The organism is Streptomyces sp. NPDC047108 (genome assembly GCF_040643575.1).
Lineage (GTDB): Bacteria > Actinomycetota > Actinomycetes > Streptomycetales > Streptomycetaceae > Streptomyces.
In genome coordinates this window covers 114,998-172,033 of sequence record NZ_JBEYUP010000010.1, presented here as the reverse complement: position 1 = coordinate 172,033, position 57,036 = coordinate 114,998, and the positions used below count along the sequence as shown (strand labels likewise).

Here is a 57,036-nt window from a genome sequence, read left to right as displayed (position 1 = left end):
GTCCCCAACTGGTCGCACGTCGCCCGCCCGTCCCGCCCGCGCGCCGAGATGCGGGCGCGCCTCGGCTGGCGGGAGGGGCGCACGGTCGTCCTGCACTCCGGCAACATGGGGCTGAAGCAGGGCCTGGAGGTCCTCGTCGACGCCGCGCGGCAGGACCCTGCCGTGCACGTCGTCCTCATGGGCGACGGCAATCAGCGCGAGCATCTGCGCTCCCTCGGCGCCGGACTGCCCAATCTCCACTTCCTCCCGCCCGCCGACGAGGCCGAGTTCCCCGATGTGCTCGCCGCCGCCGACGTCCTCGCCGTCACGCAGCGGGCCTCCGTGCTCGACATGAGCATCCCGTCCAAGCTGACCTCGTACTTCGCCGCCGGGCGACCCGTCGTCGCCTCCGTCGCCGAACAGGGCGGCACGGCCGCGGAGGTCCTCCGCTCGGAAGCGGGAGTTCTGGTTCCGCCGGAGAATCCCTCCGCACTGCTGGCCGCTGTCCGTAAGCTGGCTGAAGACCCCGACGCCGCGGACGCGCTGGGGTCGCGCGGCCCGGAGTACGTCGATGCCCACCTCAGCCGCGAGGCGGGCCTGGCCCGGATCACCGGGCTGCTCGACGAGGCGCTCGAGGGCCCGCCCGCACGGCCGAGGGGGGCTCGGACATGACAGCGATGACGGATCGTGCCGGTGGGGCACAGACGCACGAGGAACCGGACCTGCTGCGCGACCAGTTCAGACAACTGCTGCGCTACCGGTCTCTGCTGGTGGTCGGAGTCGTCCTCGGACTGCTCGGCGGCGCGTGGATCGGACTGGCGGGCGGCAAGTCGTACGTGGCCACGAGCGAGGTCACCGTACGGCCCGCCACCATCGACCCGTTCGCGCCCGGCAGTTCCACACCCGACAAACAGGTCAGCATCGGCTCCGAGCGGCAGACCGCGGTCAGCAACGCGGTCGCCTCGCGCGCCGCGAAGGACCTCGGGACGCCGGACGACACCGAACGGCTTCAGGCAGGCCTCCAGGTCACCAACCCGCCCAACACCCTGGTGCTGCGCTTCGCCTACACCGACACCGCGCCCAGAACGGCCGCGGAGCGGGCCAACGCCTTCACCCAGGCCTACCTGGACAACCGCAGGCAGCAGACCCAGTCCCAGATCGACAACATGGTCAAGGGCTACCAGAAGCAGCTGAAGCCCCTGGAGAAGCAGCGCGACGAACTCGCCGACCAGATCGCCGGCCTGGGCGAGGGCCGGACCCTGGACACCACGCTGTCCGTCCAGTCCGGAGTCGTCGGCAAGATCTCCGAACTGAACTCCAACATCACCAAGTTGAAGGCCCTCGACACCACACCGGGCTTCGTGGTGCGCACGGCCACCCCGCCGAACGACCCGTCCGGGCCCGGCCTCCCCATGCTGCTCGGCCTCGGCGCGGCCGTCGGCATCGGCCTCGGTCTGCTCGGCGCCTGGGTGCGGCTGGTCTTCGACCCCACCGCGCGCTCCGCGAGCGACGTCGTACGGGCCCTGCGCGCGCCCGTGCTCGGCACCCTGCCGCGTCCCGGGCGCGGCAAGGACGCCGAACCGCTCCTCGCCGAGGGCCGGCTCGCGGAGGAGTACCGCTCGGTTGCCTTCCGCCTCGCCTACGACCAGCGGTTCGCCGACCGGCGGCGGCTGATGGTCGTCGCGCCGCGCGGCAGCATCGACACGGCGGCCGCAGCATCGGTGAACCTCGCCGCCTCCTTCGTCGAGATGGGCCGCGACGTGCTGCTCGTCGAGGCCGATCTGCGCACGCCCTCGCTCGCGGCGCGGCTGCGCGCGGCCGACGGCATCCGGCCCGGCTGGGCCACCCGCACCTCCCCGCGCGGCGAGGGCGGATGGCCGACCGGTGAGGAACTGCCCATCGACGCGGGCGAGTCCGGCGCCTTCGACCTCATCCCCGGCAGCCGCGTCCGCAACGTCGCCCGCGCCCTGACCGCGGCCCCGGCCACCCGGCTGATCGCCACGGCCGACGCGCCGGAGGCGGTGGTGGTCGTCCTGGCCCCGGCCGTGCTGTCGTACGCCGACGCGATCGCGCTCGCCGACCGCGTCGACGGCGTGCTGGTCGTCTGCGACCCGCGTCAGGTGCGCCGCGACGACCTCGACCGCATCCGCGAACTGATCGACGGCGCGGGCGGCACGGTACTGGGAGCGGTCCTCCACACGGAGCGCGGCAAACAGCGCCGGGAGAACGCCCCGTCGAAGGCCGCACGTCGCCGGGCCGGGGTGGACGAGGACGTGCCGCCGTCGTCCGCCGCCGACGAGCTGCGAGCCTCGGACGCGGAGGGTCCGGGCACCCTGGCGCTCCGTGCGGTGGACCCGGCGGACCTCCCGGTCCGCACCCCGCGCCGGTGACGGACGGGCGCCACGGAGACGACGCGGAGGGCCGGGACGAGGACGGTCCCTCCGCGGGGGGCCGTCCTGCGGACGGTTCCGGGGGAGGGGCCGGAGCGCGTTCCGGCGGTGCCGGGGAGGAGCCGGTCTCCGGAAGCGGCAACGGCGGCATCGGCGGTTCCGTGGATTCCGGCCGGCCGGACGGCGACGGAACTGCCGTACGCCCCGGGGGTGTTGAGGCCGCCGGAGGCGCGGTGAGCCACGGCCGCGCGCCAGCGGAGCCAACGGGCTCAGCGGACCCAGCTGACTCAACGGATTCCGCGGAGCCCGTGGCTTCCGCGGGACCGCGCGACGGGGGGATCGGGACGCGGCTCGCCGTCGTGGCGTCCGTCGCCGATCAGGGCGTCGCCGCGCTGACCAACATCGTCGTCCTCATCGTCGCCGCCCGGCTCTCCACCGCCGCCGGGTTCTCCGTCTTCTCGCTCGTCTACACCGTCTTCACCGTGCTGCTCGGCCTCTCCGTCTCCTACGTCGGGCAGGCGCTCGTCCTGGAGCGCGGATCGGCCGACGGGATACGGGCCGCATGCCGTTCCGCGGTCGGCTTCACCGCCGCGGCCTCCACCACGATCGGCCTCGTCTCCGCCGCCGCGCTGGCGTTCGTGCCCGGCGGGACCGCCGCCGGCCTGTGCGCGCTGGGGCTCGTCCTGCCGGTGGTGCTCACGCAGGACGGCATGCGGTACTGCTTCTCCACGCTCCGGATGCCGCACTTCGCCCTCGCCACCGACCTCGTACGGCTCGCCGCCGTCGTACCGGCCCTCGCCGTACAGCCCCAAGGCGCCGGCCCCGCACGTCTGGTGGCCGTGTGGGGGCTGTCCGCCGTGCCCGCGCTCCTCGTGGGCGCCGCCCTGCTGTTCCCGCGGCTGCGGGGGCTGCGCGGCGATCCGCGCGGCCTGCTGCGCCGCGGTCACCTGGGCAAGCGCTTCGTCGTGGAATTCGCGGTCGGCAACGCGTCCAGTCAGCTCGCGGTCGTCGGACTCGGCCTGTTCGCCAGCCCGTTGGCCGTCGGCGCGCTCCGGGGCGCGACGACCTTGTTCGGTCCGATGAACGTCCTCTTCAACGCTTCGACGGCCTTCGGGCCGCCGATCCTCGGACGCTTCCCGACCCCCTCCCGCAAGGTACGCGCCACCGTGCTGCTCGCGGCCGTCCTCTCCGGGGTCGCCGCCGTCTGGGGACTCGTCCTCATCGCCCTGCCGGACCGCTTCGGGCGCCAACTCCTCGGTGACACCTGGGCGTCGTCCTCCGCGCTGCTCCCGGCGACCGGCAGCCAGTACGCAGCGATCGCCCTCGGCACGTGCGCGCTCCTGACGCTCCGCGTCCTCCGCCCCCGGGCCACGCTCCCCATCCAGGTGGTCTTCTCCCTCCTGTCGGTGGGGTGCCTCCTCGTGGGCTACGCGCTGGGCGGTGTCCTCGGCGCGGCCTGGGGACTGTGCCTCGGCTCCGGCCTCAAGGCGTGCGCGGCGTGGCTGCGCATCGCGTCCGTACGGCGTGAACGGCCGACGGCGGACGATGCGTCGTCGCAGCCCGTGGAGATGTCCGGGGGCATCATCCCGGAGACGGCTGCGGACAGTCCCGCGGAGAGCCGACGGGAAGCGGCGGCGGATGACGGCGTCCCGAGGCCGTCCGCCTGAAGGCCCCGGATCACTGACCCGACACCCCAAAACAAGGAGCTGTTGGAACAGGCGGTGGCAGGGGCGGCAGGATTTGAACCTACGGCTCACGGGTTTGGAATCCGTTGCTCTGGCCTGGCTGAGCTACGCCCCCTCGATGTCCTCAGCCTGTCATCCGGGTGCGACCGGCCGCCATGGAATTATGCGGCCGCGCCTCGCACACCCTCTCAGGAACACCGCCGGCCACGCGGCGACTTCTCCAGGACGCGGGGCCGCACTCCGCAGGCGCCGCGGGCCCGGCTCCGGGGCCTTTCGCGGGCGCAGACGGGGGCTCAGCGCCGCAGCAGATCCTCCGGGCCCGCCGGGAAGCGGTGGAGACGTCGGCCCGCGTCCCTCATGGCCGTCAGCAGTCCGTAGCCCTCGGGGGCCGAGAGGATGCCTCGGGGGACGGCGATCCGTACGAGGTCCATCGTCTGGTACGCGGTGATGCCGCGCCGCAGGGCGTACCGGTACGCCTCACGGTCGTCGGTGATCCAGCGCGAGCCCTGGAACGCGTCCCACTGCTCGATGACATGGCAGGTCTGGGCCTCGCCGAGGTGCTGGAGCGGGCGGGAGCGGTGGCCGCCGAAGACCGCGCGCCGGATGACCTCCACCCGCCGTACGTCCCCGGCCCGCTCGATCTCCACGGGATCGCCGAGCCATCCGTCCCTGAACACCCCGTCCAGGTCGGGCAGATGGCGTACGGAACGCCGCGCCTCGAAGGCCACGGCCTCGGTCCACCGGCCGCGGCGGTCGAGGATCTTCTCGAGCACGTCGAGCCTGCTCACCGCCGCGAAGTTGCACAGGACCGTGTTGTCCGGGAACCACCATGCCCTCATGGAGTGAAGACCGGCTCCCCGTCCTCCGACGGCTCCGTCTCGGCCTCGGCCTCGGGGCCGTTCGCGGCGAGCAGGATGCGGACGTCGTCCACGTCGCTGTCGAGGAGGGCCGCGAGGGGGCGGAGGGTGCTCTCCCCGGCCTGGTAGGCGGTGAACAGCCCGTTCACCAACCGTACGGGTGGGAGCGGGGTGTTGGAGCCGGCCGCCTGGGTCATGCAGGCGCCGATCGTGCCCGCCCGTTCGTGGCAGTCCGCGGTCGTCAGCCGCCGCAGCCGCCCCCGGCACGCGTCGTCGACGAGGCCGAGAGCGCGCAGCCGTGCGGCCATCGCGCTGGGCGAGACGCGGTACCGGGTGACGAGCCCGGCGAACGCGTCCTCGCCGGGCGGCCCGGAGACCCGCGCCCGCACGTCCTCCTCCGGCATGAGCAGGGCGGCGGCGAAGGCATTCGCCCGGATCTCGTCCGGATCGTCGGCGCGGCCGGGGGCCATGCCGCTCTCGGCGCGCAAGTCCTGGGCGTCACCGGCCAGTACGTGCGCCAGCTCATGGGCGAGGGTGAACCGCTGCCGCGTCCACACCGGGTGCGTGGCGATGACGACCAGCCGGAAACCATCGGTGTGCCAGGACAGTCCGTCCATCCCGCCCGGGAGCCGGGTGACGGCCACGTCCACGCCGAAGACGCGCGCCCATGCGGCGATCAGTTCGCCGGTGTCCAGACCGGACAGGGGAGGGACGCCCGCCTCGCGCAGCGCGCGGAGCGCGCGCTCGGCGAGCGCGGCGCCCTGTTCGTGGGGGGTGCCGTCCCCCGGGGCGGCGGGCAGGGGCGGGAGGTCCGGCGCCCGGCCGAGGAGTGCGAGCACGTCGTACGCCGCGGTGTACCTGCCGGCGAGATCTTCCAGTTCGCGCCCGTCCGGTGTGGGGACCGCGCTCGTACGGGCGGCGGGCGCGGGACGGGCGGGCGTTCGTCCGGCGAGGAGCCAGTCGACGGTGACGCCGCCCGTGTCGGCGATGAGCGCCAGTTCGAGCGAGGTGAACCGCCGCGCCCCGCCGAGCGACTTCGACAGCTTGTCGCCGGTGATCCCGATGACCTCGGCGAAGGCCGCCTGGCTCGGAGCGACGCGACCGATGATCGCGCGGACCCGGTCCGCGATGGTCTCGTCCATGGTTTCAGGCTAGGTGGCGCTTGCGATTATCGCAACGGGGGCAGGGCGGGTGCTTGGCCCCGCCGTTCCGGGGGCCCCGCGCGGCCCATGGTGCTCACGGGTTCCGCGCCTCGTACGCCCCCAGCTCGGCGAGCAGGCGGCGAAGGAACGAGCGCGCCTCGGCGATCTCCTCGTCGGGCAGATCGGCGCCGAGTGCGCGGTGCATCGCGGACGCCCGGTCCGTGACCCGCTCCAGGGTGTCCCGCCCGGCCGGTGTCAGGGTCAGCAGCGGGGACCCGCGGTGGTCGGGGTTGGCCGTGTACTCGGCCCGCCCGAGCGCCACCAGGTCGTTGGCGACGCGCTGGACGTTCTGCCGGGAGACGCCGAGGCGGCGCGCGGCGCGGGCCACCGTGACCGGCTCTTCGGACGCCACGCTCAGCACCTGCCACCGGGCCTGGGTGAGCCCCTCGGCCTGGGCGAGCGACTCTCCGGACCTCCGCAGCGCGCCCGCCGCCTCGAAGATGTCGGCCACCAGGAGTGCCATCTCGTCAGCCATTCCGCCCTCGCCTTCCCGTGTCCTTCGATGCGTCCGGTCCACATTGACAACGTGTTGTCGATCTGTGAATCTGTTGTCAGTTTACGCATGATGCACCACGAAGGGAAGCGGAACCATGCCGAAGATCGATCTCTACCGGAACGTTCACATGGGCCAGCGGGCGCGCCTGTTCGCCCTCGCCGTCGACGTCGGGTCCGCCGACGTCGCCGACCCCAAGGCCGTGAGCGAGGTGATCGACCGCTGCCTGGCGATGACCGGGGAGCTGCGCGAGCACGCCGACCACGAGGACACCTTCATCCACCCGCTGCTGCGGGACCGGGCGCCTCAGGCCGCCGCTGCTCTGGACGCCGAACACCTGCGGCTCGACGCCGCGCTCGCCGAACTCGACGCCCACGCGGGCGCGCTGCCCCTCACCCCCGCCGCGGAGCGGCCCGACGCCCAGCACCGCCTCTATCTCGCCCTGAACGAACTGATCAGCGCCTATCTGGCTCATCTGCACGCCGAGGAGACCGTGGCGATGCCCGCCCTGCGGAACAGCTGCGGGGAGGACGAACTCCGCGCCGCCTTCCGGGGGTTCCTCGCCTCCCGTACGTCCGAGGAGCGTGCCCTCGACATGCAGCGGATGCTGTTCGCCCTGCCGCCCTCCGTCCGCGAGGAGATCGCGCCCGGCGCGTAGCCCGCGAAGTGCGTGTGGTCCATCTGGTGCGCGTGGTCCGTGTGGTGCGCGCGGTGCGCGGACCGGCGGACGTGGCGCCCGGCGCCTGAGCCGTACCGTTCGGCGTCGGGCTTTCGGCGCCGTCAGCGCAGCAGCTTCCGGCCCTCCGAACGGAAGGTCGTCACCAGCGCCAGGCACAGCAGGGCGATCCCCACCCGGCCCGACGCCTGGAGCAGCGGACCGCGCAGCAGGATGAAGGCGTAGCCCGCGATCAGAGGGGTGACGATCGCCAGCACGTTCCCCGGCCGTGGATCGTCCAGCGTCCGCTCGGTGTAGCGGCGGTCGCCGCGGGCGCACAGATAACCCAGGCCGAGGAAGCCTCCCGTCATGCCCACCGGGCCGAAGTCCAGCCAGAGTTCGGCCCACAGGGGTGAGGACAGATTGGTGTTGCTCATGCCCATCCACTGGCCGACCCGGACGCCCGAGTCCAGCGGCTTGCCGTGCCACACCGACCGCGGCACGAAGAAGAAGGCCGAGGCGGTGATCTGACGGCCGTAACTGTGCCCGGCGCCGGAGTCGACGAACGTGATGGTGTTGGCGAGCATGCCGACCTGGTCGTAGTCCTTGCGCACCAGCGGGTCAAGGACCGATGAGGACTCCATGGGCCGGTGGCCCTCGTCGTCGTACCGGAACCGGTCCATGAACGGGAACAGCAGCAGCGCGGCCACCACCCCCATGGCCAGCGCCGCCCGGTACATCACCGGACTGCGCGGGAAGGCGGTGAAGAGGATCGAGAACATCACGGTCAGGAACCAGTAACGCGGGTTGGACACCGGGTTGTTGACCAGGATGTTGATCCCCAGCAGGCCCGTCCACATCGCGATCACCAGCGGCCGCCGCCGGGCGTGGCGGGAGGTGACCAGCCAGCGGGTGAGGAAGAGGAAGGCCAGCAGCGCGGGCACCGTACCGAAGCCGCGCAGGAACGCCGAGCCGACCTGGGACTCGCCGCCCCCGGAGACCCCGCTGCTCTGGATGCCCTCGCTGATCTCCTGCCGGCTGCTGAAGAAGACGGCGGGGCCGCCCAGTTTGACCACGAACAGCGCGCTCGCCACGTACGCCACCGCCACGAGCAGATACAGCCGGCGCCGGCTGACCGAGGCCGTCCGCCGGTTCGTGCGCCGGCGCAGCACGGGCCGGTGGCGGGCCAGGAGCACGCCGACGTCGAACGCCACGCAGCCGCACAGCCCGAGCGACACCGCCAGCACCACGTCCCCGCGCGTCCCTACGACGGGGGTCGGCGTCTGGCCGAGCACCGCCTGGGCAAGCGGTGCCACGCCCAACGCCACGTACACGAACAGCCAGAACGAGCCCTGGATCAGGCGTCGGCGGGCGGTCAGCGTCATCGCCGCGAGGCGGGCGCCCGCGTAGCAGGTGAGCACGAGCTGCAGCCAGTACGCCTCGTCCCGCACGCCCGGTCCGGGCTGCACGGCCACCAGGACGGGGAGGAAGAAGACCAGACCGAGCACCAGGGGGACGGCCAGCGCGCGGGAGAGGACGGCGCGCGGCGAGACAGGCGGTACCTCCAGCCGCACGGCACCGGCGTCAGGCCCCCTGCCGCCCGGGCCCGTTCCGTCGGGACCCGTTCCGTCCGGATCCGTCCCGCCGGGACCCGTTCCGTCAGCGCCCCCGCCTCTGCCTCCGCCCGGATCCGTACTCCGTACGTCGACTGCCATGGCCCCCCACCTCGTTCACCCCGAAGCCCCCCGGCCCCGATGCAGTCTAAGGAGGGCGAACCGCTATCGAACGGCATATCGGAAGATCCGCCCTCGCCACCCCGCGTTTCGCCGATACGCTGACCCGACGATGCTGGGGAGCATCGGGGGGAGGACATTCCGTGAAGGTTCTGCACGTGGTCACGCTGCACACGCCGACCAACGACTTCGGGGGGCCCACGCGCGTGGCCCTCAACCTCTCCAAGGGCCTGCGGGCCCGCGGAGTGGACGCGCGCATCGCGACGCTGGGCGACGGGTTCGACGGGCCGCTGCCCGACACGCTCGAGGGGGTCCCGTCGTACGTGTTCCAGGCGCGGCACGTACTGCCGCGGTTCGAGGTCAGCGGCATCACCTCGCCGGCGCTGCTCGCGCGGGCACGGCGGCTCGTCACGGCGGCGGACGTGGTGCACGTCCACCTCATGCGCGATCTCATCACGCTGCCGTTCGCGCTCATGGCGCTGCAGTGCGGGCGGCCGCTCGTCCTGCAGACGCACGGCATGATCGACCCGACCGAGAAGCGCGTCGCCAAGGTGGTCGACGCGCTCGGGCTGCGGCGCGTGCTGCGCCGGGCCGACACGACGCTCTACCTCACCGAGATGGAGCGCGAGGGCGTCGAGGCCGTCATCGCGCCCGATCGGCTGCGCGGCAGCAACCGCCTGGTCAACGGCGTCCAACTCCAGGAGCGCAGGCCCGCGTTCGACGGCAACCGCCCGCCGACGGTGCTCTACTGCGCCCGCGTCCAGGCCCGCAAACGGCCCGAGGACTTCATCTCGGCGATCCCCACGGTCCTCGCCAAGTACCCGGAGGCCCGCTTCGTGCTCGCGGGCCCCGACACGGGCGCGCTGGCGGCCCCGATGATGGAACTCGCCCGGAGCCTGGGCGTCGGCGACGCCGTCGAGTACGTGGGGGCGCTGGGCCACGCCGAGGTGCTGGAGCAGCTCCGCCGCTCGGACGTGTACGTGCTGCCGTCCGTCGTCGAGCCGTTCGCCGTGTCCGTGCTTGAGGCCATGTCGGTCGGTGTGCCCGTCGTCGTCACGAAGACCGGCGGGCTGTCACCGGATGTCGAAGCGGCGGGCGCGGGACGGGTCGTGGCCTCGCGCCCCGACGCCGACAACGGCCCGCTGGTGGGCCAGGCCATTCTCGAACTCCTCGACCCGGCCGCGTGCGAGGACGCGTCGGACGCCGCCTGGCGGCTGATCCGCGACCAGTTCTCCATCGAGAAGGTCGTCGACACGCTCCAGGACGTCTACGAGGGCGTCATCGGAAACCACTGACGCAACGGACGCACACAGCGGCCCGCCGTCCCGCCTGACGGGGAGGCGGGCCGCAAGGGCGCCTCGCCTCGGTCGACCGGCCGGGTGGACCGCGCCCAGCCCTTACGGATCCGGTCGCAGTGCGGGGTCCGGCAGCCCCGGATAGGGCGGTCCCCGCCGGGATTCACCGCACCACTGCGACGGAGCGATGTAGTGCCGGGCCGCCGTCACCGCCCGGTGCAGTCGCTCTCCCTTCACGGGCAGCACGATGCGGTAGCGCAGGCGCCCCAGTCCCTCGGCGAGCGGTTCGTCGTCCCTGACGAGGGACCACAGCACCGGGCCGGGCTGCTCGGGCGGCACACGCGGGCACAGCTCCAGCGACCCGGACCGCACGTGTGAGGGGGGCCGTGCCGACTCGTACACCGCGACACCGGCCAGGGAGTCCCACGCGATCAGGGCCAGAGACTGGCCGTTGTGCACCCAGACGCCTCTGGCGTCGACGGCGACCCCCACATGGCGACGACGCCAGAACAGCACCAGCAACAGTGCACCGAGCACGCCGATACCGATCAACACCAGCGACCCACCTCTGTGCTGATACGGCAGGAAGAGGCTGTACACACCGGCCAGGCCCATGTACAGCAGGGGCAGAACGGGAACAAGGCCGAGGAGCAGATGCCGGCGACCCGACCGCATCACCACGCGATGGGCATCGCCGCCGGGCTTCGGGAGACCTCGAACAGACACACCGCGAGCGTAATACCGGGGACCGACACCGCGGCTCCGGCGAGGGGAACAGCGGTACCGGCCTTACGGCCGCTTCCACGGCGCGGACCTGGACTCTGCCTGGGGGAGCATCTCGGCGGTCTCGGGGTCGGCCGAGGTCTTCGCCTCTTCCAGCGCTTGCCGGTGGATGGCGATCGACGCCTCTCGCGTGTCCCGGGACTCCTCCGAGAAGAGGCTGAGCGGACTCTCGGGATCGGCGGCGTGGGGTGACGAGGACCCGGGCAACCGGCGTGCCCCGGCACCGCGTTGCCGGGGCACGTGCGCACTGAGGAATGCGAAAGGCCCAGGTCACCGAGATGACCTGGGCCTTGTCGCTGGGGAACCGCCGAGCCCGCCTAACTCGCCTCGCGGGCCTTGAGCGCGATCTGCCAGCGGTAGAACGACATGGCCAGCGCGTAGTCGAGCCCCGCGCGCCCGTCCAGGAAGCCCCGCTTGTAGACGTAGGCGTACGCGAAGGACACCAGCGGCTTGAACGGCGCCTTGTGGAAGAGCTGCCCCTGCCGCGTCTTGGCCTGCCGGATCTCCTCCTTCACCTCCGGGTGGTGCTCCAGCCACGCCTCCCAGTCCGAGTAGCGGTTGTGCCGCTCGAACCAGGTGCGTACCGGGTCCAGGTCCTCGTGCTCGATCGGGGACTTCAGCCGCCACACCGACTCGGCCACCGGCTGGTAATGCCCCTCCTGCTCACCCATGCCCGGCGCGTCCAGATCCCCGAGGGCGGGGAAGTGGCAGCGCCTGCGGTCCATCAGCGCCCGCTTGACGATGGTGTAGCCGTGGCGCAGGCGCTTGCCCGCGAACCAGTAGCCCAGCGGGATGTCGAACGCGGCGACCTTGAGCGGGCGGGAGAAGACGTACCGCAGCTCCTCCAGCAGCTCAGGGCTGGGCGTCTCGTCCCCGTCGAGGAAGAGCAGCCAGGGCGTGTCCGGATGGACGTGGTCCAGGCACCACTGCTTCTTCTTCGGATAGCGGCCGTCCCACTCGTACTCCACGATCTCGGCGCCCAGTCCGGCCGCGATCTTGCACGTGTCGTCCGTGCTCGCCGAGTCGACCACGACGACGGCCTCGACATGGTCGATGACCGACGAGACGGTCCTCGCGATGTTCTCCGCCTCGTTCTTCGTCGGGATCGCCACGACGATCGGCAGGCGGCCCGTGACCCTCGGTCTGCTCCGGCTCAACCGCTGCTTCCCTTCTTCGCGGCCTCCAGCAGCGGCCGCTGCTGCGGGCACAGGTGGGTGATGGCGGACTCGGCGTTGGCGATCTCACCGGTGCGGATCGCGCTGATCGCCGCCTTGCGGTCGTGCTCCGCGGTACGGGTGATCCGCTGGCAGGTCTCCTGGCCCACCTGCAGAATCGCCGCCGGGTCCGTGCCCTTCGGGACCCGGTCGGTCAGGTACTGCTTCTCCTTCTTGGTGAAGGAGCCGGTGGCCGGGGACAGTTCGTCCTCGGGCACATTGGGTCCTGGCGGGGTCCGGTCCTTCTTCGCAGCCTTCCCGTCCGACTCCCCGGAGTCCCCGGAATCCGCGGGTGCCCCGCCCTGCGACGCGGTCGCCCCCGCCGCGGCCGAGCCGTCCTTCTTCTTCTCGCCGCCGGAGTCGCCGCTGCATCCCGCCAGCAGCGTCGCCGCCGCCGCGAGAGCGGCGGCGGCGACGGCAGCCCGGGAACGGGCCCTCACGGGCGCGTCCTCAGGTTGTAGTGCGCGGAGATCTGCGAGCCGGACAGCACGCTCGGGTAGATCGCGGTCTCGTCGATCTGCCCGGCGAAGTAGTCGCTCGTCGGGGTCGACGGCCACGAGGAGTTGAGGGCGTCTCCGCCCACGTGCCAGTACCCCTCGTAGTCGGCGCTGCTGGTCACCAGCAGGTTGCTGGCGCGCAGCGCACCGTCCACGTACAGCCGCATCCCGCCGGAGCCCTGCGTGGCGACGACGTGGTGCCACTTGCCGTCGTTGAGTCCGGAGCCGGTGTTGATGGTGCGGGCGAAGCTGCTCGTGACGCCGAAGACGATCCGGCCGTCATTGGTCATGTAGAGGTGCTTGTCGTAGGTGGAGCTGGCCTCCTGGGTGCGGTTGCCGAAGCCGACGAGCTTGCCGCCCTGCGTCGTCGTGGTCTTGAACCAGGTCTCGATCGTGTACGAGCCGGGCCGGCTGTGCTTCCGGTCGCTGTAGGTGTACTCGTCGATGCCGTTGTAGCCCACGGCCGTGCTGCCGCCCGGCACCGCGGCCGGAGCCGCCCGGTACGACGGTGCGTTGCGGTGCACACCGCTGTTGTCCGTGCCCGAGTCGTCCGCAGCGAACTGACCGCTGGGCTCGTCGTAGCGCCAGTACAGCGACGCCCCGTCGGCCTTCACCCGCGCCGGGTAGGCCTCGGCGCTCGCCGTGACCGTCACCGTCTGCGTGGCCGACTTGGCGCTGGTGTTGGTGCCGTCGCTCGCGGTGATCCGGTACGTGTACGTCGAGCCCGGCGTCACGTCCGTGTCGGTGAAGGTGAGCTGCGGGCGCACCCACGGCAGGGACGAGCTGCTGACCGTGTGGACGGGAGTGGTCGCGCCGTTCTTGTAGACCCGGTACGTCAGCTTGCTGTCGTCCAGGTCCAGGCTGGACTGCCAGCGCACGTCCACCTGGCCCGGCTTGGTGCTGGAGGCGTTGACGAGCGGCACCGAGGGGGCGCCGGTGTCCGGGCCGCTGGCGAAGCGCGTCAGACCCTGCTGGCCGGAGCCGTTGACGGTGGTGAACTCACCGCCCACGAACAGGTAGTCGGTCCCGCCCTTGGTCGCCGTCGCCATCACGCGCGGCCCGATCTGCTCGCCCAGGCCGTCGTTGGTGTCCGGGAACCAGCCCAGCAGCTTCGGGTCGTCGACCGACTCCGCGAGCAGATGCTTGCGGCGCTGGTTGGGGAACTCGCCCATGCTGCTGCAGTCGTGGGCGTGCGAGCCGGAGTACAGCACGCTCTGGTGGACCTCGACCGACTGGGTGGCCCCCAGGCACGTGTCCCGCCAGCGCTGGTTCAGGTCGCTGAGGTTCAGGGCGATGCGGCCGTCGAAGACGCCACCGCCCGTGCCCTCGTTCCCGGTGTAGAAGCCGGTCGCGTCGGTGGTGATGTCCTTGACCACCGAGGAGGTCGGGATGAAGCCGCCCCCGTACGCCTTGACCAGAGCGCCGGTGGTGGAGTTGGCCACCGCCAGGGCATGCGAGTTCGTGCCGTTGACGGTGAAGAAGTCACCGCCCAGCAGCACCTTGCCGCCGTCCGGCGTGACCTCCACGGCGCGGCCCGGCTCGTCGGCGTCGGCCTTCCACGGCAGCAGGTCGCCGCCGGTGTTGACCGCGCCGAAGTACCGCCTGCTCTGGCCCTCCAGCGAGGTGAAGTCGCCGCCCAGGAAGACGGCGTCGTCGGTGGCGGCCAGGGCGCGCACGGTCGCGCTCGCGGCCACCTTGAACGAGGGCTTGGGCGTGCAGCTCGCGATGTCGATCGCGGCCACATTGCTCATGCCCACGCCGTTGACGGCGCCGAACTGGCCGCCCGCGTACAGCGTCTTGCCGTCCGGCGAGACCGCGAGCGAGCGGACCGTCGCCGTGCCGGAGCCGATGGTGAACGACAGTTTGCAGTTCGTCGGCGCGCCCGTCGCCGCGTCGAGCGCGACGAAGTTGACGGCCTGCTGCTCGCCGGTGCCCGCCGGGGCGTCCGGCGGTCTGACGGACGAGAACGTGCCGCCGGCGAAGACGACTCCGCCGGCTTCGGCCATCGCCCAGACGATGCCGTTCGTCTGCCAGGTCGGCAGATCGTCGGCCGTGATGCCCACGGGCGGGGTGACCGCCGCCACCTTCCGCGCCGACATCACCCCCACACCGACAACGGATGCGGCTGCCATCGACAGAACAGCCGTGTAAACCCCCACCTTGCGCATGTGCCCCCCTGGCCCCTGCGGTGTTTCCCGACGGCCGGGGCGGCCGCCTTGTGGACGGCAGATTAAGGCCGCCGCTCATCCTTCTGTGGCCGTCTTGGCCAAAATGGTGCCTGTACTTTGCGAGTTGTTATGTCATCGATCGATACGAACAGTCGTACCGGACAACTCCGCCTCAAGACGGGACACATCCGCATCCACCATGATGCGCGCCAGCTCCGGCCACTTGACCTCGGGCTTCCAGCTCAGCAGGGACTCCGCCTTGGACGCGTCGCCGATCAGCGCGTCGACCTCGCTGGGGCGTTCGTACTTGGGATCGAAGCGCACATATTTGGCCCAATCGAGATCGGCCGCGGCGAAGGCGGTCTCCAGGAAGTCCCGGACGGTGCCGGCCTCGCCCGTCGCCACCACGTAGTCGTCCGGCTCGTCGCGCTGCAGCATCAGCCACATCGCCTCGACGTACTCCGGGGCGTAGCCCCAGTCCCGGACGGCGTCGAGGTTGCCGAGGTAGAGCCGGTCCTGCAGACCCGCCTTGATGCGCGCGACGGCCCGGGTGATCTTGCGGGTCACGAAGGTCTCGCCGCGGCGCGGGGACTCGTGGTTGAACAGGATGCCGTTGACCGCGAACAGCCCGTACGCCTCCCGGTAGTTCACGGTCGTCCAGTAGCCGAAGACCTTGGCGCAGCCATAGGGGCTCCGGGGGTGGAACGGGGTGCCCTCGTTCTGCGGGGGCGGGGTCGCGCCGAACATCTCCGAGGACGACGCCTGGTAGATGCGGGTGTCGATCCCGCTGGCCCGGATCGCCTCCAGCAGCCGCAGGGAGCCCATCCCGGTCACGTCACCGGTGTAGAGCGGGGCGTCGAAGGAGACCCGGACGTGCGACTGCGCGCCCAGGTTGTAGACCTCGTCGGGCTTGAGGTCGCGGAGCAGGTTCACCAGGGCCACTCCGTCGGACAGGTCGGCGTGGTGCAGGACCAGTCTCCGGTCGGGCTCCTGGGGGCCCTGGTAGATGTGGTCGAGCCGTTCGGTGTTGAAGGTGGAGGACCGGCGCAGCAGACCGTGCACGGTGTAGCCCTTCGACAGCAGCAGTTCGGCGAGATACGAGCCGTCCTGGCCCGTGATCCCGGTGATCAGTGCGGTCTTCTGCATGGTGTGGGTTCCCCCCTGTTCGTGCGGGCCAACCGGCCCTGTTTCGTTGAGAATTGCTGTGATTTCTCACGAGTCATGAAATTCGCCCCATGACGGGCGCTCCCCGCTGGCACAATCCGGTGCATGACTGAGACTTCTCCGGGGGCCGGCCGGCTGCTGCCGGACCGGGCCCGGATATTCGTGGCGGGCCACCGCGGCCTGGTCGGATCCGCCATCACCCGCCGCCTCGGATCCGAGGGCCACGAGGTGATCACCCGCAGCCGGGCCGAGCTGGATCTGCTCGACGCGGCCCGGACCGAGGCCTTTCTGCGGGACATCCGTCCGGACGCCGTCGTCGTGGCCGCGGCCAAGGTCGGCGGGATCATGGCCAACAGCACCTACCCGGTGCAGTTCCTCGAGGAGAACCTGCGCATTCAGCTCGGCCTGATCGCGGGGTCCCATGCCGCGGGCGTCGGCCGGCTGCTGTTCCTCGGCTCCTCCTGCATCTACCCCAAGCTGGCGCCCCAGCCCATCCGCGAGGAGGCGCTGCTGACCGGCCCGCTGGAGCCGACCAACGAGCCGTACGCCATCGCCAAGATCGCGGGTGTCGTGCAGGTGCAGTCCTACCGGCGGCAGTACGGCGCCTCGTACATCTCCGCGATGCCCACCAATCTCTACGGGCCCGGCGACAACTTCGACCTCGAGACCTCGCATGTGCTGCCCGCGCTCATCCGCCGCTTCCACGAGGCGAAGCGCGACGGGGCGGAGGAGGTCGTGCTCTGGGGCAGCGGCACCCCGCGCCGCGAATTCCTCCATGCCGACGACCTGGCCGCCGCCTGCACGCTGATGCTGCGCACCTACGACGGTGACGAGCCCGTCAACATCGGCTGCGGCGAGGACCTGACGATCCGCGAACTGGCCGAGACCGTGCGCGAGGTGACCGGCTTCCCCGGCCGCATCGCCTTCGACACGAGCAAGCCGGACGGCACCCCGCGCAAGCTGCTCGACATCTCCCGGATGGCGTCGCTCGGCTGGAAGCCGGAGATCACGCTGCGGGACGGCATCGCCGCGGTCTATGCCGACTGGCAGGCGGAGACCGCCGCACGGGACGGGGCGCGCACCGCGGGCTGACGACGCGGGCCGGGCGGCCCCGGCGCCGGCCGGGGCACCACCCCGCGCGGGCACGCCGGAGCCGTGCGCCACCGCGGCGCCGGACGGCGGCCCGCCGCCGCGGCGGGCGTGGTCCGCCCGCCGCAGCAGTGACGCCGACCGCAGCCGTGAGGCGCGTCGCGGAAGTCGGGCGCTCCACACGAGTGAGCGGGCCGGCGACAGCCGGGCGCGACCGGTCCGCGGCAGCCCGCCCGGGCTGCCGTTCCGGAACGTGGCCACCTCAGTAGGCCCCGCGGCCGTCGACGACCGCCCGGAACGTCCGGGCTATGACGTCGAGATCGCCGACGACCGACCAGTTGTCCGCGTACCGCAGGTCCAGCGCGACGGTCTCGTCCCACGACAGGTCCGAGCGGCCGCTGATCTGCCACAGCCCCGTCAGCCCCGGCTTCACGGTCAGTCGCCGCGCCGCCACTTCGTCGTACTGCGCCACCTCGTCGGGCAGCGGCGGCCGCGGCCCGACCAGGGACATCTCACCGCGCAACACATTGACGAGCTGGGGCAGTTCGTCCAGCGAGCTGCGCCGCAGCCAGCGGCCGGTGCGCGTGACGCGCGGGTCGCGCCGCATCTTGAACAGCGGCCCGTCCTGCTCGTTGGCCGTCGTCAGCTCCGCGCGGCGCTGCTCGGCGTCCGCCACCATCGTGCGGAACTTCCACATGGTGAACGGGGCTCCGTCCAGCCCGATCCGGGTCTGCCGGTGCAGCACGGGGCCGGAGGAGTCGAGCCGGACGGCCAGCGCCAGCAGCGCGTAGAGCGGGGCGAGCAGCAGCAGGCCCAGCGCGGCACCCGCCCGGTCCAGCGCCGACTTCGCCACGAGGTGCGGCCCGCGCCGCGTGGGCGCCGCGACATGCAGCAGCGACAGACCGGCGACGGTCGCCGTGTGGATCCGCCGCATCGCCACATCCGTCAGACCTGCCGAGACGGCCAGCGGCAGCCCGGCGTCGTGCAGCGCCCAGGAGAGCCGCCGCAGCCGCTCGCCGCTGAGCCCCGGCCCCGGGGCCACCAGCACCAGCTCCGCGCCCAGTTGCTCGGTCGCGGCCAGGACCGGGATCCAGTCCTCGTCCTGCGCGGATGGCGGCGCGGAGCCGAGCCGCGCGAGCGCGGGCACGCCCGACGTCAGCGTCCCCTCGCCGACCGGGACGACACCGACGACCACGTACGCGTGGTCGGTCCGGGCCGCCAGGTGCTCGACCACGTCGTCCGCCGCGCCCGGTTCGCCGATCACCAGCACGCGGTGCACGGCCTGCGCCTCGCGCCGCAGGGCCGTCAGATGGCGGTGCGTCGCCTTGCGGCAGGCGACCGTCGCCGGCAGCGTCGCCGACAACGCGAGCAGGGCGAGCGCCGGTTCGGAACTCTCCCCGACGGCCACCCGGGCGACCGCGAGGACCCCGAGCAGCGTCAGCCAGTCGCGGACCACCGGCAGGACGCCGCGTGACTCGCCCAGCTCCTGGGCGGTGTAACGGCGGTGCGACGCCCGTACGCACAGCCAGACGGCAGTGGCGACAAGCGCGGCCAGCAGCGGATGCGGCTGGCGTGTGACATCGAAGAGGACGAGCACGGGCACGCCGATGCCCAGCACGTCCGTGGTGAGCGCGACCGGCAGATACCACCCTGCCTTGTCACGGCGTCCGACCCGGGGCGGAGCACTGTGCTCCGCCGCTACGGGTCTGAGGCCCCCCGCCCCCGATCCGGAATAGGACATACCCATACGCCGCATGGACCCCCCTGGCACCTCGCGACCGAAAAAGCGCACCGATCACTTCCCCAAGTGACCACCGGTACGCAAGTTCCTGTGACGGTATGGCAATCCGCAGGGCGTCCGCCGGGGTTTGCCGGTTTTTGCCGCGTGATATTCCACCGGTTCACCTGGAGAGACGGCTGATTCGGGGTGCTTGTTACGGGCTGGCGCCGTCTGCTAACGCAGCGGCAGGATCAAGGGCTCGCCGGTGCGCGGATGCGGCAGCACCTCGACCGGCTGTCCGTAGACCCGGCTCAGCAGTCCGGCGGCGAACACCTCGGAGGGCGGTCCGGTCGCGGCGACACGTCCGCCGTCCAGAACGGCCGCGCGGTCCGCGTACGCGGCGGCGAGCCCCAGATCGTGCAGGACGACCACGACCGCGTCACCCGCCGCCGCGCGCTCCCGGCACAGCCGCAGCACCAGCTCCTGGTGGCGCAGGTCCAGGGCGGCCGTCGGCTCGTCGAGCAGGAGCAGCGGGGCGCGTTGGGCGAGCACCCTGGCCAGCGCGACCCGGGCCTGCTCGCCCCCGGAAAGGGCTGAAAACAGACGGGGCGTGAACTGCGCCACGTCCGCTGCTGCGAGCGCCTCCCGCACAACCGTCTCGTCCTCGCTCTCGGCCGGCGTTCCGGCGTACGGAGCGCGGCCCATCGCCACGACCTCCCGGACCGTGAACGGGAAGGCGAGGGCGGCGGCCTGGGGCAGCACGGCCCTGCGCAGGGCGAGTTCGGGAGCGGTCCACTCACCCGCAGGGCGGCCCGCGATCCACACCTCGCCCTCGTCGGGTGCGGTGTCGGAGGCGAGCGCCGCCAGCAGGGTGGACTTCCCGGCGCCGTTGGGGCCGACGAGAGCGAGCACCTGCCCGGAGACGACGTCCAGGTCCACGCCGGCCAGCACCGTACGGCCACCCAGCCGGACCTCCAGATCGCGGCAGCGGGCGAGGACGGACCCGGCCGGTGCGCGCGGCGGGAGACGGCGGGCCCGGCGCCGCCGGGACAACAGCCGCCCGGACCCGTCACGGCCGGACAGGGCAGCGGCGGACAGGACACCGGCGGACACGACACGAGCGGCGCGCTGCGGGAACGTCACGCCCAACCCCCTTGCCTTCGGCGGGTCCTGCGCAGCAGCAGGAAGAACACGGGGCTGCCGAGCAGCGCGGTGAGCACACCCAGCGGCAGCTCGGCGGGCTGGGCGAGCGTACGCGCCGCCAGGTCCGCGGCCACCAGGGTCACCGCACCGCCCAGTGCGCTGCCCGGCACCAGGAAGCGGTGGCCGGGCCCGGCCACCATCCGCAGCAGGTGCGGCACCAGCAGCCCCACGAACGAGACGATCCCGGAGACGGCCACGGCCGCGGCCGTGAGCAGGGCCACGACGACGATCAGCACCACCCGCAACCGCTCGACGTCCACGCCCAGATGGCGGGCCTGCCGCTCGCCGAGCGCGAGCAGGTCGAGGCGGCGCGCGTACAGCGGGGCCACGGCCAGGCCGACGGCCGCCCACGGCAGGACGGCCAGCACCTTGGGCCAGGTCGCCTGGGCGAGTGAGCCGAGCTGCCAGAACGTGATCTGGGTGATCTGGGCGTCGTCGGCGACGAACACGAACAGGCCGATGAGCGCGCCCGCGAACGCGTTCACCGCGATCCCGGTGAGGATGAGCGTCACGACTTCGGTCCGGCCGTCCGTACGGGACAGCGCGTAGACGACGAGCACGGTGAGGAGGCCGGAGACGAAGGCGCAGACGGTCACGGTCCAGGTCCCCAGGAACGCCAGGCCGAGCGCGATCGACGCGACGGCGCCGACGGCCGCCCCCGCCGAGATGCCGATGATGCCCGGCTCGGCGAGCGGATTGCCGAACACACCCTGCATCAGGGCCCCGGCGCACCCGAGCGAGCCGCCGACGAGTACGGCGAGGGCGACGCGGGGGAGCCGTACGTTCCACAGCACGCCCTCCGCGACGCGGTCCGTGGTCGCTCCTCCGAGTCCGGTGCGATGGAGCACGGAGCCGGCGACATCGGCGAGCGGGATCTCGTACGCCCCCACACTCGCGGCGAGCAGGGACAGGAGGAGCAGTCCGGCGACGAGGGCGGGGGTGAGGACGAGCGCGGCGCGGCGCGGGGCGCGGACCGCGCCCGGCGAAGGGCCGGAAACGGGGCCGGTGCTGGGCACGGTGGAGGTCTTCGGGCCGGTCGTCACGTCCGTGCGGCGCTCCGTGGCCGTCACCCGGCAGTCCCGTGGAGCCGGCGGACCAGCGTCCGGAGCACCTGGTCCGTACGGGGGCCGTAGTTGAGGAGGACGCCGTCGTCCACGGAGACGATCCGGCGGTCCCGGCCCGCGGGCGTCTGCGCGACGCCCGGGATCTTCAGCAGGCCGTCGATGCCGCCGACCGAGGCGAGTCCCTTGGTCATCACAAGGATCGCGTCGGGTGCGGCCGCGGCCAGTGCTTCGCTGGTGAGCGGGGTGAAGCTCTTCGTCAGCCCGGACTCCGAGCCCGCGTCGACCGCACCGGCCGCCTCCAGCAGCGAACGCGCGCCGGAATCGCGGCCGCCGAGCAGATAGACGGACGCCGAGCCCCGCAGGTACAGGAACGCGACGCGTGGCGTCTTCCCGCCCTCCGGCGCCGGAACGCCCTTGCCCGCGGCCGCGATACGCCGGTCCGTGCGCTCCCGCAGAGCCTTGCCCGCACCGGGCACTCCGAGCGCCGAGGCCACCTCCTCGATCCGGGGCCCGGTGTCCGGCAGCTCCTTGGCCGGTTCCACGACGACCAGCGGAATGCCGGTGTCGCGGATCTGGGCGATGGCTTCGGCCGGACCCGTGGAGGTGTCGGCGAGCACGAGGTCGGGCTTGAGCGAGAGCACGCTCTCGGCCGACACGTCGTGGGCACGGGTGACCACAGGGAGGCGCTTGGCCTGCTGGAAGGTCGTGGTGATGTCACGGGCCACGACGTTGCGCCCGAGGCCGAGGGTGAAGACGATCTCGGAGAGCGATCCGGTCAGCGGAACGATTCTGTCGACCGAACGCACCGTCACCTTCCGCCCGTCCGCGGAGGTCACGGTCACCGGCAGCCGGGGCTTCGGCACGGTCTTCAGCGGTTCGACGCGATCGGCGGACCGGCCGACGGACCGGTCCCCGACCGCGGATCCGCTGCCCGAGGGGGCGTCCGCGGTGTCGCCGGAGGCCCCGCAACCGGCGAGGGCGATCGCCAGGCCAAGGGCCGGAGCGAGGACCCGAAGCAGGCCGTGTGGTCTCCCGCGGAGACCCGTCCCGGCCCGGAAACGCGCCGGACCGCCGGCCCGCCGTCGCCCCAACTTCTCTGTCGTTCCTGCGCGTTGCCCCACGTCGACCCCCGCCTTCCGCGGCCGTGGTCTACCGGCCGAATCGGGCGTAGTTTAGGTTAGCCTTACCTTAATCGCCAGACGGAGGGGACTCCTGATGCTGCCGTCCGGACCTGCCCGCACGCTTGTCCCGGTGCTCCTCGCAGCCTTGACGGGGGTGGCCCTCGCCACCGCACCACCCGTCCGTGCGGCGGACCGGACGGTCGCGGGCGGACGTCTGGACTGGGGCGTCAAGTCCTCGTTCCAGAGCTACGTCACCGGGCCCATCGCCAAAGGGCGTTGGAGCCTGACCGGCGGAGCCGCCACCGTCGGCGACAGCCGGTTCCGCTTCCACTCGGCCGCCGGCTCCTACGATCGGGACAGCGGCGCCTTCCGCGCCGGCTTCTCGGGAGGCGTGCACTTCACCGGACACCGGCAGCAGGACGGCACGTACCGACTCGACCTCACCGTCAGCCGCCCCACGGTCCGCATCTCGGGCGGCACCGGCACCCTCTACGCCGATCTGACCAGCAGGGCCAAGACCACGGGCAAGGTCACCACGTCCGCACAGGTCCCGCTGGCCACGCTCGGCCTCTCCGGGGTGTCGATGCGCGGCGGCGGCTCGTCCGTCGTCCTGAAGAACCTCCCCGCGACGCTCACTTCGCAGGGGGCGAGAGCTTTCGCCGGGTACTACGCCGCCGGTACGCCGCTCGACCCGGTGAGCCTGTCCGCCGACGTGAAGGGCGCCGGGCCGGGCACCGGCGACCGCCCCGACGCCGAGGACGCCGAAGACCGCGAGACCGGCGGCCGGGAGGAGAAGCCCGCCCGGGAAGGGGAGTTCCGCGACGCCGCGGTCGACTGGGGCGTACGCCGTACGTGGCGCGAGTACGTCACCGGCACTATCGCGCAGGGGGAGTGGAAGCTGTCGGACGGTGCACGGGACGGCGGGGCGCTGTTCCGCTTCCCGTCCGGCCGCGGCTCGTACGACCGGAAGAAGGCCACCCTCGACGCCCGCTTCGAGGGGCGGATCCGGTTCACCGGCCGGCACGGCCTCGACCTGGCGCTGAGCGGTGTCGAGGTGGCGGTCAGGAAGGGCAGAGGCACGCTGTCGGCCGACGTCACGAACCCTGACGTGCGTGAACAGGGCGTTCCGCTGGTCGAGTTCGACGTTTCCTCGCTCCGGCCGGAGGGCGGGCTCATCACGGTCACCGAGGCTCCCGCGACCCTCACCTCCCGGGGCGCACAGGCCTTCGGCGGCGTCTACCGCGCGGGCACCGCCATGGATCCCGTGTCCCTCGCGGTGGCCCTGGACGCGGGCGCCCGGCTGCCGCGGCTGCCCGACCTGGGGAGCGACACGGGGGCGTCACCCTCGGCGGGCGTCGGGGCGGGCGACGGGGAGGGGGAGCGAGCGGCGCCCCGTCAGGCCACGGCCGCGTCGGATGCGTTCCCTCTCGTTCCGGTGACGTTCACGGCGGGTGCCGTGCTCGCGTGTCTCGCCATCGGGGCGGGAGCGGTGGCCGTTCGCAGGAAGCGCGGACGTGCGGGCGCGGACTCGGCCGACTCCGTATCCGACTCCGTATCCGCTTCCGCATCGGGGACGTCCGGCGGGGACGCGTCCGAGGGGCGGCACGCCGATGCGCCGTCATCAGCGCCCGGAACGGGCACGGAACCGCCCCGGTGACTCCGCTCGCGGGAACAGCCCCGACGAACCCTGACCCCTCGTGCCCGCGCCGCCGCGGCGTGCGACCGGACCCGGGCCCACGCGAACCGAACCACCATCCCGTACCTGCCGCCGACCTGGCGGACGTACGCCCACGTGCACCGATGTCCCGGCCCCACGCAGGGCCTGACCACGACGAGGAGATCACTCGATGAGCCCGAATCCGTCCCCGACCGGCAGATCGCCCCGCGCACCCCGCGCACCCCGTTCACGCCGCGGCCTCGCGGCCGCCGTCGCCGCTGCCGCCACCATGGGAGCTGTGGCGCTGAGCCTGCCCGCCATGGCCTTCGCCGACGACGGCACGCGCCAACCGGCCCGGCAGGCCGTGGAGTTGAAGGACGGCACCCTGGAGTGGGGTGTGAAGGAGTCCTTCCGCCGCTATGTGACCGGGATGGCGCACGGCACGATCGAGGTCGCGGACGGAGCCCAGCAGGCCGCGGACAACGGCGTCTTCACCTTCACCGACGGCACGGGCACGTACGACACCGCCACACACGCCGTGTCCACCGCGTTCGACGGCAGTGTGCGCTTCCGCTCCAACCTCCACGGGTTCGACATCACGCTGGCCGACCTCGGCGTCGAGACCGAGGGCACATCGGGGACGATCACGGCGGACGTCACCGCGCAGGGCGCGACCGACGACGACGTGGAGCTCGCGTCCCTGGATCTGTCGGGGATACGCCCCGGCCAGGGCGAGGGCGGCGCGATGACGTTCGCCGGGATACCGGTCACGCTCACCGCCGAGGGCGCGAAGGCCTTCAACGGCATGTACAAGGAAGGCCAGGTGCTCGACCCGGCCACCCTCAGCGTGAAGCCGGCCCAGGCGCCCGGCCCGGGGCCGTCGACGTCGTCGTCGGCCTCCCCGTCCGCGCCGCCGTCGGGCGAGCCGTCCGGAAAGCCGACGGACGAGTCGACGGCGACGGCCAGCGCGACCGCCCCCTCCGCTTCATCCGGCGGCGAACAGCCCGCGCCCTCCGGGGAGATCGCGGACGGCAATCTCGACTGGGGTGTGAAGAAGTCGTTCCGCGACTACGTCACCGGACCCGTCGGAGGCGGCACGGTCCGGCTCACCGCCGGTGCCGCGAAGAACGGCGAGATCTACCGGTTCCCCCAGGGCAGCGGCTCCTACGACGCGGACCGCGGCTCCCTGGACGCCGCCTTCGCCGGAGCCGTCCGCTTCCTCGCGCACCAGGAGGGCGGGAACTACGCGCTGGACCTCGAGTTCAGCGACCTGAAGGTCCGTACCGACGGGTCGAAGGGCGATCTGATCGCCGACGTCTCCTCCAAGGACAGGGCGTCCGGTGAGGTGACGGAGTCCGACGACCTGACCGTCGCCACCCTCGAACTCCCGGGCGGAGGAGCGGAACCCGAGGGCGACGTCCTCACCCTCGACGCCGTCCCGGCGAAGCTCACGGCCGGGGGTGCGAAGGCGTTCGGCGGCTTCTACGAGGCCGGTGCGGCCCTCGACCCGGTGACCGTGGCGGTCTCCCTCGACGAGAACGCGGACCTGCCGGACGGTGAGGGCGACGCCACGGGCGTCTCGGGCGACACGAGTTCGGAGGGCGCGTCCGGGGGCGTCGCGTCGTCGGGCTCAGGCGCCGTCACGGGCGGCTCCGGCGGTGCGCTCGCCTCCACGGGCTCGGGCGCCCCGGCCCTGCCGCTGCTCGGCGCAGCGGGCGGACTGGCCGCGGTCGGTGCGGCGGCCTTCGCGGCCGCGCGCGTGAGGCGCACGGGCCGCATCTGAGGCTCGATCCGGAGGGCGGCACATCGGATGCGCGGGTGTGCCGCCCTCCTCACGGTGCCATGGGGGCCACGCGTTACCCGGATCGGTGAGGGCCGGCCGAACACCGGGCCGCAGAGAGCATCGATACCAGGGCCGGCTCGACATCGCGCAGCCCCGGAGGCCGTCCCACTCCACCCCCGACCCACCCGCCGGACAGGGCGCCCTCACCCGGGCCGCAGCCCCCGCCCCCGGGTCGCCGTCCAGCCCCGGACCGCCGTCCCCGCCCTCACGGAAAACCGTTTGCTGACCCGATCGGCGCCCGCCTAGCGTCGGCGCCATGTCCGCAGCCTTCATGGCGATCATCAACGGTGTGTGCGCCGTCGCGCAGCGCACCGGCTGGAGTCCGCTCCAGACGACCCGCCCCCGCGCTCGGCGCCAGGCCCTGGTCCGCCAGGACGCCCCCGGCGTCTGACCGCCGCCTCACCCCGTCGCGCCCCGGTTCCCCGTGCGCGCGGCCACGGCTGCCCCTCTGCGCCACTCGCGCCCCTCCGCGTCCCGTCCTGCGCGCGTGCCCAGGGCCTCCGATGTCCCCGTCGACTCGGACAGGCCCGCCGTTTTGCTGTGCCTGTCCTCCCCAGCAGAGGACTTCGCCGTGGCACGCTGCCGCATCGCCCTTTCCCAGAACTTCCTGCACGACCCCGCCGCCGTACGCCTCCTCGTCCGCACCGCCCGGATCCGCCCCTCGGACCTGATCGTCGAACCCGGCGCGGGGGAGGGCGTGGTCACCCGGGCCCTCGCCCGCACCGCACGCGAGGTCGTGGCGTACGAACTCGATCCCCGCCTGGCCGCCCGGCTGCCCCGCCGCATGAGCGCGCGCCCCAACGTACGGGTGCTGCACGGCGACTTCCTGCGGGCCAGGCCCCCGCGCGAGCCCTTCGCGGTCGTGGGCAACATCCCGTACGCGCGGACGTCCGACATCGTCCGCTGGTGCCTGGACGCACCGGACCTGACGTCGGCGACGCTCGTCACCCAGCGCGAGTTCGCCCGCAAACGCACCGGCGACTACGGCCGCTGGACGCTGCTGACGGTCACCACCTGGCCGCGGTACGCGTGGCGCCTCGGCGGCCGCATCGCCCGGCAGAGCTTCACACCCGTCCCGCGCACCGACTCGGCGATCCTGCGTCTGGAACGCCGCCCCACCCCGCTCCTGCCACCCCAACACCTCTCCGCCTACCGCGACTTCGTCGCTCACGGCTTCACGGGCACGGGCGGCTCCCTGTCCGCGTCGCTCGCCCGGCGCCACGGATCGAGGAGAACGACCGCAGCCTTCCGGCGGCTGGACCTGGACCCTTCGACGGCGGTCGGCTTCGTGACCCCGGACCAATGGCTGTCGCTGTTCGCGGCCCTCGACCGGCCGAGAGGTGTCACTCGGGCGTGATCTCGTACTGCACCTCGTAGAGGTGGCCCGCCTTGGCCATCACGGTTGCCTCGATGGGTCGTTGGTCGTCGCTGTACACGACCCGGAGGGTGCGGAGGACCGGGAGGCTGCTCGACAGGCGGAGCGCGGAGTACTGCTCCTGCGTGGCTACGCGCGCGGACACCCTGTCGACACTCAGCCTCGGCGGGTGTCCGAGCTCGGTGAGCAGCCTCGGGGTACCGCCCTTGATCAGGCGCCGTTCCATGATCGCCGTGCCGCGGGCGATCTCCAACGGGTAGTAGGAGTGGACGAGTTCGACCGGTTCGTCGTCGATGGTGAGTACCTGGCAGCGGAGCAGGGCCGTGTCGCCCTCGCCGAGCCCCAGGGCGGCAGCGACATCGGCAGGGGGCCCGGTCTCCGCCACGTCGAGAAGTCTGCTCCGCGGGGTGCCGTGCCGCTTGGCCTCGGTGAGCCAGCGGTACGGCTCACCGGAGGCCGCGGGCGCCATGTACGACGCGGGCCGCATCGTTCGCTGGCGATGCTCCCGCACGGTGACGGCCGCCCCGGCGCGACCGACGACGAGCCCTTCGTCCTTGAGGAGGTTGAGCGCCTTCTGCACGGTCGCGTTCGAGGCGACGAACCGCTCCTTGAGCCTCACGGTGGACGGCAGTTTGCCGCCCGGAGGCAGGTCGCCGCTCATGATCTCGTCGCGCAGATCGGCTGCGATGCGCTCATGCAGAGCGCGGCGGTCGGCATCGTCCGCTTCGGGCTTGGGCACGGTCATCCGATCCTGAGTTCGTAGCGCAGCCGCTGCCGCTGCGAGGGCATGGTCATGATGTCGACCTGAACCGGCCGGTCCCCGTGGTCCAGCGTGAGGCGCGTGAGCTGGAGCACGGGCTCCGTCTCCTCGATCCCCAGCGTCCCCGCTTCATCCGTGTCCGGCAGCCTGGCGATGACATCCTCGCGGAGGCGGACTCCGCGGTGCCCGAGCTGGGCCAGCAGCGAGACCGCCCCGCCGCGGATCCTGGCCGTCCCGGCCAGAGCTGTGCCACGGGCGATGCGGAGCGGATAGTACGTATCGGTCAACTCGCACGGCTGGTCGTCGAGATACATGACGCGCCGGCGTACGACGACGTCCTCACCGACCGGCAGGCCGAGCAACTCCGCGACCTCGCCCGGCGGAGACACCTCCCCGGCGTGGATGATCCGCTGTGTTCCCCGGCGTCCCTCGGCTGCCGTCTCCGTACTCCATGCGTCGGCCCCCGACGTCCCGCGAGGCCGGACATACGGCATCGAGGTGCTGACCCACTCACTCTCGCCCACGTCGCCCCTCCGGTACAGCCGATGATCTTCCAGCCTTGCTGCTTTACACGGTAAGCGACGCGCTCCCCGGATCCCCTCTCCTGGGAATCTTGCCGCTTTTCGCGAAAGGCAGTAATCTTCAGCCTGAAGCGTGCAACCCCCAGCAAGGCGGTGATGCGCCGTGTCCCATGCGCGGCAGCGACGATTTCCCCGGCGACGCGCCTCCGTTGGCGCCGCGCGTGACTTCACGATTGCCACCCTCGCCCTGTGGGGAGTCGTCGGCCGCCAGGACGACATACGGCTCTGTGTCTCCGAACTCGCCACCAACGCCGTCCTGCACGGCGTGCCGCCGGGACGGGAGTTCCGTGTCCGCCTCTCCGCCGATGACGGCGTGACCCGCGTCGAGGTCCGGGACAGCGGCGACGGGCGCCCGGAGCTGCGGATGCCTCGAATCGAGGGCTGTAGCGGCCGGGGCTTATGGCTGGTTGAGCATCTGGCCGATGACTGGGGCGTTGTCGAGCATCGGGTCGGCAAGACCGTGTGGACCGTCTTCAAGGTCACCGATGCGCCGGACGGGCCGCGTGAACGGGGTGGTTCGGACGCGAGCCCCTCGTGCGAGCGTCGTGCCCGGTGACGTCCCGACGGCCGGTCGCGCGCTGAGCGTCGCCCGGTAGATGGGCGTGCCGCAATGGCCTGCCGAGTCCAGAAGTCGCGTACCCCGCCCCGCCGTTACGCGCTCAGCGGGAACCGCTCGCCCAACTCCCTGAACACCGCGGTGTTCAGGGAGAACGCGTGCTTGCACTCGTCGATCACGCGCTTCTTCTCCAGGTCGTCCACCGGCAGTGCGTCCAGCAGTTCGCGGTACTCGCGCTTGAAGGCGGCCGGGTTGGAGATGCCGGTGAAGACGTAGAAGCGGACGCCGTCGCCCTTGCGCTCGAAGCCCCAGGACTTCTCGGCGGTGGAGCGGATGATCTGGCCGCCGGAGAGATCGCCGAGGTAGCGGGTGTAGTGGTGGGCGACGTATCCGGCGGGCCAGTCGTGGGCCACCTCGGTGATCCGGGAGGCGTACGCGGCGGTCGCCGGGAGAGCCGTCACCGTCGCCCGCCAGTCCGTGCGGCCGCCGTGCAGATGGGTCAGGTCCCGCTCGAGGGAGGCGACGCGCAGCAGTTCCGGGCGGAGGAACGGGCCCGCGACCGGGTCGTCCGCGAGCCGGTCCGCGGCGTCCTCCAGCGCCCGGTACACGTACCAGAGCTGCTCGGTGTAGCGCGTGTACGCCTCGACCCCGAGCTTGCCGCCGAGCATGTCGCTCATGAACGTCGAGTTCTCCGCCTCCGTGTGCTGCTCGTGCGAGGCGGTGCGGATCAGCGTGGAGAACGGCGATGCGTCCAAGGCAGCCTCCGGGGACCGTAGGACGAGGAAGGGGGCACTGACAGTCGTGCGGGACCTGCGCGGTGTGCTCAGGTCCACTCAACTACTTAGGCTTACCTAAGTCAATGCTTCCCGACGCCCTGTCGGTAAACCGTACGGCTCACATGCTACGGGAGGGTCAGAATCTCCGCACCCGTCTCCGTGACCACGAGGGTGTGCTCGAACTGGGCCGTTCGCTTGCGGTCCTTGGTGACGACCGTCCAGCCGTCCTCCCACATGTCGTACTCGTACGTGCCCAGCGTCAGCATCGGCTCGATGGTGAAGGTCATGCCCGGCTGGATGACCTGGGTCGCGTTCGGGCTGTCGTAGTGGGGGATGATCAGCCCGGAGTGGAAGGACGAGTTGATCCCGTGCCCGGTGAAGTCGCGGACCACGCCGTAGCCGAACCGCTTCGCGTAGGACTCGATGACGCGCCCGATGACGTTGATCTGGCGGCCCGGCCTGACCGCCTTGATCGCGCGGTTCAGCGACTCCCGCGTCCGCTCCACCAGCAGACGCGACTCCTCGTCGACGTCCCCGCACAGATACGTGGCGTTGTTGTCGCCGTGCACACCGCCGATGTAGGCGGTGACGTCGAGGTTCACGATGTCGCCGTCGCGCAGCACCGTCGAGTCCGGGATGCCGTGGCAGATGACCTCGTTGACCGACGAGCACAGCGACTTGGGGAAGCTGCGGTAGCCCAGCGTCGAGGGGTAGGCGCCGTGGTCGCACATGTAGTCGTGCGCCACCCGGTCCAGCTCGTCCGTCGTCACGCCGGGCGCGATGAGCTTCGCCGCCTCGGCCATGGCCTGGGCGGCGATCCGCCCGGCGACGCGCATGCGCTCGATCGTTTCCGCATCCTGCACCTCGGGACCGGTGTACGGGGTAGGCGCAGGCTTGCCCACGTACTCGGGGCGCGCGATGGAGGCGGGTACGGAACGGGTGGGGGACAGGGTCCCCGGCACGAGAAGTGACTGGCTGGACATGCCAGCGAGTGTATCGATGCCCTTTCGGGCAGCATGGCCGGAGAGGCGGCCCGGGCCGCCGCGAGAGGAGCTCAGGGATGGCGCTGTTCAAGAAGAAGGCGGCCGGGAAGCCGGGCGAGTGGTTCTACTGCCTGGAGCACCGGAAGGTCGAGGAAGGCCCCGAGTGCCCGGCCAAGGACCGGATGGGCCCGTACTCCACCCGGAGCGAGGCCGAGCACGCGATGGAGACCGCCGCCGAGCGGAACGTCGAGTGGGAGAACGACCCGCGCTGGCACGACAGCTCCGCGCGCGGGGGCGACGAGAGCTGATCGCCGCCCGACGTACGGCCGCCCGGCCTTCCGCCCGCGGAGGCGGGGTGGGCGGCCGTACGACGGGCGGACCGCTGAGCACGGGCAGGGCGGGCCCTTGAGCGGGCCGGGCGGGGGTTCGGCCGGGCAACGTTGAGCGGGCCGGGCCGGACCAGGGCCCGTACGTCGGTGGTGACCTCACGCCACCGGCCCGCACCTGGCCGAGCCGCCGACCCCGACCGCCTGAGACAGCGGCTCGCCCGCCCCGGGCGACGGGCCGTCCAGCAGGGCCGTCCAGCAGGGCCGTCCGGCGGTCTACCAGCGGGTGGGCGGCGGTGCCGTGAGCTGGTCGGCGAGGCGCGCGAGCCGGTCCCGGAAGCCGCGGCGGCTGCGCGGGGCCGGCAGCCGGTTCTCCCCGGCCGCCGCGCTCACCAGGTGCTGAACGGTGTCGAACCCGGTCTCCGGGCCCTGCCCGGGCTGCAGGATGCCGGGGCCGCCGAGGGCGTCCGGCGCGGCCGCGCCGCCGACCGGGGCCCGGCCTTGACCGTCGCCGCTCCGTGCGCCCGCCGCCTCCTCGCCCGGCCTTCCCAAGCCCGCGCCCGCGCGCGCGGCGCCCAGGCCCGCACCCATGCCCAGGCCCGCACCCGCGCCCGTACCCGGTCCTGCGCCGGTCCCCGAGCCCCCGCCGGAATCCACGCCCGGACTCGCACCGGCGTCCGGTGTGACCAGGCCGCTCGGCACCGTCAGCGCGTCGTGCGCCAGCGCCTGCAGGTCACGGTCGCCGCCCTCCAGCGCGAGGATGGTCACCCCGGCCCGGCGGGCGTCGTGGACCCGCTCCAGCAAGCCCTCGCCCGGGCTGTCCGGTGTCACGACGAGCAGGGTCTCGCCGCGCCTGGCCGCCTGGATCCGGCCGAGCCCGACCGCCAGATGCGCCGGTTCGCCGGGCCGCACCCGGTGCCGTACGAGCGTGGGGGAGAGCTGCGGTAGGCCGGACCAGGCGGCCTCGTCGTCCAGATGGGCAGCCAGGTGCCACGGCTCGTACGTCTCGCCGCCCACGAGCAGTAGTCCGCCGCCGTGCGGCTCGACCGAGGTCCGCAAGGAGCCCGCGAACCGGCGTGTGGCCTCCAACCACTCGGTTCCCGCGAGCACTTCGCGCAGCAGTGCGACTCGTACGGCGTCCATGGCCGCGCATCCTGCCCGAGCGCAGTCCGGATCGCGACCGTTTCCCGCGGACCCTCACCCGGACGAGGCGCCGGGCAGGTCCGCTGTTGTCAGTGGTCGTGCACGGCGTCGCGGTAGCAGCGGACGATCGCCGCCGCGCTGCGGGCGATGTCGTCGGCGGTGGTCTGCCAGGAGCAGACCGAGATCCGCATGACCGCGCGGCCCGCGAAGACGGACCCGGACAGCCAGCACGTCCCGTCCTGCTGGACGCGGCGCACGACCTCCTCCGTGAGGCCGTCGGCTTCCGTGACGCCGTCCAGTTCGGTCGGGCCGCCGGCTTCCGCGCGGTCCTCCGCGTCGTCCCGCACGGGCCCGGTGAAGCGGACGAGGACCTGGTTGAGGACGACGTCGTTCACGATCTCGACGCCCGGCTCGGACGCGAGCAGCGACGCCATCTGCCGGGCACGGTCGACGGAGCCGCCGACCAGGCGGGCCACGCCCGTGCGGCCGAGACTCCGCAGGGCCGCGTAGACCGGGACCGAGCGGGCCCGGCGGGACCACTCCGGGACGGTGTCGATCTGCTCGCGGTGCCCGGAGATCTCCAGGTAGTCGGCCGTGACGGCGAGCGCGGCGCGGTGGGCCTCCGGGTGGGCCACGAGCGCGATGCCGCAGTCGAAGGGGACGTTCAGCCACTTGTGCGCGTCGGTCGTCAGCGAGTCGGCGAGCCGCGCACCGTCGAGGAGGCGGCGGTGTTCGTCGTCCGCGGCCAGGGCCCACAGGCCGATCGCCCCGTCGACGTGGACCCAGCCCCCGCGCGCGTGGACGCGTTCGCACACCGCGCGCAGCGGGTCCACCGCACCGGTGTTGATGCTGCCCGCCTGGACGCAGACGATCGGCGGGCGCTCGGCCCGCGCCAACGCCGCGTCGAGCGCGGACAGTTCCATCGCGCCGTTCGCGTCGCACGCCACGCCGTCCACGCGGCTGCCCATGCCCAGATAGCGCAGGGCCCGGTCGATCGAGGCGTGGCGCTCGGCGCTCGCGATGACCGGGATGCGCGGCGCGCCCCAGAGTCCGTCCGCCTGTACGTCCCGGCCGGCCGCGGCCATCAGGTGGTGGCGGGCCGCGGCGAGACCCGTGAACGCCGCCATCTGCGTGCCGGTGGTGAAGCCGACCGACGTCCCGCGGGGGAGCCCCAGCAGGTCGACGACCCACGCGGCGCACACGTCCTCGACGACGCCCGCCGCTGGACTGCACGAGTAGAGCGTGGAGTTCTGGTCCCATGCGGTGACCAGCCAGTCCGCGGCCGTCGCCACCGGCAGCGAGGAGCCGATGACGTAACCGAAGTAGCGCGGGCCGGCGCTCGCGGTCGCTCCGAGTTCACCGGCGCGCGCGAGGGCCTCCAGGGTCGAGGCCGCGTCCTCGCCCGTCGCGGGCATGCCGTCGCCGTGCCCCAGCGCGGCGCGTATCCCGTCCGGCGTCGCCGCCGGGAAGACCGGCCGGTCCTGCAGGGACGCCCGCCAGCGCACCGCGTGTTCGTACGCCTGGTGCAGCAGGCCCGGGACGTCGCTCGCGTCCGGCCAGTGTGTTCCGTGGTCCTCGACTGCCGTCATGTCTCTCGCCGCCCGTCCGGTGGTGACCGCGACCGAGGCGCGGTGTCCGTGTCCGGGGACCCATCGTGCGCGGGACCGGGGGCAGGCGCTGGCGGGAACCGGACGCCGCGTCCCTCGCCCGGCAGGGCAGCGTCGATGACGGGGCCGCGTCTCCCACCCCCAACAGCGCAACGGCACCCCAGGAGTTGCGCCCGCCCCGTTCCCCTCGTACGACAACCGCCTTGTATCCAGGCGCAGGAGACGAACCGTCATGCGGCGTTCACGCGCCGTTTCCCCGCCGCGGGCAGAGCTGGGTTCCCTGCGGAAACCCTGGGAAGTCCCCGGAGGACACGGCGTCCGGCGCCTTGACGGTACGGGGGGTCCTTCCTATGGTCACGGCAGGACGAAGGACGTCCTACGTCCATCGGGGCCAGGGTGCAATCTCGTGTGCAACGGAGCAGCGGGAGGGGTCGCATGGCAGTGGGGGTCGCCGCCTCGTACGAGGTCTCCGTACCCTTCCGGGCGGGCGAGGACGGTTACGCGAGCTTCCGTATCCCCGCCGTCGTCCGAGCTGCTGACGGTGCGTTACTCGCCTTCTGCGAGGGTCGCGTCGGGTCGCAGGAGGACCACGGCGACATCGACATCGTGCTCCGCCGTTCCACCGACGGCGGCCGCACCTGGGGACCGCTCCAGGTCGTCGCCGAGCACGGGGACGACACAGCGGGCAACCCGGCGCCGGTCGTCCTCGACGGCGGACGCGTCCTCCTCGTCCATGTGCGCAACGCGGCCGAGGCCACCGAGCAGTTGATCCGGCTCGGGCAGGTCGCCCCGCCCGACGGCCGCCGCGTGTGGGTGCTCCACAGCGACGACCACGGCCGCAGCTGGAGCTCTCCCCGGGAGATCACAGCGTCCGTGAAGAAGCCCGGCTGGCGCTGGTACGCGACCACGCCCGGGCATGCGCTCCAGGTGCGCCAAGGCCCGTACGCCGGGCGGGTCGTGATCCCCGCCAACCACTCCGCGCCGCCGTCCGGATCCGACACCGGTGCCGAGGGCAAGTACGACGGCAGCCACAGCCTCCTCAGCGACGACGACGGCGCCACCTGGCGGATCGGCTACACCGACAGCAGGCCGAACGGCTACATCAACGCCAACGAGACGACCGCGGCCGAACTCCCCGGCGGGCGGCTCTACTTCAACTGCCGGAACGACTCCACCGCCCCCGGCACCCGCGCCGACGCCCACTCCGCCGACGGCGGCGCGACCCTGGAACGGCCCTTCCGCCCGCAGGCCGGGCTCACCGGCCCCGTCGTCCAGGGCAGCGTGCTCCACCTCGCGGACCCGGACGTCCTGCTCTTCTCCGGCCCCGCCGACCCCGGCTTCCGGGCCCTGATGACCGTGCGGGCCAGCCGTGACGGCGGCGTCACCTGGCGGCCCGTGCACACGGTCGACGGGCTCCCGGCCGCCTACTCCGACCTCGTACGCGTCGACGACGCCACCGTCGGACTGCTGTACGAGACCGGGGACTTCCACGCGTACACCACCATCACCTTCCGCCGGATTCCCGTCGAGGAGCTGTCATGAGCGATCCCGGCCGCACCAGCCCCAGCAGCCCCAGCAGCCCCGGCCCCGGCCAGGACCCCGGCCCCGCCGTGCACCGCCCGTCCCGTGCGCCCGCCCGCCGTGCCGTCCTCGGTGGCGCCGCGGCCGCAGCCGCGGGCCTCGCCCTGGCCGGCTGCGGCGACTCGGGCGAGGGCGGGGGCGAACCGCGGGGCCGCAGGAAGGGCCAGAAGATCACACTCACCTTCTGGTCGTGGGTGCCCGGCATCGACAAGCCCGTCGCTCTGTGGAACAAGAGCCACCCCGAGGTCCAGGTGAAGCTGGAGAAGGTGTCGGCGGTGGGCGGCGCGCAGTACGCGAAGATGCACGCCGCCATCAAGGCGGGCAACCCGCCGGACCTCGGCCAGATCGAGTACCCGGTGGTGCCCAGCTTCCTCCTCGACAACGGGCTGCTCGACCTGACCGAGTTCGGCGCCGCCGACGTCAAGGGCAAGTTCGAGGGCTGGCAGTGGCAGCAGAGCGTGTTCGGGAAGTCGGTCTTCGCGGTCCCGCAGGCGTCGGGCCCCATGGGGCTGTTCGTCCGCCAGGACCTCTTCGACCGGTGGGACATCGGGACGCCGGAGACCTGGGACGCGTACGAGGCCGCGGCCAAAGCCCTGCGCAGGAAGGGCGCGTGGATCGAGACCTTCTCCGCCACCAACGGCAACCGCTTCGCGGGCTTCGCCTGGCAGGCCGGGGCGCGCTGGTTCCGCACCGAGGGCGAGACCTGGGTCGTCTCCATCGACGACGCGCCCACCCGCAAGGTCGCCGACTACTGGGAGTCGCTGGTGAAGCGGAAGCTCGTCAAGACGATCCCGGACCGGCAGAACGCCTGGTACAAGGACATTCAGACGGGCGCCATCGCGGCCTGGGCCGGGGCCAGTTGGGGTGACGCGCTGCTGGTCGGCAACGCACCGAAGACGGCCGGCAAGTGGCGGGTCGCCCCGCTGCCGCAGTGGAGGAAGGGCGGCAACGCGGCCGCCAACTGGGGCGGTTCGACGACATCGGTCTTCCGCGGCACCAAGTACCCCCAGGACGCGGTGGACTTCGCGGTCTGGCTCAACACCGACCCCGCGTCGATAAAGCTCCTCATCGACGGCGGCTACGGCTGGCCCAGCGCCGTATCGGGCTGGTCGAACGCCGACCTGGAAGGCCAGCGGGACTTCTTCGGCGGCCAGGAGTACAGCACGGTCTTCCGGGCGGCGGGCAAGGCCGTGGACACCAGCTGGCAGTGGGGCCCGGCCATGGACACCCTCTACCAGCGGCTCGGCGACGCCTTCACCGAAGCCCTGGGCGACGGCGGCTCCTTCCGGTCCGTGCTCACCACCGTGCAGCGTCAGACCGTCCAGGACCTGAAGGCCAAGGGGCTGAAGGTGGAGACCGGGTGAGGCGGCTCACGCGCAGCGAGGCGCGCAACGCCCGTGCCGCGAGCGGCTTTCTGCTGCCCTTTCTCGCTTTGTTCCTGCTCTGCTTCATCGCCCCCATCGGCTACGCGCTCCACCAGAGCCTGCTGAGGACCGAGCGGAACGGCCCCCTCGGTCTCGGCGGTACGCACGAGGTGTGGGCGGGCCTGGGGAACTACGCTCACGCCCTCCAGGACTCCACCTTCACCGCCGGATTCGGCCGCGTGCTGCTCTTCGGCGCCGTCCAGATCCCGGTGATGCTCGCCCTCGCCACCGCGCTTGCGCTCCTCCTCGACGCCGCGTCCGCCCGCTGGGTCGGCTTCTTCCGTACGGCGTTCTTCCTGCCGTACGGAGTGCCCGGCGTCATCGCCTCCATCCTCTGGGGCTTCCTCTACGTCCCCGGCATCAGCCCGTTCGTGGAGATGGCGGGCACGGTCGGCTGGGACGTCGACTTCCTCTCACGCGGAGCCGTCCTGTGGTCCATCGCCAACATCGTCACCTGGCAGTACGCGGGCTACAACATGCTCGTCCTCGTGGCCCAGCTGAAGGCGGTACCGGGTGAGCTGTACGAGGCGGCGCGGATCGACGGGGCGAGCGCCTGGCAGGTCGCCCGCCACATCAAACTGCCCCTGATCAGGCCCGCGCTCGTCCTCACGACCGTCTTCAGCATCATCGGCACGCTCCAGCTCTTCGCGGAACCCCTGGTGCTGCAGCCCCTGTCCAATGCCATCGACTCCGGATACACCCCCAACCTCGCCGCCTACAACGAGGCGTTCAAGGGCAACAACCACCACATCGCGGCGGCCGAGGCCGTACTGCTGGCGCTCGTCGCGTGCGCGCTGTCCTTCGGCTTCCTCAAGTTGACCGGGCGCGCGGGGAAGGACGCCCCATGACGCTCGTCACCGAGGACACCGCGCCCGAACCGGCCTCCGCCGCACCGGAGTCCGCGCCCCTCGCGCCCGGCCGCGGCCGCGGACCCTCGCGGCCGCCGCTGCGCTTCCGCATCATCACCGCCTCGCTGCTCGCGGTCGCCGCCGTGTACTTCCTCGTGCCCGTCTACTGGCTCGTGGTCTCGGCGACCAAGAACACCGAGGACCTCTTCGGCAGCTTCGGCTTCTGGTTCGCCGATCCGCACCCCTTCCGCTACCTCGCGGATCTGCTCGCCTACGACGGCGGCATCTACGTCCGCTGGTTCGCCAACAGCCTCCTCTACGCGGGCGTCGGCGCGGTCGCCGCGACGCTGCTCTCGGCCGCAGCGGGCTACGCGCTGGCCAAGTTCCCCTTCCCTGGCCGCGAAGGCGTCTTCAACGTCGTCCTCGCCGGGGTGCTCATTCCCGGCACCGCCCTCGCCCTGCCGCTCTATCTGCTCTTCAGCGAGATGGGCCTGGCCAACACGTACGGATCGGTGCTCATCCCGAGCGTCGTCAGCCCCTTCGGCGTCTACCTCTGCCGGATCTACGCGGCCGCGGCCGTACCGGACTCACTGCTGGAGGCCGCCAGGATCGACGGCGCGGGGGAGACGCGGATCTTCGCCACGCTGGGGCTGCGGCTGATGACGCCGGCGCTGGTGACCGTCTTCCTCTTCCAGTTCGTGCACGTCTGGAACAACTTCTTCCTGCCGCTGGTGATGCTCTCGGACTCCGGTCTGTATCCGATCCAGCTCGGCCTGACCGGCTGGCAGGGGTACGCCGACCGGCAGCCGGTGCTCTACCAGTACACGGTCGGCGGCGCGTTCCTCTCCGTCGTACCGCTGATGGTGCTCATGGGCGTGCTCCAGCGCTACTGGCGCACCGGGCTGACCGAGGGCAGCGTGAAGTGAGGCGGCGCGGGCGCGGGCCCGCAGCCGCTTCCGCGTGAGGTGGGACACGCGACATGTGACAGCCGGAGCGGGCCTGGCAGGATCGGCGGTATGACGACCAACAACGCCGCCGGATCCGCACCCCAGAAGCCCCCCGCCAAGGACCCGTGGGACCTCCCCGACGTCTCCGGCCTGGTGGTCGGCGTGCTGGGCGGCACCGGAGACCAGGGGCGCGGCCTGGCGTACCGGCTGGCGCGGGCGGGCCAGAAGGTGATCATCGGCTCGCGCGCCGCCGAGCGGGCGGAGACCGCCGCCGCCGAACTCGGCCTGGGCATCGAGGGCGCCGACAACGCCGAGTGCGCGCGGCGCAGCGACGTGGTGATCATCGCCGTGCCGTGGGACGGTCACGCCAAGACCCTGGAAGCGCTGCGCGAACCGCTCGCCGGCAAGCTCGTGATCGACTGCGTCAACCCGCTGGGCTTCGACAAGAAGGGCGCCTACCCGATCAAGCCGGAGGAGGGCAGCGCCGCCGAGCAGGCCGCCGCCCTGCTGCCGGAGTCGCGGGTGACCGCCGCCTTCCACCATCTGTCCGCGGTGCTGCTGCAGGACCCGGCGATCGAGGAGATCGACACCGATGTGATGGTGCTGGGCGAGGTCCGCGCGGACACCGACCTCGTCCAGGCGCTCGCCGCCCGGATCCCCGGGATGCGCGGGGTGTTCGCGGGCCGGCTGCGCAACGCCCACCAGGTCGAGGCGCTGGTGGCCAATCTGATCTCGGTCAACCGCCGCTACAAGGCTCACGCGGGACTGCGCGTCACCGACGTGTGAGGGCGCCGCCCGCTGTCCCGGACGCCCGCCGCCCGGCGGGCGTCCGGGGCGGTGTGCCCCTGCCGACGACGGCGGCCGCGGGGCATGGGGGACAATGTCCGGGACCTCATCCCCGGACAGGAGCCGCCCCATGCCCCGCCTCGCCCTCTTCGCCCTCGCCGTCTGCGTGCTCGCCGTCGCCGCGGCGGTGGTGTCCTTCGTGCAGGGCAGCTGGCTCGGCGTCCTCTGGATCATGATGGCGGGCGTCTCGTCCAACATGACCTGGTACTACGTGCGCAAGGCCAGGGCCGACCGCGCCGCCGCGGCGGACCGCACCGTCACCGGCTGAGCCGCCCGCGTCCCCCCGGTGCCGGTCACGTGCGTCCGGCACGCGGCTCACTCGCCGCCGGGGCCGGTCAGAGGCCCGCGGGGATCTGCGGCTCGCCCTGCCAGAAGCGGAAGAACTCCTGGCCCCAATAGGTGTCCAGGTGCGTCACGCCGAGGCCGTTCAGCAGCGAGTCCACGGCCCCGAAGAACACCTCGTTGACCGAGGGCGCCCACAGCAGCCCGAAGACCGCGAGCAGCCCGAAGGGCGCGAACGGCTCGAGCTGGCGGCGGATCTTGTACGACAGCCAGGGCTCGATCACGCCGTAGCCGTCCAGGCCCGGTACGGGCAGGAAGTTCAGGATCGCCGCCGTGACCTGGAGCAGGGCGAGGAACGCGAGAGCGTAGCGGAACGGGTCCGGCACCCCGTCCATCGTCCCGAGCCAGAACGGTGCCGTCAGCGCCACCGCGAACAGCGCGTTGGTGAGCGGTCCCGCGGCCGAGATGAGGCTGTGCTTCCAGCGGCCCTGGATCCGTCCGCGCTCGATGAACACGGCCCCGCCCGGCAGTCCGATCCCGCCCAGGATCACGAAGATCACCGGCAGCACGATGGAGAGCAGGGCGTGCGTGTACTTCAGCGGATTGAGGGTCAGATAGCCCTTCGCCCCGATCGAGATGTCACCGCCGTGCAGCGCGGTCCGCGCGTGCGCGTACTCGTGCAGGCACAGGGAGACGATCCAGCCGGAGACCACGAACAGGAACACGGCGAAGCCGGTGCTCGCGGCGGAACCGGTCCACACCGCCCAGGCGGACACCAGCATGATCGCGACGAGGCCGAGGAAGACGGGGCTGACCCGGCGGTCGCTGCGGGCGATGGTCGTGGACATGGATGAGAGCTCCTGTGCGTGCGGGACGGGTCGTGTGCGGGACGGTGAGTGCAGGATGCGTGCGTCCGGGGCGAGGGACGAGGGACGAGGCCGGGGCGTCCCGACCGTACAGGCGGCAGCCGGGAAACGTGCGGCTCGCCGGTGTGAGTTCCGCCCCCGTCCCCGCCCGTGCGGCCGGTTCGTCATGCCGCTCGGCCCGGGCGGGCGGCATCGCCTCATCTGTCCCACCGGCCCCGCACGACCCACCGGTATGGGACGGCGTCCGACCCGTACAGGAGAATGATCCGGTGCGCTACGGCATCCTCGGCACGACACAGGCCCACGACGACGACGGGAACCCCGTCGCGCTCGGCGGTGTACGCCTGCGTGCCCTGCTCACCGCGCTGGCCCTGGCGCCCGGCCGGGTCCGTACCGCGGAGGCGCTGATCGCCGAGGTCTGGGCCGACGCCCGGCCCGCCGACGCCACCGGTGCCCTGCACGCCCTGGTCGGACGGTTGCGGCGGGCGCTCGGCCACGCCGCCGTGGGCTCGGTGGAGGGCGGCTACCGGCTGCACGCGGAGCGTGACGACGTCGACCTGTGCCGCTTCGAGCGGCTGGCCGGGGACGGCGCGCGGGCGCTCGCCGACGGCGACCCGGCCACGGCGGCCGTCCTGCTCGACGACGCGCTCGCGCTGTGGCGCGGCCCGGCGCTCGCCGACCTCCCCGACAGCGGGGGCGCCGCGGCGGGCGCCGACGCCCGCAGACTGGAGGCCCGCCGCTGCCGAGTCGCCGCGGACCTCGGCCTCGGCCGCGCCGACCGCGCGCTGCCCGAGCTGGCGGCCCTCTGCGACGAGCACCCGCTCGACGAGCCGCTGCAGGGCCTGCGCCTGCGCGCGCTGCGGGACGCGGGACGTACGGCCGAGGCGCTCGCGGCGTACGAGGAGTTCCGGCGCACCGTCGCCGACCGCCTCGGCGCTGATCCGGGCCCTCAACTGCGGGCGCTGCACGGGGAGTTGCTGGCCCGCGGGACCGGTGCGCCCGGTCGCGGCGGCGCGGACGGACGGGCCCCCGACGGCCCCGCGGCGCGGCCCGCGTCGCCCGGCCCGGGCGACGACGGCGGCACGGACCACGGAAGCCCGAGCGGCTACGGCTACGGCTACGACGGCGGTTCCGGCTACGACGGCGGTTCCGGCTACGACGGCGGTTACCGCAACCGCGGCGTCCACGGCGCCGGCAACGGCTACGGCGATGTGCGGGCGCGGCAGGGCAACATACGCACCCGGCTCACCAGCTTCGTCGGCCGCGAGAGCGACCTCGCCGCCCTCGGGGACGACCTGGCCGCCGCCCGGCTCGTCACCCTGACCGGACCGGGCGGCGCGGGGAAGACGCGCCTGGCGCAGGAGGCCGCCGACGCGGTCGACGGCCGCTGGCCCGACGGTGTGTGGCTGGCCGAGCTGGCTCCCGTCGACGACCCGGAGACGGTGGCCGAGGTGGTCGTCACCGTCCTGGGCGGGCGCGAGACCGTCATCCGCGGCAGCGCGGCGGAAGGGCTGCGCGGGGCCATGGACCCGGCCGCCGCCGACCCGTTCACCCGGCTCGCCGAGTACTGCGGCCGGCGCCGGATGCTGCTGGTCCTGGACAACTGCGAGCACGTCATCGGCGCGGCCGCGGACCTGACCGCGTTCGTGCTCGGCCACTGCCCGGGCGTCACGGTGCTCGCGACCAGCCGGGAGCCGCTGGGCGTGCCCGGCGAACTGGTCCGTCCCGTGGGGCCGTTGCCCGACCCCGTCGCGGTGCGGTTGCTCGCCGAGCGCGGCGCGGCGGCGCGGGCCGGATTCCGTACGGACGACGACCCAGCCGCCTGCACCGAGATCTGCCGGCGGCTGGACGGGCTGCCGCTGGCCATCGAACTGGCCGCGGCCCGGCTGCGGCTGCTCACTCCGCGCCAGCTCGCGGACCGGCTCGACGACCGCTTCAGGCTGCTGACCGGAGGCAGCCGGACGGTCCTGCCGCGGCAACAGACCCTCAAGGCGGTCGTCGACTGGTCGTGGGACCTGCTCAGCCCGGACGAACGCGCGGTGCTGCGCCGCCTCTCGGTCGTCGCGGGCGGCTGCGAACTGTCCGCGGCCGAGGCGGTGTGCGGGGACGAGCCGCCCGGCGCAGCACCGGACACCGGCGCCGTACCCCAAGTGCCGCCCACCGCGCCCCAAGTGCCCCACACCGCCCCCCACCGGCCGCCCACGGCGCCCCAAGTGCCGCACACCGCCCCCCACCGGCCGCCCGCCGACCGGGGCCCGTGGATCGACCCGCGCGACGTCGCGCCTCTCCTCGGATCCCTTGTCGACAAATCGTTGGTCGTCGCCGAACCGGACTCCGGCGGCTCGATGCGCTACCGGCTGCTCGAGACCGTCGGCGAGTACGCCGCGGGACGGCTCGACGAGGCGGCCGAACGCGTCGCCGCCGAGCGCCGCCACCTCGTCCACTTCCGCGAACTCGCCCGTACCGCCGACCCGTTGCTGCGCGGACCCGCCCAGCGCACCTGGATCGACCGGCTGGAGCGCGAGCACGACAACCTCCGGGCCGCGCTGCGGAGGGCGGTCGCCTTCGGGGACGAGCAGGAGGCGCTGTGCCTGGTGCTCTCCCTGGGCTGGTTCTGGCAGTTGCGCAACCACCGCACGGACGCCCGGACCTGGTGGGCCGCGGCCGCCGCGCTCGGTCCCGACCCGTTCGACGACCCGCTCGTCCCCGCGCCCGACCTGGACGTGCGGCCGGTCGACGCGCCGCCGCCCATGGCGCCCGACCTGCTCCAGGAGGCCCGGCGCGGGGTGCGGCTGCTCGGTCTCGCGGGTGACGACCACGCGGCGGAACACCTGCGGAGCACCGGCCACGTGGAGCGTATCCAGCGCATGGCCGCCGCCTACCGCCCCGGGCAGCCGCAGACGTGCCGGGTCCCCGGGGTCATGTGGAACTACGCGGTGCTGCTGACCGGGGACTTCGAGCGGCTGTACCGGACCGTCGACGCGACCGTGGACGCCTGCCGCGAACTGGGCCACCCGTGGGAGCTGGCGTTCGTCCTGCAGTTCCGCTCCCGGATGCTCGCCGAACGGCCGGGACAGGCCGACCGGGCGTGCCGGGACGCCGACGAGAGCCTGGAGACGTTCCGGCGCCTCGGCGACCTGTGGGGTGTCGCCGAGGCGCTGTCCTCGCGCGGCGAGGCGCGCGAGCGGCGCGGAGCGTACGAGGCGGCGGCGGAGGACTACCGGGAGGCCGCCGCCTGTGCCAGGCGACTGGGCGCCCAGGTCCAAGTGCCGCTGCTGCGTGCCCGGTTGGCGGGCGTCCTCATCGAGTCCGGGGACACCGGGACGGGCGAGGCCATCCTCCGTGAGGTGCTGGAGGACGGCCGCCGGGCGGGCGCGGACGCCATGGCCTTCGTCCGGCTGCACCTGGCGATGGTGCTCGGCCGCACCGGCCGTACCGCGGAGGCGCGTGAGCACATCGGGCTGATGCGCGAGAAGGACTTCGAGAACGGTCTGCCCGGCCTGTTCGAGGCCGTGGTGCTGGGGATGCTGGCCTGGCTGGACGTCCTCGACGGGCTCCCGGACCGGGCCCTGGTCACGGTCCGGCAGGCGATGGAGAAGACCCGGGACCCGTTCACGGACCTGGTGGCCCCGGTGCTGCCGGTCGTCCAGCTCATGACGGGGGCACGCGCACGGGCCGCCCTCGGCGGCGTGGACGACGCCCGGATCGCGGCGCGGCTCTGCGGCGCCTACGACGCACTGCTGCCCCCGGGGCACCACGCACCTTCGGTGGAGCGGGAGGACCGTACGGCCGCGGAGGACGACGCCCGGGCGGTCCTGGGTGACGCGGCCTACGAGGAGGCGTACGCCGAGGGCGGCGGCCTCACGCTGGGCGAGGCCACCGCCCTGGTCTGACGGGGTCGTCCGCGTGCTCCGCCGCGTCGTGCGTCCGCGGGACGGAGGGGCCGGCGACGGGGACGGTACCGCCTCGACCCCTGTGCGAGGTGGGCCCGTTCCGCGCCGCGCCACGAGGGGCGGAGCCGCGCACCGTCATGTCTTCTTGCGGAACTTCCTTACCGCCAGGGGCGCCATCACGACGGTGATGCCCACCGCCCAGGCCAGCGTGACCGTCACCGGGCGGGCGACGTCGCCCTGGCCGTTGAGCAGTGCCCGTGCCGCGTCCGCGAGTTGGGAGAGCGGGTTGTAGTCGGTGAAGGACTCCAGCCAGCCCGGCATCGTCCCGGGCGGGGCGAAGATCGACGATCCGAACTGCAGGGGCATGATGGTGAGGAACCCCATGCCCTGGACGGCCTGCGGGCTCTTCAGCGACAGGCCGAGCAGCATGAACACCCAGGTGAGCGAGGTGCCGAAGGCAAGGGCCAGGGCGATGGCGGCGACCAGTTCGAGGGGACCCGTCCGCAGGTCGAAGCCGATGCAGAAGGCCACGGTCAGCAGGATCAGGGTGGACACCAGCATCCGGCCGGTCTCCACGACCACCTTGGCGACCAGGACGGACGAGCGGGCGATCGGCATGGTGCGGAAGCGGTCCATCACGCCCTGGGTGAAGTCGGCGTTGACGCCGCTGCCCACCGACATCGCGATGTTCAGGCCGCCCATCGCCATCATGCCCGGGATGACGTAGTTGACGTAGACGTCCCGGCTGCCGCCGAGGCTGCCGCCCAGCGCGCCGCCGAAGACGTACACGAAGAGCAGCGTGAAGACGATCGGCATCAGGATCGCGTCGAACATCGACTCCGGGTCCGCCTTGATCTGCATGACGTTGCGGCGTACGAGTGCGCCGATGTGGCGCAGGTTCGAGCGCAGGCCGATGCGCCCCTCGCCCTTCCCGACCCGCTCGCGCAGCGGTACGGCGACCGGGGACGTGCTCATGCCGCCACCTCCTGATCCGCGTCCTCCGAGCTCCAGGGGGCCGACGCCTTCTGCCCCGTCACCGCCAGGAACACCTCGTCCAGGCTGGGCAGATGGGTGTCGATCCCGGCGATCGCGAAGCCGTAGGCGCCGAGCAGCGAGATCACCGCGGTCAGTTGCTCGTCGCTGATGATCGGCACCTTCACCAGGCCCGCCTCCACGTCGGCGGTGGCCCCCGATATGCCGTCCAGGCCCGCGTGGGCGATGGCGCCGGCCATGGCGTAGACGGCACCCGGATCGGCCGGGCGTATCTGCAGCGTCCGCCCGCCGACCTTCGCCTTCAGCTCCTCGACCCCGCCCTCGGCGATGACCCGCCCGCGGTCGATGACCGTCAGGTCGTTCGCGAGGCGCTCGGCCTCCTCCATGTACTGGGTGGTCAGCAGGACGGTCAGGCCCTCGGTGACCATGCGCTCGACCTCGTCCCACACCGCTTTCCGGGTGCGCGGGTCGAGGCCGGTCGTCGGCTCGTCCAGATACAGCACCGCGGGCCGCCCGATCATGGACGCGGCCAGGTCCAGACGGCGGCGCATCCCGCCGGAGTAGGTGGAGGCGGGCCTCCGGGCGGCGTCGGTCAGCGAGAACCGCTCCAGCATCGCGTACGCACGGCGGCGGGCGTCACGCCGCGGCAGATCGAGCAGCCGCCCGATCATGTAGAGGTTCTCCCAGCCCGAGAGCTTCTCGTCGACCGAGGCGTACTGCCCGGTCAGACCGATGGCGCGGCGGAGCTGCCGGGGCTGGCGCACCACGTCGCACCCGGCGACGATCGCGGTGCCCGCGTCCGGCACGAGGAGGGTGGACAGGCACCGCACGAGCGTCGTCTTGCCGGCGCCGTTGGGGCCGAGAACCCCGTGGACCGTGCCCTCCTTGACCTGCAGGCTCACACCGTCGACGGCCTTGGTCTCGCCGAAGTGCTTGACCAGTCCCCGTACTTCGACGGCGTTCCCGCCTCCGGGGCTCATGCCGTAGTGCGTCATGGGGGCAGCTTGCCAGGCACCGCCGACATCGCACCGACATCGGACCGACAGGGCGCGGGGCGGGGACTCGCGGCGCAAGGGGTGTCTCCGGGCACAAAAGGGGCCGGCAGCCCGCCGACGGGGGAATTCCGGCGGGCTGCCGACCGGGGAAGTGGCTCTGCGGGGGCCGGCCCGGGGCCGCGTCCTAGTGGAAGCTGTGCTCCTCGGTCGGGTACGCGCCGCCGACGACGTCCTCGGCGAACGCCTTCGCCGCGCCGCCCAGGACCTCACGGAGCTGCGCGTACTGCTTCACGAACCGCGGCACGCGGCCGTTCGTCATGCCCGCCATGTCGGTCCACACCAGCACCTGCGCGTCGCAGTCGGGACCCGCGCCGATGCCGACGGTCGGAATGTGCAGCGAGCGCGTGACCTCGGCGGACAGCTCGGCCGGTACGAGTTCGAGGACCACCGCGAACGCGCCCGCGTCCTGCACCGCCTTGGCGTCGCGGCGCAGCTGCTGGGCCGCTTCCTCGCCGCGTCCCTGCACCGGGTAGCCGCCGTAGGCGTTCACGGACTGCGGGGTGAGGCCGATGTGCGCCATGACCGGGATGCCGGCTTCCACCAGCAGCTCGATCTGGTGCGCGGAGCGCTCGCCGCCCTCCAGCTTCACGGCTCCGACGCCCGCGTCCTTGATGAGCCGCGTCGCGCTGCGCAGCGCCTGCACCGGGCCCTCCTGGTACGAGCCGAAGGGCAGGTCGCCGACGATCAGGGCGCGCCGGGTGCCGCGGACGACGGCGGCGGACAGCAGGGTCATCTCGTCCATCGTCACGGGGACGGTGGACTCGTAGCCGAGGTGACAGTTGCCCATAGAGTCGCCGACCAGCATGACGGGGATGCCGGCGTCGTCGAAGACGGAGGCGGTCATGGCGTCGTAGGCGGTGAGCATGGGCCACTTCTCGCCGCGCTGCTTGGCGGCGGCGATGTCGCGGACGGTGAGACGTCGGCTTCCCGTGCCGCCGTACAGCGCCTTGCTGCTGTCGGCGGAGGACTTCGGGGCAGGCGAGACATGCGTCATTGCAGCGGCTCCTTCGTCATCTCGAGGCGCCCTGACGGCGTCCCCGGACCAGCTCCATGGTGGCACCTGTCGCCGGAGCCGCAAAGGGGAGCGGTCGCGTGACGTGTCTCATCAGATACGGAACGGGTTCGTATCGTAAAAGGGGTAGGGTGGCCCGCATGTCGTCCCCACCCGCTACCCCCTCCGCCCGCACCGTCCCGGAGGCGGTCCACCGGCGCCGGTGGCTGATCCTCGCGGTGCTGATGTTCAGCCTGCTGATCGTCGTGCTGGACAACTCGATCCTGAACGTGGCGATGAAGACGATCGCCACGCCCGCGCCCGTGGGCCTCGGCGCCACGCAGAGCGAGCTGGAGTGGGCCATCAACGCCTACACGCTCGTCTTCGCGGGCCTGCTGTTCACCGCGGGCCTGATGGGGGACCGGTTGGGCCGGCGACGGATACTGCTCCTGGGCATGGTCCTGTTCGGTGTCGGCTCGGTCCTGGCCGCGATGTCGGATTCACCCGGACAGCTGATTGCCTTCCGCGCCCTGATGGGCTTCGGCGGCGCCTTCGTCATGCCCGCCACCCTGGCGATCCTCATGAACGTCTTCGAGCGCGAGGAGCAGCCCAAGGCCATAGGGATCTGGGTCGGCGGGGTCGGGATCGCCATCGCCATAGGGCCCATCACGGGCGGACTGCTCCTGGAGCACTTCTGGTGGGGCTCGGTCTTCCTGGTCAATGTGCCGGTCGTGCTCATCGGTCTGCTCGGCATGGCGCTGTTCGTCCCCGACTCCAAGGACCCCGCCCCGGGCCGTACGGACCCCCTCGGCGTCCTGCTGTCGATCGTCGGGCTCGTCCTGCTCGTCTACGGGATCATCAAGGGCGGGCAGCTCGCGGACTTCGCCGATCCGGAGGTGCTCGGCGCGATCGGCGGCGGTCTCCTGGTCCTGCTGTGGTTCGTCCTGCACGAGCGGCGCACCGCGCACCCGGCCATGGACATGGGCTACTTCCGCAAACCGGCTTTCTCGGCCGCCATCGCCGCGATCTCGCTGGTGTTCTTCGCGCTCATGGGCGTGACCTTCTTCACCGTCTTCTACACCCAGAGCGTCCGCGGCTACACCCCGCTCGAGACGGGGCTGCTGATACTGCCGCTCGCGCTCGCCCAGATGTTCTTCGCCCCCCGTGCTCCACGCGCCGTCGAGCGGTTCGGCGCCCGCACGGTCTGTGCGGGCGGGATGGTCGTGGTCGCGCTGACGCTGGCCGGCTTCCTCCTGCTCGACCAGGACACCCCGATCTGGGTGCTGGAGGTGCTGTTCTTCCTCCAGGGCGCGGGCATGGCCCACACCATGCCGCCCGTCACCACCACGATCATGCAGGCGCTGCCCCGGGAGAAGGCGGGCTCCGGCTCCGCGCTCAACAACACCTTCCGCCAGGTCGGCGGAGCCCTCGGCGTCGCCGTCCTCGGCTCGCTGCTGTCCACCAGCTACCGCGACGGCATCCAGGGCGACCTCTCCGCCCTGCCACCGGGCGCACGGCACGCCGCGGGCGAGTCCGTCGAGGCGACGATCGCGGCCGCCGACCGCCTGGGTCCCGCCGGCGCGGCCCTGGTGCAGCCCGCCAACGACGCGTTCATCCACGCCATGCACATCACGGTGATGTTCGGCGCCGGTACCGCGGTCGCCGGTGCCGTGATCGTCGCGCTGTTCATGCCGGGGCGCCCTCCCGCGCCGCAGCAGGAGGACCCGGTGCCCGAGGCCGCCAGGGCGGCGGCCCCGCAGGCCGGGGAGCGGGAGAGCGAGGAGTCGTGACCACCGCAGAACGCCGCGGCCGCCCCCGCAACGCGGCCGTGGACACCGCCGTCGTCGAAGCCGTCCTCCGCCTCCTGGAGGAGGGGACCCCGCTGGGCCGGCTGTCGATCGAGGGGATCGCCCGCGAGGCCGGGGTCGGCAAGGCGACCGTCTACCGCCGCTGGTCCGGCAAGGAGCCCCTGCTCCTGGACGTCATGCGCTCCCTGGAGGAGGAGGCCCCCGAACTCACCGGGACCTCCGCCCGCGACGACCTCGTGCTCCTGCTGGAGTTCCTGCGCCGGCGCGGTCTGGCCAAGCGGTCGTCGGCCGTCTTCCGCGCGGTCCTCACCGAGGTCAAGTCCCACCCGCGGCTCTGGAAGGAGTACCAGGACACGGTCATACAGGCGCGGCGGGACGCCGTGTACGAGGTGCTGCGGCGCGGCAGGGCGGCGGGTGAGATCCGGGCCGACGCCGAACTGGAGCTGCTCACCGACCTGTTCACCGGACCGATGCTCGCCCGCGCCGTCCTGCACGAGTGGCAGGAACTGCCCGAGGGTCTGGCCGAGCGCATCGTCGACACGGTGCTGGAGGGCGTACGGCCGCGTTCCGGGGCCTGAGCACCGTCCTCGCGGGGCCGTTGTCAGAGGTGGCTGCGAGGGTGTGCGGACGAGGCGGCGGGAGGCGTCGTCCGTCAGCGGCATGGGAGGGACGCGCATGAGGGACCGGGAAGACGGCTGGGCAGGGTTCGCATACAGGGGCTGGCAGGACCTCGACGCCGTCCGGCGGCGCCTGGACGAGGGGGCCGACCCCGACGCGTGGCGCAACGGGCGGCCCCTGCACCGGGCGGCGGGCCGCGGCTCACCGGAGGTCGTCACGGAGATGGCCCGGCGCGTCGCGGACGTGGACGCGCTCGAGGCCGGCACGACCGCGCTGTGGGAAGCCGTACTGGAGAACCGGCCGGAGAACGCGAAGGCGCTGGCCGCCGCGGGAGCCGATCCCTGGCGGCCCCTGATCGCCGGCTGGTCACCGGGCCGGCTCAGCCTGGCCGGACCGGTACCGGATCTGTTCGTGATGCCCGAGGGCGAGCGCGGGCTGAGCGAGACGGAGCGCACGGCGGCCGAGGAGGGCAGGCGTCTCGTCGCCGTCCTGGACGGCATCGTGACCGAGGGCACAGGTCTGGCGTGCGTGGCCGGGATCGACGCCGAGGAGGCGATACGCCGCCTGGAGGCGACACCGGCGGACGACGATGACCTGGAGGTACTCCTCGAGGACTACCCGGATGAACACGGTCTGGACGAGATCCTGCGCTTCGTCGGCGTGACGAGCGTGCCGGGCGGCTGTGTCGTCACCCAGCCGTGGGGGTACGCGCCGTCGATGCCGGAGGTCCTGGTCCCGCTGTCCGCCGACACCGTCTGTTACGGCCTGTACGCCAACCCCAAGAGCGGCGGTCAGGGCAGCGTCGTCTGCGACGGGCAGATCGAGGGGTGGGACCTCATCCCCGGCGGCAGTCCTGCCGCGGACTCCTCTCCCGAGGAGGTCCTGGCCTCGTATCTCTACCGCCACGACGCGGTGGCGTTCGCGTGCGCCTACGCGGAGTTGAGGTTGCCGGACGCGCGCGCCGTCGTCGGGCCGCCGGACCACTGGGTCGAACTGCCGAACCACGACGGCAGTGCGTACTGACGCCGAGGGCTCAGGGCGGTCCGCGGTGCTGAAGGCGGGCCGCCGGCCGCCCAGTTCCGCGCGGGCGCATGCCCGTCCCTCCGGGCACCCCGGCGACACCGGCGCGACCTGCGCCGTTCGGCGCGGATCGCGGAATCGACGGGGTGGCCGGCGGTGCCGGACATCTGCCCTTTTTCTCTCGGTACTTCCGGCGTTTGTCCAGGTTCTGTCACAGGCCGCCGCACGCCGGAAGAGCCAGGAACCCCTCGCCCCGGGGCGTTCGTCCTCCTAGGAGACCGGCCGCCGGGGCGGCACGAAAAAGCACCCACCGCACATCGCTTATGGTGCGTGGACGGGGCAGTGCGAAGCAGCGAGGAACGGCACACATGACGCAGGCGCAAACCAGGCACAGGGGACACGGCAGCTCGGTCGCCGAGCGGACCGGATCCTTTGGCCGACGCCTGCTGAGCGGCTGGCAGGCCCCCGGGCTCTGGCGGCGCGGCATCGTTCTCGCCGTCCTCGCCCTGGCCCTGGCCGGGGTGATGGCCTTTCACGCGCGGATCCCCAACGATGTCGGGAACCTCGGCAGCCTGCTGGAGACCTTCCTCCCCTGGCTCGGCATCGGTATCCCGGTGCTCCTTCTGCTCGCGTTCGTGCGCCGGTCCGCGACCGCGCTCATCGCGCTGCTGCTGCCGACGGTGATGTGGCTGAACCTCTTCGGCGGTCTGGTCCCCTCCAAGGCCTCCACCTCCGGCGACCTCACCGTGGCCACGCACAATGTCAACGCCGAGAACCCCGACCCCGCGGGGACGGGGCGCGACGTGGCCGACTCCGGTGCCGACGTCGTCGCGCTGGAGGAGCTGACGGGCGATGCCGTGCAGGCGTACGAGAAGGCGCTGGGCGGCACGTACAAGTACCACTCCGTGCAGGGCACGGTGGGGATCTGGAGCAAGTACCCGCTGAAGGACGTCCGGCCCGTCGACATCAAGCTCGGCTGGACGCGTGCGCTGCGCGGCACCGTCGAGACGCCCCGGGGTCAGGTCGCGGTCTACGTCGCCCATCTGCCGTCGGTCCGTGTGAAGTTCAACGCGGGTTTCACGGCGGAGCAGCGGGACGGCAGCGCCCGCGCGCTGGGCAGGGCCATCGCGCACGAGCCGATCGGCAAGGTCGTCCTGCTCGGCGACCTCAACGGGACGATGAACGACCGGGCGCTGGCGCCCGTCACCTCGCCCGGCTCGTCGACGATGCGGTCCACGCAGGGTGCGGCGGGCGACGGCTTCGGCTTCAGCTGGCCCGCGTCGTTCCCGATGGCGCGGATCGACCAGATCATGGTCCGCGATCTGGAGCCGGTGTCGTCATGGACGCTGCCGAGGACCGCGAGCGACCACCTGCCGATCGCGGCCACCGTCGAGATCTGACCCGGGGCTCCGCCCGGATCCGCCTCGCGGCACTCACCAGGCCGGCCCCTCTCGATCAGGCCGGCCCTCCCGACGATCCCGCCCGGCTCGCGTCCGACGGCCTGTCCGCGGAGATCCTTGGCCTGCCCGCAACAGGGGGTTCACATGTCCGCCGCACGCGTCTGAGACACTTTGTTCCGGAAGCAAACTTAAGCTGCTCCGGAAAGGACGGTTCCCCCTCCATGCCCCTGGCCCTGCTGGCCCTGGCTGTCTCGGCCTTCGGCATCGGCACCACCGAGTTCGTGATGATGGGCCTGCTGCCCAACGTCGCCGACGACCTCGGCACCTCCGTGCCCACCGCCGGCTACCTCGTCTCCGCCTACGCCATCGGCGTCGTCATCGGCGCCCCGCTCCTCACCGCGCTCGGCTCCCGCATCCCGCGCAAGCGGATGCTCGTCCTGCTCATGGCCCTGTTCACCGTGGGCAACCTGGCCTCGGCCCTCGCCCCGAACTTCGCGCTGCTGGCCGCTGGGCGGGCGCTCGCCGGGCTGCCGCACGGCGCGTTCTTCGGCGTCGGCGCCGTCGTCGCCGCGCGGCTGGTCGATCAGGGGCGGCAGGCACGCGCCGTGGCCACGATGTTCCTCGGCCTCACCGTCGCCAACATCGTCGGCGTCCCCTTCGGCACCCTCCTCGGCCAGCAGCTCGGCTGGCGCGCCACGTTCCTCGTGGTCACGGCGATCGGCCTGGTGGCGGTCGCGGCACTCGCCCGGCTCGTCCCGCACATGCCGCTCGACCCCACGGCCGGGCTCGTACGGGAGCTGTCCGCACTGCGCCATCCGCAGGTGCTGCTCGGACTGCTCACCGCGGTCTTCGGATTCGCGGGCGTCTTCGCCGTCTACAGCTACCTCGCGTCGATGATGACCGAGGTCACCGGCTTCGCCGAGTCCTCGGTGACGGTGGTTCTCGCGCTCTTCGGCCTCGGCATGACGCTGGGCGCTCTGGTCGCCGGGCCGCTGACGGACCGGGCGCTGCGGCCCACGCTCTACGGGTCACTGGGCGCGCTGGCCGTGGTCCTTCTCGTCTTCGACGCCACCGTCCACATCAAGTGGGCCGCGCTCGTGACGGTCGTCGTCCTCGGCGCCGTGGGGTTCATCACCACGACGCCGCTGCAGATGCTCGTCATGAACAAGGCCCAGCACGCGCCGACGCTGGCCTCCGCCTCCAACCACTCGGCGTTCAATCTGGCCAACGCCGGGGGCGCCTGGCTGGGCGGCGCGGCCATCGCCGCCGGGTGGGGCTGGACCTCGCCCACGCTGGTCGGTGCCGCCCTGGCGGCGGCCGGGCTCGCGATCGCGGTGACCGCCGGGCTGCTGGAGCGGTCCGCGGCCCGTACGGCTGCGAGCGCCGGCGGTTCGCGGGTCGTGGCGCGCAGCTGCGACCCGGTGCGGGTCGAGCGGGTCGGGTGAAGAAATCCGTCGGGTGACGTGGGTCCCTTGACCCGGGTGCCATCCTCGGAAGTGCGGCCTCGGAACGCGGCGTCCCCGGCCGCCCCGGATACGGCCGTGCCCCGTCCACTGCGCGGGGCACGGTCCCACTCCGGACCGGCGACGTCACGCCGGGCCCGACGGGTCCGCGGGGCCGGTCGGGCCGCGGTTCGTCAGCCCCCCGCCTGTCGGTTCCCCGCCTGTAAAGTCCCCCGCCTGTGAGTCCCCGGCCCGTCAGTCCTCGCGCCAGCGGTTGGTGATCGGCAGCCTGCGGTCCTTGCCGAAGCCCTTGGCGGAGATCTTCGTGCCCGGCGGGTACTGCCGCCGCTTGTACTCGGCCCGGTCCACCAGCAGCAGCACACGCCCCACCTCGTCCGGGTCGAAGCCCGCCGCGACGATGGCGTCCCGCCCCCGGTCGTGGTCCACGTACAGGTCGAGGATCGCGTCGAGGATCTCGTAGTCGGGCAGCGAGTCCGTGTCGACCTGGCCTGGGCGCAGCTCGGCGCTCGGCGGCTTGACGATGGAGTTCTCGGGGATCGGCGGGGTCTGGCCGCGGTCGACCGCCGCCCGGTTGCGCCACCGGGCGAGCCGGAAGACCTGCGTCTTGTAGAGGTCCTTGATCGGGCCGTACGCACCGACCGAGTCGCCGTAGAGCGTCGAATACCCCACCGCCAGCTCGGACTTGTTGCCCGGCGCCATGACGATGTGGCCCTCCTGGTTGGACACCGCCATCAGCAGGGTGCCGCGCAGCCGCGACTGCAGGTTCTCCTCGGCGAGACCGGTGAGGCCGAGCGACTCCATGTACGCGTCGAACATCGGCTCGATGGGCACCGTGCGGTAGTTGAGGCCCGTACGGCGGGCGAGGTCGGCCGCGTCGTCCCTGGAGTGGTCGGAGGAGTACTTGGACGGCATGGAGATGCCGTGGACGTGTTGCGCGCCGACGGCGTCGCAGGCGATGGCGGCCACGAGGGCGGAGTCGATGCCGCCGGAGAGGCCGATGAGGACGCTGCGGAAACCGTTCTTCGCGACGTACGCGCGGAGGCCGACCACCAGGGCCGAGTAGATCTCCTCCTCGTCGTCGAGACGTTCCGCGTATCCGCCCGCGAGTTCGGGCTCGTACGCGGGCACCGGGTCGGCGGAGAGCGTGACGTGGTCGACGAGCAGGCCGTCGTCGACCGTGCCCGCCGGGACCGGACCCGCCGCAGGCAGGTCGAGGTCGATCAGCACACAGCCCTCGGCGAACTGCGGTGCGCGGGCGATCACTTCGCCGTCCGGGGCGACCACGATCGAGTCGCCGTCGAAGACCAGCTCGTCCTGGCCGCCGATCATCGCCAGGTACGCGGTCGTGCACCCCGCCTCCTGGGCGCGCTTGCGGACCAGCTCCAGGCGCGTGTCGTCCTTCTCCCGCTCGTACGGGGAGGCGTTGACGGACAGCAGCAGTCCGGCACCGGCGGACCGGGCGGCGGGCACGCGGCCCCCGTCCTGCCACAGGTCCTCGCAGATGGCGAGCGCGACGTCGACGCCGTGCACGCGGACGACGGGCAGGGTGTCGCCCGGCACGAAGTAGCGGTACTCGTCGAAGACGCCGTAGTTGGGCAGGTGGTGCTTGGCGAAGGTCAGCGCCAGCTCGCCGCGGTGCAGCACGGCCGCGGCGTTCTGCGGGGCTCCGGCGGGCTGGCCGTAGCGCGGCTGGGCCTTCTCGGACCGGTCCAGGTAGCCGACGACGACGGGCAGCTCGCCCAGACCCTCGGCGTCGAGCCGGGCGGCGAGGGCCCGCAGCGCCTCACGCGACGCCTCGACGAAGGAGGAGCGCAGCGCGAGATCCTCGACGGGGTAGCCGGTGAGCATCATCTCGGGGAAGGCCACGAGATGGGCGCCCTGCTCGGCGGAGTGCCGGGTCCAGTGGAGGACGGCCTCGGCGTTTCCGGCGAGGTCGCCGACGGTCGAGTCGATCTGATTCAGTGCGAGGCGAAGTTGAGGCACGCCGTCAGTGTAATCGTCTTTCTGACGCGATGTCCCGGTCGTGGGGTGTGGGGCCGTTCACTCCGGCGGTGGGGACGGCCCGCGCCGCCGAACCGGAGGACGCGACCGGTCGTACGGGAGGGTGCGTGCGGTCGTCAGGGCCCGCCGTTCCGCGGCGTGACCGGCCGCGGAACCGTTCCGCCCCGAGATCGATCTTCGGCACCGGAGAGCGGCCTTCACCGGAGGATACGGATGAGGTCGTCAGGAGCGGGCCGTCACCCGCGGAAAGGCGCAGGATTGAGAGACATGAGCCGCGTACCCGGCCGGATTCTCGACGTCGCCGGAGTTCCCACCCACGTCGTACGCGAGGGCGAAGGGCCCGTCTGCGTGCTGAGCGGCGGGCTCGGCATGAGCTGGTTCGACTGGGACCCGGTGGTCCCGCTGCTGACCCCCCACCGCACCGTCGTGCGGTTCGACCGCCCCGGCCTCGGGCTCAGCGCCCCCGCGCCGGCGGACGAGATCCCCACCGCCGCGGGCGAGGCGAGGAGGATCGCCGGGGTCCTCGACGCGCTCGGCCTGACCGGCCCCTGCACGGTCGCCGGCCACTCGCTCGCCGGATTCCACGTGGAGGCGTTCGCGCGGCTGTACCCGGAGCGCACCGCCGGGCTCGTCCTCGTCGACACGAGCGTGGAGGAGGACGCCCGCGAGCCCGCCGTTCCCGCCGCGCCCCGCGCGGCCGCCGCGCGCCTGCTGGCCGCCGGACTCGGCGCCGCCGGGGTGCCGCGGGCGCTCGGCCGCGCCGCGCGCCGCCTCACCGTTCGCGCCCAGTCCGTACGCCACAGCGACGACCCGGCCCCCGAGGCCCTCGTCCGCCGCTGCTACAGCACCACCCGTGTGCTGCGCGCCGGGCTGGTGGAGAACGCGACGTACGCCGGGATGGCCGCGGAAGTGCTCGACCTGCGGGCCCGGCATCCTCTGCCGGACGTCCCCGTCACCGTGCTGGCCGCGTACTCCGCCACCGACACCGTCCGCGAACTGCGCAGCCTGGACCGGCAGCGACGGCTCGCCGCGGAGCTGAACGGAGCCGACTTCCGGATCGCCGCCCCCGCGGGACACCTGG

48 protein-coding genes, 1 tRNA gene and 1 pseudogene (2 of these 50 only partly in view) are annotated in these 57,036 nt (G+C 72.6%); 25 read left to right on the top strand and 25 right to left on the bottom strand.

What is annotated here, in order from left to right; all coding sequences use genetic code 11:
• The 3 genes from ABZ822_RS21190 to ABZ822_RS21180 form a co-directional block, all read left to right on the top strand.
• Positions 1–651, top strand: the 3' portion of a protein-coding gene (locus ABZ822_RS21190) for a glycosyltransferase family 4 protein (protein ID WP_360856141.1). 606 nt of this gene lie to the left of the window's left edge; the window shows 651 of its 1,257 coding nt (coding positions 607–1,257); its start codon lies off the left edge, out of view; the stop codon is at positions 649–651.
• Positions 648–2,369, top strand: a complete 1,722-nt coding sequence (locus tag ABZ822_RS21185) for a lipopolysaccharide biosynthesis protein (protein WP_360856138.1) — start codon at positions 648–650, stop codon at positions 2,367–2,369. Before ABZ822_RS21190 ends, ABZ822_RS21185 begins: the two co-directional genes overlap by 4 nt.
• Positions 2,370–2,707: 338 nt before the next feature.
• Positions 2,708–4,036 (top strand): hypothetical protein, encoded by a 1,329-nt coding sequence (locus ABZ822_RS21180; protein WP_360856279.1) that lies wholly within the window; start codon positions 2,708–2,710, stop codon positions 4,034–4,036.
• A 55-nt stretch (positions 4,037–4,091) separates the two neighbouring features.
• On the opposite strand, the gene ABZ822_RS21175 is transcribed toward ABZ822_RS21180, so the two are convergent.
• The 4 genes from ABZ822_RS21175 to ABZ822_RS21160 all read right to left on the bottom strand — a co-directional run bounded on the left by ABZ822_RS21175 (position 4,092) and on the right by ABZ822_RS21160 (position 6,588).
• Positions 4,092–4,169, bottom strand: a tRNA-Trp gene (locus ABZ822_RS21175).
• 178 nt (positions 4,170–4,347) lie between these two features.
• Positions 4,348–4,893 carry a hypothetical protein gene (locus tag ABZ822_RS21170; RefSeq protein WP_360856135.1) on the bottom strand — a complete coding sequence of 182 codons (546 nt, stop codon included), beginning with the start codon at positions 4,891–4,893 and terminating at the stop codon, positions 4,348–4,350.
• Positions 4,890–6,053: an ImmA/IrrE family metallo-endopeptidase gene (locus ABZ822_RS21165; protein ID WP_360856132.1), complete on the bottom strand. Its 1,164-nt coding sequence runs from the start codon at positions 6,051–6,053 to the stop codon at positions 4,890–4,892. The genes ABZ822_RS21170 and ABZ822_RS21165 overlap by 4 nt, the downstream gene beginning before the upstream one ends.
• A 94-nt stretch (positions 6,054–6,147) precedes the next feature.
• Entirely contained in the window at positions 6,148–6,588 is a 441-nt protein-coding gene (locus ABZ822_RS21160; protein WP_360856129.1) for a MarR family winged helix-turn-helix transcriptional regulator, read from the bottom strand.
• A 115-nt stretch (positions 6,589–6,703) separates the two neighbouring features.
• Between ABZ822_RS21160 and ABZ822_RS21155 the strand changes: the two genes are divergently transcribed.
• Positions 6,704–7,264 carry a hemerythrin domain-containing protein gene (locus ABZ822_RS21155; protein WP_360856126.1) on the top strand — a complete coding sequence of 187 codons (561 nt, stop codon included), beginning with the start codon at positions 6,704–6,706 and terminating at the stop codon, positions 7,262–7,264.
• Positions 7,265–7,386: 122 nt separating this feature from the next.
• Here ABZ822_RS21155 and ABZ822_RS21150 read toward each other — a convergent pair whose 3' ends face one another.
• The gene (locus ABZ822_RS21150) at positions 7,387–8,835 is read right to left on the bottom strand and encodes a hypothetical protein (protein WP_360856123.1); all 1,449 of its coding nucleotides are present in this window, start codon (positions 8,833–8,835) and stop codon (positions 7,387–7,389) included.
• 302 nt (positions 8,836–9,137) lie between these two features.
• Between ABZ822_RS21150 and ABZ822_RS21145 the strand changes: the two genes are divergently transcribed.
• Positions 9,138–10,289 (top strand): glycosyltransferase, encoded by a 1,152-nt coding sequence (locus tag ABZ822_RS21145; protein ID WP_360856120.1) that lies wholly within the window; start codon positions 9,138–9,140, stop codon positions 10,287–10,289.
• Positions 10,290–10,391: 102 nt separating this feature from the next.
• Here ABZ822_RS21145 and ABZ822_RS21140 read toward each other — a convergent pair whose 3' ends face one another.
• The 5 genes from ABZ822_RS21140 to gmd all read right to left on the bottom strand — a co-directional run bounded on the left by ABZ822_RS21140 (position 10,392) and on the right by gmd (position 16,097).
• Entirely contained in the window at positions 10,392–11,015 is a 624-nt protein-coding gene (locus ABZ822_RS21140; protein ID WP_360856117.1) for a hypothetical protein, read from the bottom strand.
• 374 nt (positions 11,016–11,389) lie between these two features.
• Positions 11,390–12,229, bottom strand: a complete 840-nt coding sequence (locus ABZ822_RS21135) for a glycosyltransferase family 2 protein (RefSeq protein WP_360856114.1) — start codon at positions 12,227–12,229, stop codon at positions 11,390–11,392.
• Positions 12,226–12,726, bottom strand: coding sequence for a hypothetical protein (locus ABZ822_RS21130; protein ID WP_360856111.1), 501 nt, complete (start codon positions 12,724–12,726; stop codon positions 12,226–12,228). The genes ABZ822_RS21135 and ABZ822_RS21130 overlap by 4 nt, the downstream gene beginning before the upstream one ends.
• Positions 12,723–14,915, bottom strand: a complete 2,193-nt coding sequence (locus tag ABZ822_RS21125; protein ID WP_360856108.1) for a LamG-like jellyroll fold domain-containing protein — start codon at positions 14,913–14,915, stop codon at positions 12,723–12,725. The genes ABZ822_RS21130 and ABZ822_RS21125 overlap by 4 nt, the downstream gene beginning before the upstream one ends.
• 168 nt (positions 14,916–15,083) lie before the next feature.
• On the bottom strand, positions 15,084–16,097 hold the full coding sequence (gmd, locus tag ABZ822_RS21120) for a GDP-mannose 4,6-dehydratase (RefSeq protein ID WP_360856105.1): 1,014 nt from the start codon (positions 16,095–16,097) through the stop codon (positions 15,084–15,086).
• A gap of 123 nt (positions 16,098–16,220) precedes the next feature.
• Between gmd and ABZ822_RS21115 the strand changes: the two genes are divergently transcribed.
• On the top strand, positions 16,221–17,207 hold the full coding sequence (locus tag ABZ822_RS21115) for a GDP-L-fucose synthase (protein WP_360856102.1): 987 nt from the start codon (positions 16,221–16,223) through the stop codon (positions 17,205–17,207).
• Positions 17,208–17,466: 259 nt separating this feature from the next.
• Here ABZ822_RS21115 and ABZ822_RS21110 read toward each other — a convergent pair whose 3' ends face one another.
• The 4 genes from ABZ822_RS21110 to ABZ822_RS21095 all read right to left on the bottom strand — a co-directional run bounded on the left by ABZ822_RS21110 (position 17,467) and on the right by ABZ822_RS21095 (position 22,210).
• Positions 17,467–18,951 carry a sugar transferase gene (locus ABZ822_RS21110; RefSeq protein ID WP_360856099.1) on the bottom strand — a complete coding sequence of 495 codons (1,485 nt, stop codon included), beginning with the start codon at positions 18,949–18,951 and terminating at the stop codon, positions 17,467–17,469.
• 207 nt (positions 18,952–19,158) lie between these two features.
• On the bottom strand, positions 19,159–19,980 hold the full coding sequence (locus ABZ822_RS21105; RefSeq protein ID WP_360856276.1) for a heme ABC transporter ATP-binding protein: 822 nt from the start codon (positions 19,978–19,980) through the stop codon (positions 19,159–19,161).
• An 83-nt stretch (positions 19,981–20,063) separates the two neighbouring features.
• A complete protein-coding gene (locus tag ABZ822_RS21100; RefSeq protein WP_360856273.1) occupies positions 20,064–21,143 on the bottom strand; it encodes an iron ABC transporter permease in 1,080 nt (359 codons plus the stop codon).
• Between the two features lie 50 nt (positions 21,144–21,193).
• On the bottom strand, positions 21,194–22,210 hold the full coding sequence (locus ABZ822_RS21095) for an ABC transporter substrate-binding protein (protein ID WP_360856270.1): 1,017 nt from the start codon (positions 22,208–22,210) through the stop codon (positions 21,194–21,196).
• Positions 22,211–22,406: 196 nt separating this feature from the next.
• Between ABZ822_RS21095 and ABZ822_RS21090 the strand changes: the two genes are divergently transcribed.
• From ABZ822_RS21090 to erm, 4 genes are all read left to right on the top strand, one after another.
• A complete protein-coding gene (locus ABZ822_RS21090) occupies positions 22,407–23,969 on the top strand; it encodes an HtaA domain-containing protein (RefSeq protein ID WP_360856097.1) in 1,563 nt (520 codons plus the stop codon).
• 289 nt (positions 23,970–24,258) lie between these two features.
• Positions 24,259–25,752 carry an HtaA domain-containing protein gene (locus ABZ822_RS21085; protein WP_360856267.1) on the top strand — a complete coding sequence of 498 codons (1,494 nt, stop codon included), beginning with the start codon at positions 24,259–24,261 and terminating at the stop codon, positions 25,750–25,752.
• Between the two features lie 316 nt (positions 25,753–26,068).
• Positions 26,069–26,203, top strand: coding sequence for a hypothetical protein (locus tag ABZ822_RS21080; protein WP_360856094.1), 135 nt, complete (start codon positions 26,069–26,071; stop codon positions 26,201–26,203).
• Positions 26,204–26,383: 180 nt separating this feature from the next.
• Positions 26,384–27,169, top strand: a complete 786-nt coding sequence (erm, locus tag ABZ822_RS21075) for an ErmE/ErmH/ErmO/ErmR family 23S rRNA (adenine(2058)-N(6))-methyltransferase (RefSeq protein ID WP_360856091.1) — start codon at positions 26,384–26,386, stop codon at positions 27,167–27,169.
• Here erm and ABZ822_RS21070 read toward each other — a convergent pair.
• Positions 27,156–27,932: a GntR family transcriptional regulator gene (locus ABZ822_RS21070; RefSeq protein ID WP_360856088.1), complete on the bottom strand. Its 777-nt coding sequence runs from the start codon at positions 27,930–27,932 to the stop codon at positions 27,156–27,158. The genes erm and ABZ822_RS21070 overlap by 14 nt on opposite strands.
• A complete protein-coding gene (locus ABZ822_RS21065; protein ID WP_360856085.1) occupies positions 27,929–28,471 on the bottom strand; it encodes a UTRA domain-containing protein in 543 nt (180 codons plus the stop codon). Before ABZ822_RS21065 ends, ABZ822_RS21070 begins: the two co-directional genes overlap by 4 nt.
• A 160-nt stretch (positions 28,472–28,631) precedes the next feature.
• Between ABZ822_RS21065 and ABZ822_RS21060 the strand changes: the two genes are divergently transcribed.
• Positions 28,632–29,084, top strand: coding sequence for an ATP-binding protein (locus tag ABZ822_RS21060; RefSeq protein ID WP_360856082.1), 453 nt, complete (start codon positions 28,632–28,634; stop codon positions 29,082–29,084).
• Between the two features lie 95 nt (positions 29,085–29,179).
• Here the strand turns inward: ABZ822_RS21060 and ABZ822_RS21055 are convergent, their stop codons facing one another.
• Positions 29,180–29,839 (bottom strand): biliverdin-producing heme oxygenase, encoded by a 660-nt coding sequence (locus ABZ822_RS21055; protein ID WP_360856079.1) that lies wholly within the window; start codon positions 29,837–29,839, stop codon positions 29,180–29,182.
• A 146-nt stretch (positions 29,840–29,985) separates the two neighbouring features.
• The gene (gene map, locus ABZ822_RS21050) at positions 29,986–30,843 is read right to left on the bottom strand and encodes a type I methionyl aminopeptidase (RefSeq protein ID WP_360856076.1); all 858 of its coding nucleotides are present in this window, start codon (positions 30,841–30,843) and stop codon (positions 29,986–29,988) included.
• A 77-nt stretch (positions 30,844–30,920) separates the two neighbouring features.
• Here map and ABZ822_RS21045 point away from each other — a divergent pair, with 77 nt between their 5' ends.
• The gene (locus ABZ822_RS21045; RefSeq protein WP_360856073.1) at positions 30,921–31,151 is read left to right on the top strand and encodes a hypothetical protein; all 231 of its coding nucleotides are present in this window, start codon (positions 30,921–30,923) and stop codon (positions 31,149–31,151) included.
• A 714-nt stretch (positions 31,152–31,865) separates the two neighbouring features.
• Here ABZ822_RS21045 and ABZ822_RS21040 read toward each other — a convergent pair.
• Positions 31,866–32,312 (bottom strand): annotated as a pseudogene (locus ABZ822_RS21040) (hypothetical protein); the annotation flags it as partial.
• A gap of 89 nt (positions 32,313–32,401) precedes the next feature.
• Positions 32,402–33,901: an aminotransferase class V-fold PLP-dependent enzyme gene (locus ABZ822_RS21035; protein ID WP_360856070.1), complete on the bottom strand. Its 1,500-nt coding sequence runs from the start codon at positions 33,899–33,901 to the stop codon at positions 32,402–32,404.
• Positions 33,902–34,354: 453 nt separating this feature from the next.
• Between ABZ822_RS21035 and ABZ822_RS21030 the strand changes: the two genes are divergently transcribed.
• The 6 genes from ABZ822_RS21030 to ABZ822_RS21005 all read left to right on the top strand — a co-directional run bounded on the left by ABZ822_RS21030 (position 34,355) and on the right by ABZ822_RS21005 (position 39,833).
• On the top strand, positions 34,355–35,461 hold the full coding sequence (locus tag ABZ822_RS21030) for a sialidase family protein (RefSeq protein WP_360856067.1): 1,107 nt from the start codon (positions 34,355–34,357) through the stop codon (positions 35,459–35,461).
• Complete coding sequence (locus tag ABZ822_RS21025) at positions 35,458–36,864, top strand: sugar ABC transporter substrate-binding protein (RefSeq protein ID WP_360856064.1); 1,407 nt, start codon at positions 35,458–35,460, stop codon at positions 36,862–36,864. Before ABZ822_RS21030 ends, ABZ822_RS21025 begins: the two co-directional genes overlap by 4 nt.
• Positions 36,861–37,772, top strand: a complete 912-nt coding sequence (locus ABZ822_RS21020; RefSeq protein WP_360856061.1) for a sugar ABC transporter permease — start codon at positions 36,861–36,863, stop codon at positions 37,770–37,772. The genes ABZ822_RS21025 and ABZ822_RS21020 overlap by 4 nt, the downstream gene beginning before the upstream one ends.
• The gene (locus ABZ822_RS21015; RefSeq protein WP_360856058.1) at positions 37,769–38,698 is read left to right on the top strand and encodes a carbohydrate ABC transporter permease; all 930 of its coding nucleotides are present in this window, start codon (positions 37,769–37,771) and stop codon (positions 38,696–38,698) included. The genes ABZ822_RS21020 and ABZ822_RS21015 overlap by 4 nt, the downstream gene beginning before the upstream one ends.
• Before the next feature lie 90 nt (positions 38,699–38,788).
• The gene (gene npdG / locus ABZ822_RS21010; protein ID WP_360856055.1) at positions 38,789–39,505 is read left to right on the top strand and encodes an NADPH-dependent F420 reductase; all 717 of its coding nucleotides are present in this window, start codon (positions 38,789–38,791) and stop codon (positions 39,503–39,505) included.
• Positions 39,506–39,635: 130 nt separating this feature from the next.
• The gene (locus ABZ822_RS21005) at positions 39,636–39,833 is read left to right on the top strand and encodes a hypothetical protein (protein ID WP_360856052.1); all 198 of its coding nucleotides are present in this window, start codon (positions 39,636–39,638) and stop codon (positions 39,831–39,833) included.
• 67 nt (positions 39,834–39,900) lie between these two features.
• Here the strand turns inward: ABZ822_RS21005 and ABZ822_RS21000 are convergent, their stop codons facing one another.
• The gene (locus tag ABZ822_RS21000; RefSeq protein ID WP_360856049.1) at positions 39,901–40,695 is read right to left on the bottom strand and encodes a site-2 protease family protein; all 795 of its coding nucleotides are present in this window, start codon (positions 40,693–40,695) and stop codon (positions 39,901–39,903) included.
• 287 nt (positions 40,696–40,982) lie between these two features.
• On the opposite strand from ABZ822_RS21000, the gene ABZ822_RS20995 reads away from it, so the two are divergent.
• On the top strand, positions 40,983–44,606 hold the full coding sequence (locus ABZ822_RS20995) for a BTAD domain-containing putative transcriptional regulator (RefSeq protein WP_360856046.1): 3,624 nt from the start codon (positions 40,983–40,985) through the stop codon (positions 44,604–44,606).
• Between the two features lie 135 nt (positions 44,607–44,741).
• On the opposite strand, the gene ABZ822_RS20990 is transcribed toward ABZ822_RS20995, so the two are convergent.
• The 3 genes from ABZ822_RS20990 to panB form a co-directional block, all read right to left on the bottom strand.
• On the bottom strand, positions 44,742–45,581 hold the full coding sequence (locus tag ABZ822_RS20990; RefSeq protein WP_360856043.1) for an ABC transporter permease: 840 nt from the start codon (positions 45,579–45,581) through the stop codon (positions 44,742–44,744).
• Positions 45,578–46,594 (bottom strand): ATP-binding cassette domain-containing protein, encoded by a 1,017-nt coding sequence (locus tag ABZ822_RS20985; RefSeq protein WP_360856040.1) that lies wholly within the window; start codon positions 46,592–46,594, stop codon positions 45,578–45,580. The genes ABZ822_RS20990 and ABZ822_RS20985 overlap by 4 nt, the downstream gene beginning before the upstream one ends.
• Positions 46,595–46,778: 184 nt before the next feature.
• Entirely contained in the window at positions 46,779–47,648 is an 870-nt protein-coding gene (gene panB, locus ABZ822_RS20980) for a 3-methyl-2-oxobutanoate hydroxymethyltransferase (RefSeq protein ID WP_360856037.1), read from the bottom strand.
• Positions 47,649–47,806: 158 nt separating this feature from the next.
• Between panB and ABZ822_RS20975 the strand changes: the two genes are divergently transcribed.
• From ABZ822_RS20975 to ABZ822_RS20955, 5 genes are all read left to right on the top strand, one after another.
• A complete protein-coding gene (locus ABZ822_RS20975; RefSeq protein ID WP_360856034.1) occupies positions 47,807–49,435 on the top strand; it encodes an MFS transporter in 1,629 nt (542 codons plus the stop codon).
• Complete coding sequence (locus ABZ822_RS20970; RefSeq protein ID WP_360856031.1) at positions 49,432–50,031, top strand: TetR/AcrR family transcriptional regulator; 600 nt, start codon at positions 49,432–49,434, stop codon at positions 50,029–50,031. The genes ABZ822_RS20975 and ABZ822_RS20970 overlap by 4 nt, the downstream gene beginning before the upstream one ends.
• 97 nt (positions 50,032–50,128) lie before the next feature.
• The gene (locus tag ABZ822_RS20965; protein ID WP_360856028.1) at positions 50,129–51,094 is read left to right on the top strand and encodes an ankyrin repeat domain-containing protein; all 966 of its coding nucleotides are present in this window, start codon (positions 50,129–50,131) and stop codon (positions 51,092–51,094) included.
• A gap of 365 nt (positions 51,095–51,459) precedes the next feature.
• A complete protein-coding gene (locus ABZ822_RS20960) occupies positions 51,460–52,491 on the top strand; it encodes an endonuclease/exonuclease/phosphatase family protein (RefSeq protein WP_360856024.1) in 1,032 nt (343 codons plus the stop codon).
• Positions 52,492–52,712: 221 nt separating this feature from the next.
• A complete protein-coding gene (locus ABZ822_RS20955) occupies positions 52,713–53,936 on the top strand; it encodes an MFS transporter (RefSeq protein WP_360856021.1) in 1,224 nt (407 codons plus the stop codon).
• Positions 53,937–54,188: 252 nt separating this feature from the next.
• Here the strand turns inward: ABZ822_RS20955 and ABZ822_RS20950 are convergent, their stop codons facing one another.
• Positions 54,189–55,937 (bottom strand): NAD+ synthase, encoded by a 1,749-nt coding sequence (locus ABZ822_RS20950; RefSeq protein ID WP_360856018.1) that lies wholly within the window; start codon positions 55,935–55,937, stop codon positions 54,189–54,191.
• Between the two features lie 285 nt (positions 55,938–56,222).
• Between ABZ822_RS20950 and ABZ822_RS20945 the strand changes: the two genes are divergently transcribed.
• A protein-coding gene (locus tag ABZ822_RS20945; RefSeq protein WP_360856015.1) for an alpha/beta hydrolase crosses the window boundary here: on the top strand, positions 56,223–57,036 show its 5' portion. The gene runs 83 nt beyond the window's last position; only the first 814 of its 897 coding nucleotides appear in the window; it begins with the start codon at positions 56,223–56,225; the stop codon falls past the right edge of the window.

What these genes read in the sequence shown, in the direction of transcription:
- panB (WP_360856037.1), bottom strand. Translation starts at nt 47,648, where the DNA reads ATGACGCATGTCTCGCCTGCCCCGAAGTCCTCCGCCGACAGCAGCAAG.
- ABZ822_RS21045 (WP_360856073.1), top strand. Translation starts at nt 30,921, where the DNA reads ATGGCGCTGTTCAAGAAGAAGGCGGCCGGGAAGCCGGGCGAGTGGTTC.
- ABZ822_RS21085 (WP_360856267.1), top strand. Translation starts at nt 24,259, where the DNA reads ATGGGAGCTGTGGCGCTGAGCCTGCCCGCCATGGCCTTCGCCGACGAC.
- ABZ822_RS21155 (WP_360856126.1), top strand. Translation starts at nt 6,704, where the DNA reads ATGCCGAAGATCGATCTCTACCGGAACGTTCACATGGGCCAGCGGGCG.
- ABZ822_RS21185 (WP_360856138.1), top strand. Translation starts at nt 648, where the DNA reads ATGACAGCGATGACGGATCGTGCCGGTGGGGCACAGACGCACGAGGAA.
- ABZ822_RS20985 (WP_360856040.1), bottom strand. Translation starts at nt 46,594, where the DNA reads ATGACGCACTACGGCATGAGCCCCGGAGGCGGGAACGCCGTCGAAGTA.
- ABZ822_RS21030 (WP_360856067.1), top strand. Translation starts at nt 34,355, where the DNA reads ATGGCAGTGGGGGTCGCCGCCTCGTACGAGGTCTCCGTACCCTTCCGG.
- ABZ822_RS21115 (WP_360856102.1), top strand. Translation starts at nt 16,221, where the DNA reads ATGACTGAGACTTCTCCGGGGGCCGGCCGGCTGCTGCCGGACCGGGCC.
- ABZ822_RS21165 (WP_360856132.1), bottom strand. Translation starts at nt 6,053, where the DNA reads ATGGACGAGACCATCGCGGACCGGGTCCGCGCGATCATCGGTCGCGTC.
- ABZ822_RS21015 (WP_360856058.1), top strand. Translation starts at nt 37,769, where the DNA reads ATGACGCTCGTCACCGAGGACACCGCGCCCGAACCGGCCTCCGCCGCA.
- ABZ822_RS21005 (WP_360856052.1), top strand. Translation starts at nt 39,636, where the DNA reads ATGCCCCGCCTCGCCCTCTTCGCCCTCGCCGTCTGCGTGCTCGCCGTC.
- ABZ822_RS21000 (WP_360856049.1), bottom strand. Translation starts at nt 40,695, where the DNA reads ATGTCCACGACCATCGCCCGCAGCGACCGCCGGGTCAGCCCCGTCTTC.
- ABZ822_RS20965 (WP_360856028.1), top strand. Translation starts at nt 50,129, where the DNA reads ATGAGGGACCGGGAAGACGGCTGGGCAGGGTTCGCATACAGGGGCTGG.
- ABZ822_RS20990 (WP_360856043.1), bottom strand. Translation starts at nt 45,581, where the DNA reads ATGAGCACGTCCCCGGTCGCCGTACCGCTGCGCGAGCGGGTCGGGAAG.
- npdG (WP_360856055.1), top strand. Translation starts at nt 38,789, where the DNA reads ATGACGACCAACAACGCCGCCGGATCCGCACCCCAGAAGCCCCCCGCC.
- ABZ822_RS21025 (WP_360856064.1), top strand. Translation starts at nt 35,458, where the DNA reads ATGAGCGATCCCGGCCGCACCAGCCCCAGCAGCCCCAGCAGCCCCGGC.
- ABZ822_RS21080 (WP_360856094.1), top strand. Translation starts at nt 26,069, where the DNA reads ATGTCCGCAGCCTTCATGGCGATCATCAACGGTGTGTGCGCCGTCGCG.
- map (WP_360856076.1), bottom strand. Translation starts at nt 30,843, where the DNA reads ATGTCCAGCCAGTCACTTCTCGTGCCGGGGACCCTGTCCCCCACCCGT.
- ABZ822_RS21160 (WP_360856129.1), bottom strand. Translation starts at nt 6,588, where the DNA reads ATGGCTGACGAGATGGCACTCCTGGTGGCCGACATCTTCGAGGCGGCG.
- ABZ822_RS21170 (WP_360856135.1), bottom strand. Translation starts at nt 4,893, where the DNA reads ATGAGGGCATGGTGGTTCCCGGACAACACGGTCCTGTGCAACTTCGCG.
- ABZ822_RS21070 (WP_360856088.1), bottom strand. Translation starts at nt 27,932, where the DNA reads ATGACCGTGCCCAAGCCCGAAGCGGACGATGCCGACCGCCGCGCTCTG.
- ABZ822_RS21110 (WP_360856099.1), bottom strand. Translation starts at nt 18,951, where the DNA reads ATGGGTATGTCCTATTCCGGATCGGGGGCGGGGGGCCTCAGACCCGTA.
- ABZ822_RS21090 (WP_360856097.1), top strand. Translation starts at nt 22,407, where the DNA reads ATGCTGCCGTCCGGACCTGCCCGCACGCTTGTCCCGGTGCTCCTCGCA.
- ABZ822_RS20955 (WP_360856021.1), top strand. Translation starts at nt 52,713, where the DNA reads ATGCCCCTGGCCCTGCTGGCCCTGGCTGTCTCGGCCTTCGGCATCGGC.
- ABZ822_RS20975 (WP_360856034.1), top strand. Translation starts at nt 47,807, where the DNA reads ATGTCGTCCCCACCCGCTACCCCCTCCGCCCGCACCGTCCCGGAGGCG.
- gmd (WP_360856105.1), bottom strand. Translation starts at nt 16,097, where the DNA reads ATGCAGAAGACCGCACTGATCACCGGGATCACGGGCCAGGACGGCTCG.
- ABZ822_RS21035 (WP_360856070.1), bottom strand. Translation starts at nt 33,901, where the DNA reads ATGACGGCAGTCGAGGACCACGGAACACACTGGCCGGACGCGAGCGAC.
- ABZ822_RS20960 (WP_360856024.1), top strand. Translation starts at nt 51,460, where the DNA reads ATGACGCAGGCGCAAACCAGGCACAGGGGACACGGCAGCTCGGTCGCC.
- ABZ822_RS21125 (WP_360856108.1), bottom strand. Translation starts at nt 14,915, where the DNA reads ATGGCAGCCGCATCCGTTGTCGGTGTGGGGGTGATGTCGGCGCGGAAG.